Source organism: Actinomadura sp. NPDC000600, assembly GCF_040492135.1.
Lineage (GTDB): Bacteria > Actinomycetota > Actinomycetes > Streptosporangiales > Streptosporangiaceae > Spirillospora.
On sequence record NZ_JBEUPD010000024.1, the window covers coordinates 57,672 to 115,342 of the forward strand.

A 57,671-nucleotide genomic window follows, 5' to 3' on the forward strand; every position below is an offset into this window, starting at 1 on the left:
TCGGCCATCAGGACGCCAGTGCCACTGACAAAGCTGTTCTTTCCAAGACATTTGAACAGCCAGTTGCCGCCCTTGGCGGCGCCTTTCTCGCCGAGCTTTACCCCGCCCGCGCCGCCGGCGATGAGGCTGACCGCGTCCCAGACATAGCCGCCCGCCTTGAAGGAGCCGGAGTTCGCATCGAATCCTCCCGCTCCGGCGATGGCCTCCTTCACGCCTGGAATCATCAGGATGGGGCCGAGGGGGGTAGCCTCCATCACTCCCAGGGTCAGGCCTAGCAGGAAGCTGTCGATCTTCCGGAGCGTCTCGGTCAGGTCGAACTTGCCCATGCCGCCGGTGCCCCATTTCAGGGGACCGTCGCCCTTGCCGTCCGATCCGTCGCCCTTGCCAGGGGTTCCGGCCGGGGCGGTGCCGGGCGGAGCCTGCGCGGCGGGGCCCTGTTCCCCCACCACGTTCCCGGCCTCGCCTACGGCCTTGTTTCTCATGTCTTTCTGAGAGTTAGTGGTGTCGCGGACGACGTTGTGGCTGCCCCTGGTCCTTTTCGGTGCCTGCCTGGGCGACTTTGAGATGCGGTCGCCGGGGTCGGCGTAGCCGGGGTTGCGCAATTTCTGGGAGATCGGGAAGGGGTCGCGCTCGGCCTTGCGGCGTTCGCGGCGCTTGGCCTTGTCCGTCCGTGCCTTCTGAGCTCGACGGCGTGCTCGTTCTCGTTCGGCCCTGGACGGTCCTTGTGACGGTGGGGAGTAGCTGCCGCCACGGCCTCCGCCTCCGCCTCCGCCGCCACCACCGGGACGGCCTCCGCCAGGTCGGGGAAAGTAGTCACGGTCGTTCTGGCTGCAGCCTGACGAGGTGATCCGGAAGGAGGCCAGTTGGTAGCCGCCGCCCCCGCCGCCTCCACCGCCGCAATAGGTGGAGCCACCGCCTCCGCCGCGGCCACCGCCTCCGCCGCCACCGCCCGGGAAGGGGCTGATGCAGTCACCGAAGCCTCCCCAAGGACGCGAGCCCGCGGGGCAGTGGCCGGTGGGGTCGGTGGAGTCGAGCGGGTTGCCGTTTGCGTAGGTGTAGCGGTTGGCGTTCGCCGAGCTCAGGGTCGGGTCGAGGGTCCAGTTGTCGCGGGTGGTGAAGGAGCCGCTGGACGGGTCGTACCAGCGGGCGCCCATGTTGACCTGGCCGGTGTCGGGGTCGGTCCAGTCGCCCTGGTAGCCGATGCCCGGTCTTGTGCCGGTGGTCGCGGTGGTGTTGCCGAAGGGGTCGTAGGCGACCGAGTCGGTGAGGGTGGTGAGCGGCTTGCTCGGGTCGAACGTGCCGAAGACGTCGTCGTGCTTGTCGGACAGGGTGATGCGGGTGCTCAAGCCCTGTGTCGTCGCTATGGGTTCGTCGGACGGGCCGCGAGCGTAGCGTTGGCCGCCGTCGGCGACGGGGTCGGTTCCCAGACCCGCGTAGGTGAAGGGGGTGTCGTTGCGTGTGGCGGGGCGGTCGAGGCCGTCGTAGGTGTAGGTGGTGCCGCCAGAGGTGGTGAGGCGGTCGAAGGCGTCGAAGTCGTACGTGGTCGTCGGCCCGCCTGAGGTGGATTCAGTGGCGAGGGTCCCTCGAGGCGTATAGGTGTAGGTGGTCGAGCCGTTGGTGAGGCGGCGGTTGCGTTGGTCGAAGGTCGCCGCGACGTCGCCGGCCTTGGTGCGGTTGCCGGAGTCGTCCCATTCGTAGTGGGTCGTGTCGCCGCCGTGGCTCCAGGAGGTGAGGCGTCCTGCTTGGTCGTAGCCGTAGGTCTGCTCGGCGGCTCCGGCGGTGCCGGCGGTGGTCTTGCTGGTGGTCTGGTCGTTGTCGTCGTAGGTGTAGGAGACCGAGGCGACGATGGAGCCTTGGTCGTTCTTGAGGGTGTCGCCGGTGATTCTTCCGAGATCGTCGTAGTCGGCGGCTCGGATGCGTCCCGCGCCGTAGTCGATCTGGTCGGGTTGTCCGGCGGCGTTGTAGCCGAGGGTCTGGACGGTGCCGGTGAGGCCGTCTTGGACGGTCTTCAGGCGCCCGTTCAGATAGCCGAAGTTCGCGGTACCGGCGGCGTCGGAACGGACCGTCGGCTGGCCATCGCCGTTGTAGGTCCAGGACGCTGTTCCTGAGGGGCCTTCGGCGGAGGTGAGCAGGCCGCGGTCGTCGTAGCCGTAGGTGTCGGTGCCGGAGGCTGCGTTGACCTTGGTGAGTCTTCCGGCCGGGTCGTAGTCGAGGGTCCGCCCGATGGTCGGCGCGGTGGTTCCGGAGCCGGACTCGGTGCGGAGGCGTCCGGCGGCGTCGAAGGCGCGTTCGCGGACGACCCCGCCGGGGGCGGTGGTCTTGACCGGGTTGCCGGCGGCGTCGTAGGCGCTGGTCCAGGTGCGCTGAGCCGGGTCCGGGTGCGCGCTGGTGGACGGCTCGATGATGGACTCGGGAAGGCCGAGCGAGTTGACGGTGTAGACGGTGGCGTTGCCGCGGCCGTCGGTGAAGCGGGTGCGGTTTCCGGCTGCGTCGTAGCCGAAGGTCGTGGTGATCGACTTGGTGTCGGTGACCGGTTCGGTCTGCTTGACCAGTCGGTTGAGGGCGTCGTAGTCGAGCGTTCTGGTGTGGTTCAGCGGGTCGGTGAGGCCGGTGAGGTTGCCGGCGAGGTCGTACTCGTAGGAGGTGTGGCGGGCCTCTGTGCCGTCGGGCTTGAGGTCGCTGCTCCTGGCGAGGCGCCCGAAAGTGTCGTATCCGAGCCTTTCGGTGCGGCCGAGGCCGTCGCTCGTGCGGATCTGCCGTCCGAGGCCGTCGTAGCCGAACTGGGTGGATGTGCCCGCCGCGTCTGTCGCCTTGGTGAGCTGGTTCGCGCTGTCGTAGGCGGCGGTGCTCTTGGCGCCGGTCGGGGAGGTTGTGGTGAGGAGGTTTCCCGAGTCGTCGTAGGTGTAGTGGGTGGTGTAGGCGGCCGGTGTGGGGTTCCGTTCGAGTTCGGTGGCGGTGGAGGCGCGGCCAAGGTCGTCGTAGGTGGCTTCGGTGCGGGCGCCGCTGGGGTCGGTGGTGGAGAGGATTTCGCCGGTGCGGGTGTAGGTGTATTGCGTTTTCGACCGGTCGTCGTTGGTCTCGCCTGGCTCGTCGAGCGTGTGGACGCGTCCTAGGCGGTCGTAGGTGTAGCGGGTTTCGTTCTGGCGGGGGTCCACGACCTTTTCGACTTGGCCGAGGGGGTCGTAGTACGTCGTGGTGGTGGGTGTCAGCGGGACCGTTGACCCCGGCGGGGTGTAGGGCGGCGCGATCTCCTTGACCGGTTGCCCGAGGCGGTCGTACTCGGTGCGGGTGATGTTGCCGAGCGGGTCCTTGGACTCGGTGGGTTCGTCGAAGGCGTCGAAGCCCGTCGTGGTCTCGGGCCTGGTGGTGGACGGGGCGTTGCCGCCGGACTCGGCTGCGACGGGCGGGGACGTGACGGCGGTCTGCCGTCCGATCTCGTCGTAGCGGTACGTGGTGGTGAAGGCGGGCTTGTCTGCGCCGTCCGCGTTGCCGCGGGGGTCGGTCACCGAAGTGAGCAGGTCCCGCTGGTCGTAGGTGAAGGACGTGATGTGCGCGGTGCTGCCGTCGCTGACGGTCTGGCTCTTGACGCGGCCCGGGGTGTCGTAGGCATAGGTGGTCGTCTCGTTGCTGACCGGGGTCGACCACGGCACGTTGGACGGGGCGCCGCTACTGGTCTCCTGTGTGATGTTGCCGCCGGCGTCGTACTGGTAGGCGATGCGGCGGGCGGTTCCGCCGGGGTCGAGCGTGGAGCTCTCCACACGTCCGACGTTGTCGTAGACGTTCTGGACGGTGTTCTTCCCGTTGCCGGTGACGAGTTTGGTGGCGTTCCCGGCCCCGTCGTACTCGTAGCTCGACAGGACGAAGTCGCGCTTGGTGCCGTCCGGGTCGCGGAAGTTCTTCAGGATGGTCGACTTGGGCAGGTCGTCGCCGTAGTAGGTGTACTCGGTGCGGCGGCCCATGGCGTCGGTGGTGGCGGCCAGGCGTCCGGCGTAGTCGTAGGCGCGGGCCTCGACGACGAGGTGGTCGCCCAGGTCCGGGGCGCCTTCGGGGTCGCCGTCGAAGTCGCGGAGCCGGACTTCGGCGAGCATGTTGCGGGCGGTGTAGGCGTACTCGAAGCGGTTGCCGGCGGCGTCCACGAGGGCGGTGAGGTTGCCGAACCGGTCGTGGTCGTAGCCGGTTTCGTGGTCGTGGGCGTCGGTGACGCGTTCGATGAGGTTGTGGTCGTCGTAGTCGTAGGTGGTGACGCGTGGTTCGTCGCTGCCCGCGGCGTTGGAGACCTGGGTCCTGGTCAGGTTGCCGTCGGCGTCGTAGGTGTAGTCGGTGCGCTGCTGTTGCGCCGCGCCGGTGACGGCGTTGGTGGTGGCGGGTTCGGTGACGCTGGTCAGGTTGGACCAGTCGTCGTAGCCGTAGTAGGTGGCGGCACCGGCCGGGACGCTGTCGGAGATCTCGGTGTCCGACTTCAGGCGTCCGATGGCGTCGTAGGTGTACTTGGTGACGAGTCCCGACGGGTCCGTCACTTGGGCCAGGTCTCCCGCGCTGGTGTAGGCGTAGCGGGTGACGGCTCCGCGCGGGTCGGTCTCGGTCAGGACGAGGGCGCTCGGCATGGTCCCGCCGCCGACCGCGGATTCGATTCCGGTGGTGAAGGTGTATTTGACCTGTCCGCCGCCCTGCGGATTGGTCTGTACCTGGAGATCGCCCGTGGTGGTGTAGGTGTAGCTGGTCTTGTACCGGTTGTCGGTGGCGCTGGTGGAGCGGCCGTCTCGGTACTCGATCGGCAGGTCGTTGCGGGGGTCGGACGGGTTGGTGACCGTGGGGAATGTGTAGCGGGCGGTGTAGCAGACGTCCTTGGTCCGGCAGGTGGTGCGGGTGAGAATGTTGCCGCGGGCGTCGTACGTGAGCTTGACCGAGTCGCCGTTCTCGTTGGTGATGGTCGTCGGGTGGCCCTGGTCGTCGTACTCGAACGTCCGGATGCCCATTCCGGCGAGCGTGGTGCCCATCCAGTCGGGGACGCCGCCGGTGTTGCCGGGCAGGTCGGTGCAGAAGGCGGGGTCGCCGGGGTCGGGCGTGGTGCACACGTAGGTGGGGGTCGGGGACGGGGTCGCCGTGGGCGTGGCGGGTTGCGGCTTGTCCTCGTCCCGGACGTCCAGGCCCATCGGGATGCCGACGCGGATCATCTCTCCGGTCAGCGCGTCGGTCTCGTACAGGTAGGGGCGGTCGGCGGGGTCGCGGACCTCGACCGCGCGGCGCAGGTCGGTGGCGCCGCCGTAGACGGTCGGGGTCTTGATCTTCCAGGTGCCGCCGTTGCCGTCGGTGTACTCCCCGACCCGGTCCTGATCGGTGTCGTAGTCGATCTCGGCCGCGGTCTTGCCGCTGGGCAGCATGACCTTGGAGAGCTGGTCGGCGGCGGTGAGGCCGTTCGCGTAGTGCGCGGCGACCTGCGCCGGGCCCAGGGGGTGGTGGTAGATCGCGGCTTCGTCGATGGTGCCGTTGTAGAAGCGGCGCTGGGTGCTGCCCCATCCGGGCCAGGACGCGGGCGTGGACGCGAACGCGGCGCCGATCTGGTTCTGGGTGAGGGCCAGGTGGTTCGGTGTCTGGCCGGTGAGGGTGGCGACCTGCTGCCCGTCAACGTAGAGCGTCTGGGTGGAGCCCATCGCCGAAAGCACCGCGTGGTGCCACTTGCCGTCGTTGACGATCTTGGTGGAGGACATCGGCGAGATCGTCCCGCCGCTCCAGAACTGGCCGTGCAGCTTCCCGTCGGTGCCGGTGTAGAGGGCCGGGACGCCGACGGTGGAGGTCTCTGCCAGGGGTTTGTCCTGGTAGCCGATCAGCGGGCCGCCTGACCCGGTCGACTTGTTCTTGAACCAGACCTCGACGGCCAGGTCCCTGCTCTTCTTGACCGTCCCCGCCGGCAGGTCCAGTTGGGATGACGACCCGTTGAACGCGGCGGCGGTGTTGTCGGTGCCGGCGAGGGCTCCGGCGTCCTGGAGGGTGACGTTCTTGTAGGTTCCGCCGTCCTTGCCGAGGTTGACCGCCACCTGGCTGGACGCGCCGACCCCCTCCTTCTCGCCGAGCCGCCAGTAGGAGTCGGGGCGATCGTCCAGCACGGTGGTGCGGTAGTGCGAGCCGGGCGTGTAGTCATAGGTCGTGCAGCGCGACGCGGGCCCGCAGACCTTGGTGAGCAGATCCCCGGTGTAGGTGTAGTTCCACGTCAACGCCCTGCCGTCGACGGGGGCGGTGCTGACGGACGCGACATGGGCACCCGACCAGGTGAAGGTGAGCGTCCGGTTGCCGGTGGCGGTGGCACGCGCCAGTTTGCCCGTGTTCGGATCGTAGGTGAGCGTGACGGCGCGCTTGGCCGCGTCGGTGATGGAGGTCAGGCGGCCGTTGACGAATTCGAAGACGGTGCCGGCCTTGTCGGTCAACTTCCACTTGCCCGGCTCGACGGTGAGGGTGGCCTGGCGTCCCAGCGGCGGGGCGTACGTCCCGTCCGGGTTCTTGCCGAAGCGGACCTGCTGGCCGTCCGGGTAGTCGATGACGACGTTGCCCGAGCCGTCCCCGTCCTCGGTCAGCCGCATGTCGAACCGGGTCGTCCAGCCCGCTCCGAACGGCGAGGCGCGGCGCGGGTCGAGGCTGTTGTAGGTGCGTTCGACGCTGAGCTCCGGACCGACCGTGGTGACGCTGGCGTCGGTCACCGAGGTGGAGTAGTTGCCGGAGGATGGTTCGAACTCGTGCTCCTGTCCCTGCGCCATCTGCGCGGTGATCTCAGGCTGCGGAACGACGGTCTGCAGCATCACCCGTGGTGATGGCACCTCGTTGCCGGCGTCCTTGACGAACACCCGCCACAGGTACGTCTTGTTCCAGGAGAGCTTCCCGTCCGGGACCGTCCAGGCGTAGGTGGGGACGTAGCCGGAATCGAAGCAGTTGATCGGGTTGTCGTCGGCCGCCTTTTCGCAGATCTCGTACTTGTAGCTCAGCGACGATCCGGGCGGCGCGTCCAGGTCGACCGCCGTCGCCCACAGTTGCGGGTTCAGGGTCGGGGCCTGGTATCCGTTCGGCGGGTACAGCTCCTGCAGCACGGGCGCGATGTCGATGATCCTGATGCGCAACCGGATCGGCGGGACCTGCTCGTCGGTGAAGACCGGACCGCCCGTGTGGACCATCGTGAAGTCGATGGAGTAGGTGCCGGGTGGCAACGGTTTGATGACGGCGTCCAGGGTCGCCTTGCCGCCCCGCGCGACGTTGGCGGGCAGACTCGCAGAACGCTGCTGCGTGACGAGTTTGCCCTTGTCGTCGTACACCCGGTAGCCGAGGTAATAGGTGCTGGGCGTCCACGTCTCGGATCCTGTGTTGGTGACCGTGACCTTGACCTTGCCGCTCTGCGCCTGGGTGACCGGCGGGTTCGGCACCGGATCCGTGATCGCGTAGGACGCGTTGTAGGGGCTGTGGGTCACGATCAGGCGGGGCGGGTTCACGGTGTCATGGCCTGTGAACCTCTTGGCACCGAGGTCGTCGGACGATTCGTCGCGGACCGACAGTCCGTAGTTCGGCTGCGTGCCGTTCACCCACCGCTGGATCAGGTCGCGGCCGCCCTTGCCCAGATTGAAGGTCACGGGTTTGAACGGGCATTTGGACTTGGTTGCGCCCAACTCGATGTGGCCGTAGGAGAAAGACTCGCGTGCCAGCGCAGCGCCTACCGAGGGGCCCGGATACTTCAGTCCGGACTGGCCCGCCCAGGCCTCGGTGACCGGCCGGACGCTGACGGGACGGGACCGGCAGGTCGCCGAGTCGTAGTTGAGCATCCACAGCGTCGCGCCGAAGATCTTGTGGTATTTCAGCTTGTCGCTCAGTCCGGGAAAGCCGAGATAGGCCGCCGAATGCGCACCGATCGTCAGTACCTGGCCGCCGCCGGTCTGGCCGTCGCTGTCGACGGTCAGGCTCGTGGTTCCGTCGCTGATCTCGACACTGGGGTCGAGGTCGACGGGGAAGACCCGTGCGGGATCGGACAGCCATTGCGGGTCGGCGGTCACTTTCAGAGCGGGAACCCCGCCCGTTGTGACCAGGCTGTAGGACACCTTGCTTGACGTTGCCGGCTTTGCCGCCGAATCGGTCATGGAGCCGGCGGGAACCACGGCTTTCGTCCGTCCGGTCGCATCGGTGAACAGGACCTGGCCGTTTTCGACGCGCGCCGACAGTCCCTTGAGCGACAGAGGGAAGACGAAGGTGCCGGGCGCTTTGCTTGACCGGAGTACCAGTGTCTCCTTCACCGAGCCGGCGCCGATGTCGAGCTTCAGGTCGGTATCCGGTCGGACCCCCGGGTAGGTGACTCCGCGCTCTCCCGCACGGCCCGCCACGGCGGCGGCACCCTGCAGCGAGTAACCGATCTCCTGTCCCCCGCCCAGTCCCAATCGCACCACCGCGGCGGCATCGGCCGCGGGCGCGAGCCTGACATCGATCGAGTCGGCGGCGTTTCGCCAGCCTTGTGCTGGAGGTGCGCCGCCGGACTTGGACGCCGCACCGACCGGGAGGACCCGCGTGTCGATCGGCGCCCACGAGCCGTCCGGACGCCGGTAGTTGATCGGCCGCGGCGAGACCTCGGTGGACTCGGTGCCGTCGGTGTTGACGTAGGTGCGGGCGTGCGCGTCGCGGCGCTCGGGGAGCTCCCGGCTCGTCTTCGCGTCATAGCCCGACACCTTCTCGGGGTCGGGTGCCGGCGGCGCCACCACGCTCGCACTGTTCCGCGGCGGCCTGGTCGGCTTCTTCAAGGTGTTCAGCGGGTAGCGAGACCGCAGAGACCTGGGCTGCGTCCGGTTGCGCCCGGCCACGGAGATGTCTCCGCCGCGCCCCTTCGCCGAGCCCCATGCCTGCTTGGGACCGTGCGGATCCGGAAGGTCGCGCCATGCCGACAGCGCGCTGATCCCACTGCTGTCCAAGGTCGCGACGAGCATCAGGACGAGGACCACCGCGACGGCCCGGAACAGCGCCGAATGCCGCCCGCCCCGCCGCCCGCGTCCACCTCTGATCAGCCGGTTCGGCCGCACCATGTTCCACTCCCGGGCACGGCGCGTCCAGGACGCGCCCGTGGTCGCGATCGAGAATCGTCGGGGTGCGGGGCCGTCCTTGGTGGACGGCCCCGCGGTGAATCAGCGGGCCGCCGGAGGTTTGGGCAGCGCGCGACCTTGGAAGGTCGGAGACGTCTTGGCCAGGGCGGTGGTCTCGCCGTCCGGCTTGTAGAACCGCGATTCCTGGTTGGCGGTGCGGAACACGAACGACCATGTGGGCCCGTTCGTCGCGGAGTAGGCGAATGCCGTCGGATCCGTCGCCGGGACCGAGGTGTCGTAGTCCGGCTGCGCCTCGACCCATGCGCGCCATTGGCCGGAGCCCTGGATCGTCTCACCGGTGCTGTGGATGCGGTCGTCGGTACCGCGCACGACCACTTCGGTCTTGCCGCTTCCCGGGCTCAGCACTGCAGACGGTGAACCCGCCGCGACCAGGTCACCGACCTGCTCCCAGTTCTGCGGGAAGTTTCCAGAGCCGTCTTGCATCTTGGTCAGGATGTGACCGTCGGCGCCCCGGACGAAGATCCGCAGCCGGCTGCCCGGATAGGTGACCACGGACGCGTTCCCCGAGAACCCCGGGTCGCTCAATGACGCACATCCCGAGACGGTGCCGCGGGCGTAAAGGGCAGTCCGCCATGCACCGGACGCGTCGAGGTAGAACAGTCGCAGACCGTCCGCCACCGGGACCGCGATCGGCGCGGTTGCGGTCGAAACACCGGACACCCCCAGGTCGATCCAGTCCTGGTAAGGGTCGTTCGGGCCGTACTGCGGCAGAGCCCACAAGGAACCGGAGCCGTCGACCGCGAAAGCGACAAGCGTGTCATCCTGCCGCGCGACCGTGACAGTGGAACCCATCGGCTTGTGCACATCGATCCAGTCGCCCCAGGCCGCAGGCTCCTTGGTCACCTGCGTCCGCGACCAGACGTCACCGCTGAGGTTGTGCGCCAGGATGTTGAGCCGCCCGTCAGCCTGCTCTCCTAGGGCCGGCTGCCCGTAGTAGCCCTCCTGCCCATGGATCGGCGTCCACTGGATCGAACTCAGCGCACTCGGATCGGCCTGTCCGTGCATCAGCCGACCGATGCCGTCGGAGTAGGCGAGTTCCAGCGGGCCCAGCGACCCCACGGCAGAAGGCGATGCTTGCACCACCGTCGTCGGGTTGTACGGCTCCGGGTCCGCCGCCGCCTTCACCGCCGACGTAGCCGGCGCTGCGGCACCGGTACACCCCGTAGCAGGCAATTTGAAGTATGCGAACTGATCGACCCACAGACGCACCGCTGAGGAGCTCGCATTGAGAACCGTGACCTTGCCATCGGCGCCGACCTTGGCCGGCAGGGCGCCGCTGTACGCCATCGCCTCCTGGAAGGTCACTGTGTGGGTCTCCGACGCAGCAGTGCCGGACGGGTAGACCCGGATTACGCCACTCCCCTGATTGTAAACATTGGTGATGTTCAGGTAGACACCCGAAACTCCGGACGCCGGGACGCCGCCGACTCCGAGGGGTGCCACAGTATGTGTGCCTCCCGCAGGGACCGTCACATCGTTGACGAGCCGATAGGGCGTGATGGGCAATGTCGCCGATCCTGTGACCGCCGCCGAGGGTTTGGCGAGGTAGCCCGCGGCGTCCAGAGAGACCGTGATTGCACTGGTGCCCGTGTTCTGGATCTTGAACTTGCCGTCAGCGCCCAGGTGACCGATCACCTGGTTCTGAACCAGCAGGCTCAGACCGTAGTCCAGATTGGTGTCACCCGGCAGGGTTCCGCCGGATTCGTAGACGGTGAGTTTTCCCGTGGCGCTGCTTTTGCCTGACATCGTGAAGAGCACATCCGAAACTCCTCCCGATGGGACACCGGCCTTTCCGAGCGGAGAAACCAGGGCGTAGCCATTGGCAGGCACGCTTACCTGACCGATACGCGCCGGCTTGAGCGGTACGAGAGTGTACCCAGGCGTAGACCCTGGCAATGCCGTCGTATACCCGTGCGCGTCGGCATAGACCCGTACCACATTGGACGAGTCGTTCTTCAGCTTGATGCTGCCGTCGGCTCCGACTTTCAGGAACAGCAGATTCTGATTATAGATCGACTTTCGGAACCGGATTGCGGTGTTGTCTTGGATCGTTACACCCGACGGGTAGGCGATCAGTTGCCCGGTACCGTCACCGCTCGTACCCTTCGCCGCTATATTGATCGCCACGGCAGCGACTCCGGAAGACGGGAGTCCCGCCACCCCCGCGACCTTCACGGTCAAGGTTGCACCTGCGGCGATGTCACTTCCGTTCACCAGTTGGCCACGCACCTTGTACCACTGACCAGCCCCAACGGGTGCATCGGGAACGGTTTGGCTCTCCAGCGGGAGATTCCTCTTCGCCGCCGAAGCCGGCGTCAGATCGATCGAGGAAATCAGGGTGACCATACTCAGTACGGCAGCAATTAAGACAGCGAAACGGACGCGAACGCCGATGCCCTGCAAGCCCTGGCCTTTCGTCAGGTGACCGCGAAACAGGATCCGCGCCGTCACGTAGATGCTTCGCCAACAAGATCGTCCAGGCAGTGCACTCTGACAAGATCACAGGCCGGAGGTGGCCAGAGCCCGGCCTGCGGGCATGCCCCAGCTCGCTCTAATCGACAGGCGGATCGGCGAGCGCCGGCGTGATCGCGCTGGCAGCAGGACCACTCCCACACCGTCACCGAGCCGCGCAACTCAACGGCCATCACTATCTGCATAAATTTGATCACAAGAAAAGTGTCAACCTGGAGTCGCCGACGAACGTCGGGCATTACGACAGGGGGGTTTCGGCTATCACAAAGTATATTTACGGACCTACAGAATAAAGGGATCGAAGTGTTGGCCAAGTGCAATGACGAATGACCCACCCCTATCACCGTCAAGCGCTTCCTTGGCTCGCATCGGAGCCCCTACTGCCCCTCCGAGCATGGGGCCGCAGGGAGCCGATCGGGAGCCACCGTGGTCGGACTCCTCTGGACCCGCCACGACTCCCCCGACCGTTTTCGCAGGTGAGAGGACCCCCGATCGACTTCCATCGACCTTGATCGACTGGTCTTCTGTGCCTGGGGGTCAAGGGCCGTGGGTTCAAATCCCGCTGTCCCGACAGAGAAGGACCAGGTCAGAAGGGCTTCGGAGATCATTCCGGAACCCTTTTTCGATCTTGAAGGTCGATGGGGAGCCAAAAGGGGAGCCACCACCATCCGGCCTACGCCGACTTGCCCGGACCGAACACCGCATCGGCCCGGATGATCGACGGCTTGAGCTGGTGCCGGTAGACCTTCCCGGTGACCGCTGGAGGGGAATGCCCGCACAGGTCGGCGATCGCCTCGATGGGCACTCCGCCGTCACTCGTGATCGATATGAACGAGTGACGCAGTTCGCGCGGCGACCAGGTCTCCCGATCCCCGCCTTCTTGGTGATTCGCCGGAGGCTCCCGCCGCACGCTCGCGGCGTCCAGCGGCTTTCCGGTCGTCAAGCAGAACACCAGCCCGCTGTCGTGCCACGCCCCCCGCTTTGAGTCGTTCGGAGGCCTGGCGCGTGTGATGTCGACGTAGGCGTGCAGTCGCGGTGGCTGAGGCGCTTCCAGCACCGGCCTGGGCTTGTTCGAGGGTGAGGACCCGGCTCGGCCGGTCGTACCCTTGGGTGTTTTGACCAGATCGGCCACGTTCGGCATGACCATGTCGCGCGTCTGCTCCTGTCGGAGCGCGCACTTGAAGATTGCGTGCACCAGCCTCTGGCTCCGGGGTGAGAGCGTGATGGAGAGCCCGTCGAGCTACTCATCGACGTCGTCGGCCCGCAGATCAGCGAGGGCGGGGCTGCATTGTCCACATCCGAATTGGCCATCAGCACCAATAGACACTGGTGTTTTTTTGGCGTTCGTTGGATAGTGCTCGCATGAAACGTGCCGTTGCGACCGCCATCGCCGTCGCCATCGCGTCTCTTCCCGCACCCGCCCTCGCGGCCGCCCCCGAGTTGCGTACGGTCTCCCTGCCCTTCCTGTGGCCGACGGCGCGGCTCTACGACGTCACCGCCGACGGCGCGGGCGGGGTCTGGGTCGGCGGCGTGCAGGGCAAGTACTGCCTGCGCTGGGGTGATCTGTGCCCCGTGTACAACGACGGGAACCCGGTCGTGCGGCGCTGGGCGGGCTCGTCGTGGCAGGAGTATCCGCTCAACGGCTGGACGGACCAGGGCGAGATCGCGCGAATCGCCTCGGGCGCGGGCGAGACCTGGATCGCCGGCGGACTCGGCGCCGGCGGGGGTTCGAGCACCTACGTGGCACGCTTCGACGGCTCGGCGTTCCAAAAGGTCGCGGCTCCGGCCAAGTACATCACCATGCTCGCCACCGGCCCGGCGGGCACCTTCGCCAGCGCCTGGGAGCTGGGCGGGAACGGGCTGTTCAAGCGCACCGGCGACACCTGGACCGCCGTCGACGTGCCCGGGATCGACTACGTCGCCGACCTCCAGGCGCTCACCGCGTCCGACGCATGGGCGGTCGGCTACAAGGACGGCCTGCAGCAGGTGCCCGCCGCCGCGCACTTCGACGGCGCGGTCTGGAAGAACGTCCCGCTGCCCGAGGTCAACGACTGGTTCCGCAAGGTCGTCCCGGTCACCGCGAACGACGTCTGGGGGATCACGGCCAAGCGTTTGGCGCACTGGAACGGCACCGCATGGAGCTACATCGCGCCCCCGGCGGGGTACCCCGACCTCGGCGACCTGACCGTGGACGCGTCCGGGAACCCCTGGGTCGCGCCGGAGGCGTCCGCGCCGCCGGAGAAGCCCCCGTACCGCTACAGCGGCGGCCAATGGGAGCCCGTGACGATCCCGGCCGGGACCGCGGTGTACGACCTGGCCGCCGTGCCCGGCGGCATCTGGGGAGTCGGAAGGCAAGGAGAGGACGACCCGGCGGCCCTCAACGGCTCCTAGCGCCCCTGAGTGGGGCCATCACCGAGGACACACCGCGCTGGGCGCCCCAACCGCCCGCGTCGCCAACCTCTCAGGGCAGTACAACTAGCCGGTGCGTCGTGCGCACTCGAAGGTCGGGTTGAGGGCAGGCTGCGCGCCGTGAGCGCATGGGGTGGGCGGGTTCATGATTGCGGTGGACGTCCTCGGCAGGCGGCGCCCGGACGTCGGTCGGCCCGGGGAGGCGATATCGCCTGGCCGACGCGGATTCCCGCGCGGAACGGCGAACGCGTCCTTCGCTTAACGCTCCTCATCAGGGCGGGCCTTCCAGGAGGCCGGACTCGCGGGCCTTGGCGGCTGCCTGGGTGCGGGACGCGGCGCCGAGCTTGGTGAGGATCCTGGTCACGTGGGTGGCGACGGTGTTGGCGGAGATGAAGAGCTCCGTGGCGATCTGCTGGTTCGTCCGTCCGCCCGCTACGAGGCGCAGGACGTCGAGCTCGCGAGGGGTCAGGCCGAAGGCGCGGTCGGACGTGCCGCTCTCGGCGGCGGTGAGGCGGCCGCGGGCCGCGAGGTCGTCGATGCGCGACCGCAGCGGCGCGGCGCCCAGGTCGGCGGCGAGGGCGCGTGCCTCGCGCAATCGGGACCGGGCGCCCGGCCGGTTGTTCGACGCGAGGGCGACGGCCGCGGCCTCCGCCAGCACCACGGCGGTCTCGTGGCGGTTGCCGAGGTCGCGCCAGGCCGCGGCCGCCTCGTCCCAGGCGGGCAGTTCGCCGCTCCCCGTCAGCGCGCGGAAGGTGAGGCGGACGGCATCGATCACCGGTGTGGTGGTGCGCACCGAGCCGAGCATGCGGGCGAGGTCCGCGAGCCGGTCCGCGGTCTCGGCCTGGACCCGCCGGTTCCGCGGCGCGGCCGCGCGCCGGGCCCGCTGCGCGCGTGCGCCGAGCACCGCGAGCCGTGCCGTCTCCTGCGGCGGCCAGGCGTCGGGCGCCGTCGCCAGGTGCTCGCCCACGATGTGGTCCGCCGCGTCGGGGTCGTCCTCGTCGAGCGCGCGGGCGATGCGCAGCAGGGTCAGCCAGGACTTCGCCTCCGCCGCGCCGACGGTGTGCACGGCGAACTCGGTGATCTGGCGCAGGAGCGTCCCGGCCGACTCGGTCTGACCGCGCCGCAGCGCGATGTCGGCGGCGATCAGGCGCAGGAACGCCGCGTAGAGCGGGGGCGGCGCCAGGGCGAGGGCCTCGTCGACGACGCGCAGGGCTTCATCCCAGCGCCCCAGGAACAGCAAGGGGACACAGCGGGCGTGGGCGAGCATGCTGCCGCGGGACCGGGCCTGGCCGAGCCGTTCGGCGGCCGACTCTCCGGTGCGGGCGAGTTCGACGGCCTCTTCGTACCGCCCGCTGTCGCTCAGGAAGGTCGACTCCCACTGGAACGTGGTCAGGAATGTGTGCGCGTCACCGGCCGCATCGGCGGCGCGGCGGGCCTCGGCGAAGGCGTCGGCCGCGGAGTCCAGGTCGCCGCGCGTGCCGTGGAGCGCGCCCAGCACCAGCAGGGCGGGCGCGCGCAGGGCGTCGTCGCCGATGCGGTCGGCGATGTCCAGGGCCTGCGCGGCGTGCCCCTGGCAGTCGTCGAGGTCGAGCGCCATGAACTCCACGAACGCCAGGGCCGACAGCAGCCGTGCGCGCAAGTCCTGCGACGCCTCGGGCGGCGCCAGCGCGACCGCCCGGCGAAGGTCGTCGCGTCCCCCGCCGTCGATGCGGCTCTGCAACCGGCCGCGCAGGCCGAGCAGCCGGGCCGCCCGCTCCGGTTCCACCGCCGGGTCCACCTCGTCCAGCGCCGCGGTGCCGTACGCCACGCCGGCGGCCGACCTGCCCGCGTTGAACGCCGCCGTGGCCGCGCTTTCCAGCACGACCGTCCGGTCGACGCCGATGGTCTCGACCGGCTCTGGCACCTTCGGCCAGTGGTCCAGGACGAGTTCCAGCTGGTGGAGCTGCTCGTCGTAGGCGTTCTGGCCGCCGGCGCGGCCGGCCGCGCGCCATGCGGCGGGCAGCGCCCTCTCGAACTCGCCCGCCGCCGTCCAGTGCTGGGCCAGGGCGGTGGCGCTCGCGGCAGGATCGGCGGACGCGGCGCGGTCGGCGAGAGCGGCGGCGTAACGGGCGTGCATGCGCCGCCGCCGGGGCGGCGGTAACGCGTCGTACACCGCCTCGCGGAGGAGGTCGTGGCGGATCGCGTACCCGTTCTCCCGCGCCACCACCAACTCCCGCGCGGTCAGGTCGCCGAGGGCGTCCCCGAGCTCGCGGGCGGGACCGCCGGCGACCGCGCGGACGAGTTCGTCGTCCAGTTCGGCCCCCGCCACCGCCAGGGCCTCCAGCGCCTCGCGGGCCAGGTCCGGCAGGTCGGTGACCCGGGTGAGCAGGAGCGTACGCAGGTCGCCCGGCGGCGTCTCGCCCGCGGCGCTCAGCGCCTCGACGAACAGCGGGTTCCCGCCGCTGCGCCGGTAGACCCGGACGCTGCGCGCCGGGTCGGGCGGCCGCCCGTCCACGGCCGCCAGGAGCGCGGTGACGTGCCGGCGCTCCAGCGGGCCGAGGTCGATGCGCGACACCGCGCCGCCGCGGCCCAGCTCGGCCAGCATCCGCGAGTTCGGGTGCCGGGCGGCCAGTTCGCCGGTTCGGACGGTGCCGAGCAGCAGCACCGCGGCGCCCGTCAGGTTGCGGGCCAGGTAGGCGAAGAGCTCCCGGCTCGACGCGTCCGCCCAGTGGAGGTCCTCGACCAGCACGACGACGGGCCGTGCCTCCGCCGCCCGGGCCAGCAGCGTCAGCATCTCCTCCAGCAGCCTGGCCGGTCCGTACCGCGCGGGCGCCGGGCCCAGGTCGGGCAGCAGGTCGCCGAGCGCGGTCCCGCCCGGCGGAAGCAGCGCCGCCACCCGGTCGCGGCCGAGGCGGCGCACCAGATCGCGCAGTACGGCGACGAACGGTACGTACGGGGCGCCCTCCGAGCCGAGTTCCAGGCATCCGCCGGACAACACCAGCGGATCACCGGGCAACTCCCCCATCGCCGTGGCGACCAGCCGCGACTTGCCGATGCCCGCTTCCCCGCCGACCAGGAACGTCGAGGGGCGGCCCGCCCGGGACCGCTCGTAGGCCGCCCGCAGCACGGCGATCTCGTCGTCCCGTCCGACCAGCACGGGGCTGACGACAGAACCGGTCATCGCCCCCTCCAAGCCCGGACCGGATGTCACCAACTCTGACGACGACAGCCTGCCATCGATGCCGCCACTGTGAAGGGGTATCGCCCACGACCGAAAGGAACCGTTCGATGACCGGACAGAACGCCCGCCGCACCGTCACCGCCAACATCACGCTGTCCCTGGACGGCCGCGTGAACGGCCCCGGCGGCGAGTACGACATGAGCTGGATCGTCCCCCACGCCATGTCGTCCGCGTCCCGCGACCACATGGTGGCGGTCACCGGCACGGCCACCACCGCCCTGCTCGGCCGCAAGAACTTCGAGGGCTTCGCCGGGTTCTGGCCCGCCGTCGCCGACGACGAGAGCGCCGACCCGCGGGACCGGGAGTTCTCCCGCTGGCTCAACCAGGTCGAGAAGGTCGTCTTCTCCACCACGCTCACGGAGGCCGCCTGGGACAACGCGCGGATCGCCGGCACCGACCCCGTCACGGCGGTCAAGCAACTGCGCGAGCAGGAGGGCGGCGACATCATCGTCCTGGCCAGCTCCAGCGTCATCCGCAGCCTCCTTCAGGCAGGGGAGGTGGATCGGCTGAGCATCACGCTGTGCCCCGAACTCGTCGGCGGCGGCGCGCGGCTGTTCCCCGACGGCCTGTCCGCGTCGTGGACGCTGGCCTCCAGCCAGGTCACCGAGAGCGGCGCGATCTGCCTCCGCTACGACCGGGCCGAGCGCTGAACCGCCTCGAACGCAGCGGCGAGTTCGCGGGCGCCCTGGAGGCGTTCCCGCCCGGTCCGCGGCTCGACCTGCGGCCCGGACGGCGGAACGGCCCCCGCGAGGACCCCTACCTCGCCATCGCCCGGCTCACAGGCGACACCGGTTCCACGCCGGGGTTCGACGTCGCCAGGGCGGTCGCCGACTACGTCGCCTGGCGCTCCGCCAACCCCCGCTGACGACGGACCCGGCGGCACCCGGCCCGCACCTCGCGTAGGACGGGTCAGGTGCCGCCGGGTGGGCTCACCGGCGCGTCAGGGCCTCTGCTCCAGAGGGCGGCCCTGCGAGAAGAATCTCGTCGGAACGACCGCGGGCCGCACCTGTGCGCAGATCGGCGCCGTGCCGGAGGCGGTGAGGGCGGATGGCAGCGACGACGAGAAGCCGGCCGACCTCCAGCGGGCCGCCTTCACCGGCGAGATGCTGCGGGCGTCGTTGATGTCGGCCTATCAGGCGTGGCAGGTCACCCTGCTGGCCGGTGGTCTGGGCGTCCTGTTCACCGGACTCGGTGCCGCGCTGCTGTCCGCCAGAGGCTCCGCGGGCCCGCGGCGGTGATGACCTCGGCGTGCGGGCTTTGGTCCCCGCACGGTGGGACCTTCGTCCCTGGGACGCCCTGTCGAATGACCGTAAGTGTGGCGCTGACAGCGGCAGCATGTGGAGGAGGGCCCATGCCTCACCCCTTTGCGACGCACGCGGGGGTCCGGCGCCTGGTGACGGCGGCGATCGCGGCTCCGTCGGTGCACAACACCCAACCGTGGCGCTTCCGGCTCAACGGCGCGGCGGCCATGGAACTGCACGCCGACCTCGACCGCAGGTTGACCGTGATCGACCCGCGCGGCCAGGCCCTGCACATCAGTTGCGGGGCCGCCCTGCTGAATCTGCGGCTGGCGATCCGCATGACCGGCCACCGGCCGCAGATCGAGTTCTTCCCGGAGGCTCTAGGCCGGGCGACGCTGCTGGCGTCCGTCCGGGCCGTGGACGCGCCCATGCCCTCGCTGGAGCAGGCGGAACTGTACGCGGCGATTCCGCATCGGCGCACCAACCGGCACCCGTTCAGCAAGCGCCTGGTGCCGCAGCCGGTCCGCCGGGAACTGATGTCCGCCGTGCGGACCGAGGGAGCGGCGCTGGCCCTGCCGGGCCCGCAGACCACGGCATACCTGCTCAGCCTCGTCGCCGCCGCGGACGAGCGGCTGGCCTCCGCTGACGAGTATGTCGCCGAGCTGGCCCGGTGGACGCCGGACCGCGCCTGCGGGGACGGCGTCCCCCGGTACGCCTTCGGGCCGCGCCCGAGCGGGCGCGGTGTCCCCATGCGGGACTTCGGCCTGGCCGGGCCGGTGCCCGGGCGGAAGGCCGAGCACTTCACCGCCCGGCCGCAGCTCGGCGTCCTGCTCACGAAGGGCGATGGCCCGGCGGACTGGCTGCGGGCCGGGCAGGCGTTGCAGCGGGTTCTGCTGACCGCCGAGCGGCACGGGGTGTCGGCCTCGTTGCTGTCCCAGCCCCTGGACATGCGCGTTGGGGCGTCCACCGCCACGGCCCCGGCATCGCATGGCCACATCCAGGCGATCATCCGGTTCGGATACGGGCCGCCGGTCCCCGGCACGCCGCGCCGGCCGTTCCCCGAAGTCCTGACCCGCATCTGACCGCCACGGCACCCGAAGACCCGCACGACCCGAAACTCACGATCCAGAAAGGCGGACCATGACCGTCGTGGATGAATTCACCGAGGTGTTCCGCACCGAGCACCGGACGGCTCGGGACCGTGATGTCTGAGCGTCCTTCCCCTCTCATCATCCAGGGCGGCATGGGCGCGGGCGTGTCGGGATGGCGGCTGGCACGCGCCGTGGCCCGGACGGGTCAGCTCGGCGTGGTCTCCGGAGTGGCACTGGACGCCCTGCTGGCACGCGGGCTCCAGGCCGGAGACGAGGGCGGCCACCTGCGCCGGGCGCTCGCCTCCTTCCCGCTGCCGGACGTGACCGAGCGGATCCTGCGGCGCTACTACGTTCCGGGTGGGATCGAGCCGGGTCAGCGTTTCCGGCCCGTACCGAAACTCGGCCTGAACCCGAACAGGATCCGCGACGAACTGACCGTCGCCGGGAACTTCGCCGAGGTCTGGCTGGCCAAGCAGGGACATGACGGCCCGATCGGAGTCAACTACCTGGAGAAGATCCAGCTCGCCACCCCCGCCGCCGCTTACGGGGCGATGCTGGCCGGAGTGGACTACGTCCTGATGGGGGCGGGCATCCCCAGCGAGATCCCCGCGCTCCTGGACGCCCTGGCCGCCGGCTCCCCCGGCCACCTGACGATCAGCGTCGCCGGCGCCGACGACGGCCGCACCCTCACCTTCGATCCGGGGTCACTGGCCGGCCCCGCGCGGGCTCGGCCACGCCTGCTCGCCATCGTCTCTTCGTCCGTCCTCGCGATGTACCTGCACCGGACGCCGGCCACCCGGCCGGACGGGTTCGTCCTGGAGACGGCGATCGCGGGCGGACACAGCGCGCCGCCTCGCGGACGGATGCGCCTGGACGACGACGGCGAGCCGATCTACGGACGGCGTGACCGGATCGATCTCGAAAAGGTCGGCGCGCTCGGCCTGCCGTTCTGGGTGGCCGGAGGATACGCACGGCCCGGCACGCTGGCGGAGGCCCGCTCGGCCGGGGCCGCGGGCATCCAGGCCGGCAGCATCTTCGCGCTGAGCCGAGATTCCGGCCTCGACCCCGCACTGCGGCGACGACTGGTCCAGGAGGCTCTGAACGGCACGCTCCGGATCCGCAACGATCCCTACGCCTCCCCGACCGGGTTCCCGTTCAAAGTCGCCACGCTGCCGGGAACCCTTACCGACGACGACGTCTACGAGAAGCGGCCCAGGTTGTGCGACCTGAGCTACCTGCGGACCCCTTATCTGAAACAGAACGGCGCGGTCGGCTACCGATGCCCCGCCGAACCCGTTGACACTCACGTCCGCAAGGGCGGGACACTCGAAGACACCGTCGGCCGTCGCTGCCTGTGCAACGCGCTCGTCGCCGACGTCGGCCTCGCACAGCACCGGCCGGACGGCTACGTCGAACCGCCCCTCCTGACGCTCGGCCAGGATCTCGGATTCCTGCCCGGACTCGTTCACAAGGTCGGCGCCGACTACGCCGCCGCCGACGCCGTCGACTACCTGCTGAGCTCATGAAACAGATCCGCACCCCTCGCCAAGATCCCGCCGACCGGCCGTTCATCGTGATCTGGGAGGCCACCCAGGCGTGCCCGCTGGCCTGCCGGCACTGCCGCGCCGAGGCCCGCCCCGACCGCGATCCGGGCGAACTCACCACCGTCGAGGCCTGCGGCCTGATGGCCCAGGTGGCCGAGTTCGGGTCCCCGCCGCCGCTGTTCGTCATCACCGGCGGCGACCCGTTCCAGCGACCGGACCTGTACGAACTCGTCCGGCACGGCACCCGCCTCGGCCTGCCGGTCGCGGTCTCACCGTCCGGCACACCCACGCTCACCAAGGACGGTCTCACCGGGCTGAGGGAGGCCGGCGCGCGAGCCATCTCTCTCAGCCTGGACGGCTCGGACGCGCGCATCCACGATGCCTTCCGCGCCACACCCGGCGTCTACCGCTGGACACTGGACGCCTGGCAGGCCGCCCTCGACCTCGGCCTCAAAGTGCAGATCAACACCACCGTCACCGGGCACAACCTGACCGACCTGCCGGAGATCGTCCGCATCGTCCAGCAGATGGGAGCGCTTACCTGGAGCGCGTTCCTGCTCGTCCCGACCGGACGGGGAAAGCTGCTGCCCGGGCTCGACCCGCACCAGGTCGAAGACGTCCTCAACTTCGTCTACGACGCCGGCGCCTTCGTCCCCGCCCGCACCACCGAGGCGCACCACTTCCGCCGCGTCGCCGTCCAGCGGGAGGTCCTTGGGCGGCACGGTGCCGACCACGTGGCCGTTCTCGGCCTGGGGACGCTCTACCAGACCCTTCTGGAGCGGCTGACCGAACTCGATCTCCCCCTGCGGCGGGCACGCCGCCCACCCATGGACGTCAACTCCGCGCGCGGGTTCGTCTTCGTCTCCCACCAGGGCACCGTGCACCCCAGCGGCTTCCTGCCCACCCCGGCGGGCAACGTCCGCCACGACCGGCTGACCGAGATCTACCGGACCTCTCCCCTGTTCACCGGCCTGCGCGACCCCGGCAACCTGACCGGACGCTGCGGCGCCTGCGAGTTCAGGACGATCTGCGGCGGCTCGCGCTCACGCGCTCTGGCCACCTCGGGCGACCCGTACGCGGAGGAGCCCTGGTGCGCCTATAGGCCCGGCTCATTCCCCTACCAGGACGACCTCGCCTCCTACGGACTGAAAACGATCGCTTGATAGGAGCGGACAGCGCTGACCACCGGGGACGAGGGTCTGCCGGCCGGCTGTGCGCGGGGGCCGATTTCCCGCATTGGGGCGAGGAGGTCCTCCCGCGGACGGCCGACGCGCACTGCCCATGGGGACGCACCACGCCGTAGCGGGCGATCTCCCCCAGGGCCGAGCGGTGCATGGTGTTGCGCGAAGCACCGCAGCAGGATGCCGTCCATCGGACGCAGCCGGTCGCGCCAGGACGGAATCCGCCGCACCAGCCACATCGCCGGTTGGTCTACTCGCCCGGACGTACACAAAAAGATCGTCACGTCCGACCCTGACCGGCCTGAGCGCGGGACGACAGCAGCCGGGGCTGCGAGCATGCTCCGGGCGTGCCCGCCGCCGGGGACGTGGCGGGGGACGTGGCGGGGATCTGGCGCGACGAGTTCGACGCCGCGCTCGAGGAGGGCGGGCTGTTCCAGCTCACCATGCACCCGCACGTCATCGGCCACCGCTCCCGCATGGCCGTACTACGCGAACTGCTGGAGCACATCGACGCGCAGCAGGGCGTCTGGTACGCCACCCACGCCCAGGTCGCCGAATACGTCCTGGAGCAGGCTTCATGACCTCTGCGAGCCTGCGGTGCGGGTGCCCCGGGATCCGACGATCCCGAAGGAGGCCATCCGCAGCTCGCCGCCCGCGTCCGCCTCGACGAGCGGTTCCCTGCGCTTGCCGAAGACGAGGTCTGCGCAGGTGACCGGCCCATGATGTTGGAGCGCACGTCGCTTTCGGCGGTGTCGGCAAGCATCGCGGCGATCGGTCTGGTGCGTCCGATGCACAACGCGGTGTGGATGCGCGGCTCGCCGACGCGCTGGGCCGAGACGCAGCGTCACCCCCGCCCGCGAGAAGGACGTCTGGCTGAACGAGGGCTACACGCTCTGGACGGAGAAGTACCGGACGGAGAAGCACGGCGGCCAATCCGCGCAGTCCGCGTTCGAGCAGATCTACGCCGACCCGCCGCCCATGCCGCCGGGACGGACCGCGTTCTGATACGTCATGACCGCCGACCCGGGCCGCGATCAGATGTTCCACCGCTCGATCTACCTCCGCGGGAGCGCGGCGCTGCAGATGCTCCAGCACAAGGTCGGTGACTAGCGGGTCATGACGCCTGACCCGCATTTGGCCGACGAACAGGAAGTACGGCAACGGCACCACCGAGGACTACGAAGTGCTCGCCGAAAGATTTCCGGGCAGGACCTCGGCGCTTCTTCAAGGTCTGTCTCCACACACCAGGCAAACACCACCTGGTGACCGTGGTCTTTCAGCTCCGGCCCAGCGCCCTCGCCTGGCGGCCGTGGACAGAAGTCGATCTTGTTCAATAGCATGCGATCCGGTCACGTCGGTCGTGGCCGAAGTGACCGGATCGGAGATTCCGCATGCGCTCTGTATCGCGATTCGCGCGTCCATTGTGCCTGGCGGCGGCCGTGGCGGGACTGGTTTTCGGAGCCGCATCGCCGGCGGCCGCCGCGGACCCGGAGAACGTCGGCTGGCTGTACACGGAAACCCACAGCGGCGCGGTGTTCTTCGATGCGGATCTTTCGGGATACCCCTCGTACGAGAAGATCACCGTGTGCGACAACCTGACCGACGGCCGGGGAATCGAGGCGTACGTCGAGGGCAACGACCCGCTCGATCCCGACGCCGTCGTCTGGTACTACTTCCAGGATCCATCCCACGACGGCCAATGCCGTTCTTGGGCGACCAACTACTTCGCCGACGGGAAATCCGTCTTCGTCAAGGTCTGCGAGTACTGGGGCGACAACCGCGCCAACTGCCGCTGGGGCAGCGGCGTGGCTTAGCGGTCCTGGCCGCCGAATGCGGCGGTCTCGGCCTCGTACTCACCGGGCCACCAACTGTGGATTGCCTCGCTCTCAGCCAGGTCGTCCAGCGCCGTCCCGTGATCAGTCCTTCGGCCTCGGCCTAGTGCAGGAGCGGAGCCAGATGGGTCGGCGCGTTCTGTTCGCTGGAGTCCCAGTCCGGAAAGTGGACGTGGATCTGCCCGCCATTTGACCGCCTCCCGCCCGGTCAGAGTCTGCCGCCTGCCCAGCCGGTATGTCGTGGCAGCGTCGGCCAGGTCGGTAGGCCTGACGCTCCTGAAGGCTGCACAGTTGAGCCATGGGTGTCAGTTCGTCGTCAGTAGGGCGCCATCCAGCACAGCGGCGCAGTCGTGTGCCCCCGTGGGCGCCACGGGGGCAGAGGCCGGCTACCCGGCATGCGGCCGCCGGGAATGATCAAGTGACCGGGGCCCGCCCTCGCAAGGCCCGGTCGCTCATTCGACCCCCTGTCTCCGCGCTGCGGCGAGCAGGGCATCGGCGTCACCGAACAGATCGCTGGCAAAGACCCGTACGCCGTCGCTGCTCGTAGCGACGACCCGCGTGCCGCCGCCGTCGAAATGCACAGACCCGACGCTGTCGCCGGGGCCTCGGAGAACAGCGACAGGCTGCCCGGTCGAGACACGCCAGACCCGCGCGGTGCGATCCCCTCCCGCGGTGACGACGAACTCACCATTCGGGCTGAACTCCGCCGCCCAGACCTCGCCGGTGTGGCCGCGCAGCTCATGCAACTCCCGGCCGGTGCGCGCGTCCCAGATTCGGGCGGTGTCGTCCTGGGCGGCGGTCACGAGGGCCCTGCCGTCCGGGCTGAACGACATGGCGCGGATGGCCTGAGTATGGCCTTTGAACGTCGCCCGGAGCCGCCCGCTGGGGACGTCGTAGAGGCGGCCGTCGGTGTTCCGCGAGTTGTTCTCGAGGTCGGAGCCGCCGCCGACGGCGAGCGCTGCGGAGTCGGGGCTGAACACCATGGTGAAGGCCTTGTCCGCCAGGGTCAGCCGCCGCAGTTCGGCGCCGGTGCCGGTGTCGAAGACCCTCAAGACCCCGTCGGTGGTCGCCAGTGCCAGGTAGCGGTCGTCGGGACTGAAGGCCACGGACGTCACCCACGTGGTGAGTGGCATCCGCAGGGTCACCGCCGTGCGTCGGCCCGTCAGTCCGCGTATCTGCGGTGCCGCAGGCCGGGGACGCAACACCAGAGTTCTGCTGACATCGCGGTTGCACGCATCGAGGCTGTAGAAGTTCTCCTCGGCGGTGATGCTCGGTCCCCAGCGGCCCCTGCCCCGGTCGTAGGACGTGACGAAGCCGTTGGCGTCGATGCCGACGCGTCTCCCGTCAGGAGCGACGCGCAGCAGCGGCCCATGCGTTCCGGGCAGCCTCAATGACGACACCGTGCGCCCATCGCTCAGCCGGACGATGCGCGCCTCTCGGTCCGCGACGACTGCGAGCAGGCCACCGCCGAGCACACCGGCGTCGGAGGCGTTGAGGAGCGGCACCGTCAGTTGCGGCTCGCCCGCCCCGGCGTCCCAGACGCGGACGGTCCCGTCCTGGCCCGCCGTCGCCACGGTGCGGCCCGCCGAATCCGACACAGCGTCCCAGAGGGTCTGGCCGTGGCCGATGAGACTCTCCCTCTGCTCACCGGTGCGCGCCTCCCAGATCCGGGCCGTGCCGTCGTAGGAGGCGGTGAGCACCCGGACGCCGTCAAGGAAGGTCACTCGCCGGATCGCAGCGGTGTGCCCCCGCAGTGTCGCCACCGGACGTCCGTCATCGGCCGCCCACACGCGAGCGGTGAAATCGGAATCCACCCGCGTGGCGTGCGCGGCCGTGGCGACCAGGGAGCCGTCGGGGCTGAAGGCCACGCTCCGCACCGCCTCGCGGTGACCGGCGAGCGAGGCGATCCGCCGTCCGCTCCGCACGTCCCAGAGCTTGGCCGTGTCGTCGAAACCGCCGGTCACCAGGCGTGTTCCGTCAGGGCTGAAGGTGGCCGCCGCCACCGCCGCACCGTGGTCGAGGGCGGCCACCTGCGTTCCAGACCGCACCGTGCGAACGACCGCCTGGTCATCGGTGCGGGTGACGAACAGGCCGCGTCGGCGGCTGAAGTGGGGCGCGTCCAGATAGGCGGCACTGTCCCGGAAGCTCCCGAGAAGACGCCCCGTACGGCCGTCCCAGAGCCGGGCGGTCTCGTCATCGGAGGTCGTCAGGACCCGGGATCCGTCCGGGTTGAACTCCGCGGTCCGCACCGGCCCGGCAGTGTGTCCGCGGAGCTCGATCGCGGCGCCGGTCCGCACGTCGACCAGGACCACTCCGCCGCCGCCGTCGCCGATCACGAGTCGCCGGCCGACCGGTGCGAAGCCCAGTGCCGTGACGGCCGAAGGCCTGGTGAGCAACCGCCTGCCCTGACCGCGCTCTCCCGGCCGCCAGAGGCGCACCTCGCCGCCTTCTGAGCCGGCCGCGACCTCGGATCCGTCCGACGAGATCGCGACGGCCGACATCGCCCCCCTGGCACTGCGCAGGGCGGCGCGCTGATGGTTCAGGCCCAGCCCGGTCCGCAATGCCTCCACGGCCTCGGCGGTCTTGTAGCGCCGCACCGCTCGCACAGCTAGTTCCGATCCCGCATGGGGGTCCGAAGAGTAGGTGTTGGTCGCGCGCATGGCCAGTTCCCGCGATTCGGCGATGGCCGCACGGCGCTCCGCCGTGTTCCGCTGATGCACGGCGACTATGGCGGCCGTGACCGCGAAAGCGGTGATGACGGCGAGGACGGCCACCGTTCCGGTGACGATCTGGCGGACCCGGCGATGCTGCCGCACGTCCTCGCCGAACATCTCGTCCTTGCTACGGCCGTGCAGCGGCGCGGCTACGTCGACGACCGCATCGACGAAACGGGGCGAGGCGCGAAGTTCCTCGATACCGATACCGCGCAGGTCGCCCCACGAGGGCTCCTCACGGAACAGACCGTAGGCGGCGGGAGGAAGGCAATCGGTCCGGCCGGGGGCGAAGTCGCCGCGCACCGGATCCCACCCGATCCGGCCCTCGACGACGAGGAGGAAGACCGTCCCCGACGGCTTCGCCGTCCGCCAGAACCTGACCTCCTCGTCGACCCACTCGGACGCCGCCGCCGCGGGCGACGCGAGCAGGATGAGCGAACGGCTCAGGCGCAGACCATCGTGCAGGGTCTCGCGCAGCCGCGGCCCGGTCGTGAGCACGGCACGATCACGAAAGATCCGCAATGCCCGCAGCCGGTACCAGGATTTCGCGAAACGCGCGAGAGCACGCTGGAACTCGGCGGCGATCGCCTCGTCCCCCCGTGCGTACGAGATAAAGGCGTCGAATCCGACTTTCTCGGAGTGACGTGCCGGTCTCTCATGAAGCGTCATGCACAGGCCTCCATACCGATGCCGCCCGCGCATGACGTTCACCGCAGAAGACAAGCGCATCACCGCAAGCTCTGACTGCGAATAGGCTAGCCAGCCGGACTTGGACATAACGGACCTGGATCTTGGCCACACATGGCCGCATTCGCACCGCGCCCAGCCACGCGGAAGTTTCCGCGACAGAATGCCGAGCCGCCGAACGTCAGGCCACTACCGGTCGCGTGACGCCGAGAGGTCGCACGGACACCTGTCAGTGGGCATACCGTCGGTCGACGATGCTGGCCGGAAGAACGACGACGCCGACTGCAGGACCAGATGACGTTCTATCGCGAGAACATTACCGGGACATCCGGCGCGCCGCGCCGTTACGACTACGACGCCTTCCTCTCCTACAACCAAGAAGCCGATCAATGGCTCGCTCTGCTGCTCAAGCAAGGCCTGCACCGCTTCACCGCACCGTGGTACGGACGGCGCGCCCTGCACGTATTCCTCGACGACACGTCGATGTCGGCGACCGCGAACATGAGGGCCGAGATCCGTCCTGCTCTCGACAGATCCCGCTTCTTCATTCTGCTGGCCGGCCCGGAATCCGCCACATCGCCATGGGTGGACTGGGAGCTGAAGAACTTCCTGGAAACCCATGGAATCGAGCGCGTGCTGGGGGTACTCCTCCGCCGCTGTTTCGCCCAATGGCACGATCGTCGCCACGGGGAGCGCCGACGGCACCGTCCAGTTGTGGGATGCCTCGACCCAGCGCCTGCTGGGGGGTGTGGCCGCTCACAAGAAGGGGGTCACCGGTGTGGTGTTCAGCCCCAACGGCCGAACGATGGCGAGCGCGAGCGCCGACGGCACCGCGCAACTGTGGGACGTGGCGACGCGACGTCCGGTCGAGTCACCGCTTGCCGGACACAGCCGGGACATCCGCGCGGTGGCCGTCTCTCCGGACGGGCGGCTTCTGGCTACCGTCTGCGGCGATGGCACCGTCCGCCTCTGGGACGCTTCGCTCCACCGTCCATTGGCGCAGCCGTACATGGCGCACGGCCACCGCGCGATCTCGTTTGTCGACCATGCGCGGGTGCTGGTCACGAGCGACAGCAGGGGGACCGTGCAAACGCGGGACGTGGCGTCGGGCCGGCTACTGGGCTCGGTGCGCACCGCCACTCGCAAGGCTCCCGGTTTCGCGCTGACCAGTCCGGACGGCGGCGTTCTGGCCATCGCGAGCGGGGGCGCGCTCCAGTTGTGGGACGCCCGGACCTTCGCCCTGCGCGGAACGGTGTTCGACCGGGACGTCCCCGTCATCGTGGACGCCGCGTTCAGCCCCGGTGGGAGGTACCTCGCCGTCGCCGTTCGAGACGGTTCGCTTCTCATCTGGGACGTCGGTGCGCGAAGACCCACCGGCCCAGCGTCGATCAACGGGGACTTCGGTGTCATCACCGGCGTCGCGTACAGCCCGGACGGCCGCGTCCTTGCTCTCAGCAGCGACGATTCCACCGTCCGGCTGTGGGATCCGCGCACGCGAGAAATCGTGGGCAAGCCCTTCGCCGGTCATGTGCAGCGCGCCTACTCCGTTGCCTTCGACGCGACCGGCAGGATGCTTGCCGCCGGCGGGCAGGACGGGAAGGTGCGTCTGTGGAGCACCGATCAGCATCGTTCGGTGAACGCGGAACTGACGGGGCCGGTCGCGCACGTCTATACGGTCAGGTTCAGCCCGGACGGCCGAACCTTGGTGGCCGCCGGCATCGACGGCGCCGCCTGGCTGTGGGACGCCGCCAGCCAGAGCCTCATCGGTGCGCCGCTGCCCACGGCGTCCGCCCCCGCCGGCGACCTGCAGTTCAGTTCCGACGGCCGCCGGCTCACGACGATCGACCGAAAGGGCGTTCCGACGATCTGGGACGTGCGCGACACAGTCGACCAAGAGGCCCAACTGTGCGCCCGCGCCGGTCGTTCCCTCACCAAGAAGGAATGGCGGCAATATGCATCCGGGTTGCCCTTCAGGGAGCTGTGCCCATGAAGCTTCGCAGGGCGGTGTGATCGGCCCTCAGACCGGACGGCGGCTCTCCCGACACGGCCGCCGGCCGCCCAGGCGCGCTCCGAGACTGATCTCGTTTGCTCGTGGATCCGTGCACCACCCGCCTCCCGGAACACGAGAAACCGCCCATACCCGCTCTCGACCGATGGCGGCCACCTGGTGTCGGTTAAGGGAGACCGGTGGTTACATTGTGGAACGAGAAGGGCGACGACGGAACTCGTTATAATGATCATCGCATTCACTGCCCGTCACATCGCTCAAGCCGCGTTTCCCCCCGGGGCCAGGCAGCATGCGCTGGACTCCCTGCAACTCATCTTCCGTGGGCTGCATCCCCGCCTTGCCATCGGCCCGGCCCTCGCGGGTGCCGATCCGCTGCCGGCAGAAGCGGCCGTCCGTGCCGACGTCCCCGTCCAGTTGCTCACGCCGGCCGCCGGGAGCGGACCGGCCGGCCCGAAGGACGTGCCGAAGCCCTTTTACGACCTCGCCACCGCCAGGCGAACCGAGGTCGTCCGGATATCGGCCGCCTTCTCGGACGACGCGGAGCCCACCCTCCTCGCACGTCCGATACTGAAGAAGGCCCACGACTCCCTCGACGAAGAGGAAGAATTAGTGGTCCTCGACGTGGGATCCGCGAATGATGACGAAAATGATCCCGCCGCGCTTCTGGCCAAGCTCGCCGAGCTGAACGGCCATCTCGTGCTGCGCCTGGATCCGACCGTGGCGAAGCACAGGCTCCCGGTCGCCTTCGTTGCCATGCCTTACGGGAGCAGGACAGAGGCCGCGCCGCCCATGAAGGGCTACGAGTCCGATGAGACATGGTTTCGCATTATCGTGCCGGCCCTCGTCGACCGCGGATACCGACCTTTCCGCGCTGGATACGAACTCGGCCGGGAGTCCATCGACCTCACGATGCTGAGAGAGATCGCGACCTCCGACCTGTTCGTGGCGGATCTCGCGACGCTCAATGCCAACGTGCTGTGGGAGCTGGGCGTCCGGCACGCCTGGCGTCCCCATGGCAGCCTGCTCGTCGCCCCGGAGGGCACTCTCCCCCCGTTCGACGTCGATCACATGCCGGTGCACCGGTACCGCCGCAGGCTTCGCGAGGTTCCGGAGCGGGACGCGATCATGGGCATCCGCACCGTGCGCGAAGCTCTGGCCAGGTCATGCCCGGGCGACCTGACCAGCCCGGTCTTCGTGGCCTTACCAGGACTGCGCGAGGTCGTCCTGCCCAAGAGGGCAGAGGAGCGCGAAGTGGCGTCCGCGGAGGCCATGGCGGATCTCGTCGAGGAGATCTCGATCGCGTCCGACCTACGTGCCGAGGACCGGCTGGCCGCGGTGTCCGACCGCATCGAGGAGACAGACCTTCCGGACGCGAGTCGACGCACCTTGCACCGGCAGGTAGGCCTCGCCTACCTCACTCTCGGCAACTACGAGAAGGCAGCCGCTTCGCTCGAGCCGCTGGCGAGCGCGGACACGGATCTCACGGACATCATCCTGCAGCAGCGATTCGCGCTCACGCTGATCCATCGCGTTGCCGCCGACGAGGCCGAACGTCTGCAGAACCTGCTGCGGGCCGTGAAGCTGCTCACCACGCTCGACGAGCGGTACCCGCAGTCCGCGGAAACGCTCAGCCTCCTGGGCAGCGCCGCCAAGCAGACCCTGCAGGCGGGCGGGTCCATGGAATCCCACATGGAGAAGGCGATCAGCGCCTACCGGAAAGGCCTGATGGCCGATCCGGCGAACTACTACCCCGGCATCAACCTGATCGCCCTGTTACGCCTGCGCGGGCAGCACTTCGGCAGCGCGGAGGATCTCGAGGAGGTCAAGGAGATCGTTCCCGTCGTCCGGTTCGCCGTGAAGAACAGCTCGGAGGCGCCGGACAGCGGCTGGCTCCGGGCGACGCTCGGCGAACTCGCGCTGCACCGCCACCTCCTCGCAGAGGAACCAGAACAGGACCTCCTCACCGAAGCGATCGGGTACTACGCGGCGGCCGCCCGCGGCGCCAACGGCGAGCAGCGCAAGTCCATGCGCCGCCAACTCGAGTTCTTCCGCAGGGCGGGCGACCCGCCCGAGGTGATCGACCGACTGCTCGCACTCGTCCCGGAGGCCGACGCTTGACCGCTCACCCGCCCGCGCTGCCCGACAGCGCGTTCCCCGCCCTCTACCGGTCCGCCGACCGCCTGTCGCTCCAGGGCCAGAGGGCCTTCCTCCGCGCCACCAAGACCCGCCTCGTCCTCGCGGTCGTCGCCGCGGTCTCCGCTGCGTTCAGCCTCCGGATCGGGGGCGGCCCCGTGGACGTGATGGCGATCGCCGGAGCGGTGGCCTTCGCCGCGGTCGCCTGCTTGGAGCTCTACCTGGCGTTCCGGCGGCCTGAAGCGCAGTGGTACGACGGCCGGGCGGTCGCCGAGTCGGCGAAGACCCTGGCATGGCGCTACGCGGTCGGGGCCTCCCCCTTCAGAATCGGCGCCGCGAGCGCCGAGGAGGACGTCCGCGCCTACTACCGCGACCAGCTCGCCGAACTCCTCCACGACGCGCCGAGCACGAGCATCGCCGCCACCACCGAAGCCGCCGTGAGCGAGCAGCTCCAGGCCATGCGCTCCCGGCCCTTCCACGAGCGCAGGGAGGCCTACCTGGCCGGGCGCATCGAAGATCAGCGCAATTGGTACGCGAGCAAGTCCGAGTACAACAGGCGGCGAGCCGGCCTCTGGCGCATCGTTCTGGTCACCGCCGAGGGTTCGGGGATCCTCACCGCCGTCCTGCGTGCGTTCGACGTGTTCTCCGTAGACCTCGCCGGCATCTGCGCCGCTCTCGTCGGCTCCGCCGCCGCGTGGCTGGCGGTCAAGCAGCACGCCTCCCTCGAACGCGCCTACGCCTTCGCGGCGAACGAGCTGGCCATCACACACTCCCGGCTGAGCGACGTCCAGGAGGAAGCGGTGTGGGCCGCCGAGGTGGCCGACGCCGAGGAGGCCATCAGCCGCGAGCACACGATGTGGCGCGCCAGCCGCTCCACCGACCCCGGCTGATCCGAGGCCGATGAATCGGACGCAGGCCCTGATGCGGGGACGCGATCTGGGGTGGCTCTAGCCCCGAGGGTCGACGCGGACGACGCGGTGGCCGCGGCGGGCGGCGATGTCCGCCATGTCCTCGCTGTGGTCACGCCCCGGCCGGCGGCCCGCACTGACGATCACGACGGTGAGCTCCTCTCCATCGCGCCGAGCCTCCTCGGCATGGGCGAGGATGCGGCGCACCATTTCTCCGAACCCGTCGTCGTCGGTGCCGAGGCCGGGTTGCTCGATCACTTCGCTTCGCGGCGCGGCGGTGAGGACGTGGTAACGATCCGTCCATTCGGCTCCCTTGTCCGCCACGGACGCGGCGACGAATTCGTCGGTGTCGGAGGTGACGAGAAGTTCGACAGCGGCCCCGGCCCTCAGGGCGGACGCGGCGGCGAGGAGGTCGGTGCCGGCGGCGGCCGAGCCGACGGCGAGCCGAGGCTGCAGGTCGGCGAGTAGGCCGTCGAGGCGTTCCTCGACAGCGGGCAGGCAGTCGGCCGGCAGTTGCCCCTGGGACTCCGACGGACGGCGCCCTCCGTACACGACGATCACGGCGTACCCACTTCCGGTGCCGCCGGGCTTTTTGCCCGGCTTCAAACTGTACGGCCAACGGCACGACCACAGGCTTGCCCGGTGGGGATACGGTTTGGGCGCCGTGAGGCGTAGTCCATCACCTGGTGTCGCGTATATGAAGTCTGCTGACGGTGGGTTGCGGCGTGTAGGACTTCGCCGGCGGCTTGGTCCCGATACGAGCGGACGCGCTGGTCGGCGACATCGATGTAACTGCCGATGGCGGCAATCAGGTCGGGGACGAGGGTGAGGGCGCCGCGGCGGACGGCCTGGCGGATATTGACCCCGAGTGCTTGTGGTGAGACCTCTTCTATCGGGGCTGCCAGCCGTTTTCCAGGCGCTGCCTGCTTGTCCGCCCGCGCAGTCCTGCCTGAGGCGGACCGTATTCGTTGGGAAATACGGCCAGGTTCTGGAACCCGCTCCCCTTCCCGCCACGCGTCGCGTTCGAATAATGATCAATATGCTCGCCCGACAGTACGGATACGCCGTCACCCCCCGGCCTGCCGCCGAGGTAGCCCCACGCCTGGTTCTTCTCCCAGTGATGCGATCTCCGGCCTGAAGGCCGCCCACGGCGCGGCAGGTGACCCAGAGCTCGGATGATCCATCGGACAGGCTCATATCAAGAGCATGGTTGGCCTTCGCGCCTCTGTGTGCGGCGTCGGTCAGAGCGCTGGTTCTGCGGTCGGCGTGCGGTCGGGCGATGGCCGACCGCGTCGATGCGTTTGGTCGGCCTGCCTCAGCTCGCTCCGCAGCGCGGCGAGTGACACGGCTCCGACGAGGACGGTCCCGTCCGGAAACCGGAAGACCGGCACTCGCGGGCCAGTCGCGCGAGCGGACCGCACAGGTTCCGCGCGGGGCCGCTCGCCCTCGCTCTCACCGTTCCATCTGACGCCGATCGCGGACGCCAAGCCTCGCAGCACGTTCGCGTCACCGATGTCCATACCGTCACTGAAGTAGGCGCGGTAAAGGCGCGCGGCCATGTCCTCGGCGACGCCCTGCGCGGCCGCCAGCGCGATGAGCCGGTGCGCGTGGGCGGTGTGGGCGGGCACGATCCGGTCGAGGTCCACCACCAGGCCGTCGACCGCCGCTGCCCGTGCGATCTGCTCGACCCGTACGGCGGGGACGAGTTGGATAGGGCCGGAGCCCGGCAACGTTCCCGCTGACGAGCCCGACGTCTGGTACGGCCTGAAGACGACTTCCAGTTCGCCGCCACCCGCCCGGTGCTCCTCGGCGGCCCGCTGGAAGCGGGCGTAGCCGAGCGCCGACCACACGCAGGCGATGTCGTGGGTGAACTCAACTTTCATGGGTCGTCCTTCTGAGACGGCACGGATCGTTCCGTGTCGCCTCAGCATGCCCGGCGGCGGGACTCTCGTCAATACGGAACGTTCCGTGCCGCCTGAGGGCTATGCTGTCCGCATGTCACCCAGACGTCCCGAGCGCCGAAGTGAAGAGGCCGCCAACGCCGTCATCAAGGCCGCGATGGACCTGTGCCAGGAGGTCGGGTACCGGAAACTCAGCATCGAGGGCATCGCCGCCCGCGCCGGCGTCGGCAAGAACACCATCTACCGCTGGTGGCCGTCCAAGGCCGCCGTGCTGCTGGACGGCCTGCTGTCCACATGGAAGATGGACGCGACCTTCCCCGATACCGGTGACTTCATCGCCGACATCAAGGCACAGATGGCGGCGGCCTCTCGCATCCTCGGCGACCCGGACGTCTTTCCGCATTACCGCGCACTGATCGGCGAAGCCCAACACGACCCCGACCTCCATCGGGCCCTTTGGGACAACTTCATCGGTCACCTGGCGGGCGCCGCCGCCGAACGCATAAGGACGGCGCAGCGCGAAGGCCAGATCCGCTCCGACGCCGACCCGGTCCTCGTCACCGAGCTGCTCTACGGCGCCGCCTACTACCGCCGGCTGCTCACCCCGCGCATAGCCGACACCGACCACATCAACGCCATAGTCGACCTCGCGTTCACCGGGCTCGCCCCATCGGCCGACAAAGCCACCCGGTAGCAGGCCCACCGGCTCCCGCCGCCCCTGCGCTGCCGAAACCACCTCCATCTGAGGACGGCGGTGCACAGCGCGGTCTCCATGGCGAGTCGCTGATGCGGCAGGAACGGTCGGTCGGCGCGCCGGACTCGTTCCTCATCGCGCACAGCGCGAACCACCGGTGACCATCAGCTCAGCTCACGGATCCACGGGTCCAGGAGCGCGACCGCGCCGTCCCGCGCACCGCCGCCGACGGGGTTGCCGTAGTGGTCCGCGGCGATGCCGGCGACATGCTTGTCCGAGCTGCCGATGGCCGCGACGATGCCTTCGAAGTCGCTCGGGAAGACGCAGTTGTCGGCGGTGTAGGTGACGAGCAGGGTCGGCAGGACCATCTCCGGACCTGCCTTCTCGATCGCCGCGTTGGACGACAGCGCGGACCAGGTCGACAGCCATGCGTCAGGGGTGGCGAGCCGGCCAAACCCGGTGATGCCGTAGTTCGTCTTTTCCGGGTCGGCGCCGTAGACCGAACCGTAGGCGCGGTCGGACTTGTCCAGGCTCTGATCCATCGCGCGCAGGTCGGCGTCCGTGCGCCACACCGTGATCAGCCGTGCGGTGCCCGCGCGTCTGCGGTCCTCGGCGGTTCCGTCCCCGCGCTTGACCGCCGCGCGGGCGGCCGCGGCGTCCGCGACGCATGCCCGTGCCTTCTCGTCGATCCGGGCGATCCGCGCCAACTGGGCCGCGCGGTAGCGGGCCACGAACTCCGGGGTGTAGGCCGAGCTCTCCGGGGCCGGCCGGTAGCCGTTCTCCTCGGCGAAGGGATCGAGCGCGGGGTCGACGGAGAACGCGTCCTCCTCGTCGGTGACCGACGGGTCGATGCACCGCGCGAGGAGAGGGCCCTGTCCTGGATGCGGGGCGAGGTAGGCCAACGCGTCTAGTTCGGGCAGGACCGCCTTGTCGAGCGCGCTGGGCCGCCCGGCCGGGGTCCTGGCGACCCGGTTCTCCGGCGCACGCAGCGACTGCTGAACGTAGTAGGTCAGGAGTCCGCCGCCCCCGGAGTTGCCGAGCCCGACCGTTCGCCGGAAGCCCACGCCGTGGAGCCATTCCAGGCCGGCGGCCAGATCCAGCAACGTCTGCTCATGGATCAGGCGCAGGTCGTTGCCCGCGTCCCGGGCCTGCTGTGCGAACACCGCGTGACCGGCCTCGATCAGCGCCGGGATCAGGTAATGGCGGGAGAAGTCCACCCGCGGGTGCATCAGTACGACGACGGTCGTTTCACGCGGCTCGCGGCCCGTCGGCGTGTACAGCGTGCCCTTCGCCGCGTTGCCGTCGGCCGTCACGGCGGTCCGTTGGAGGATGCCGGTGCCCGTGGGCAGGGAGGCCGGATGCCAGTCGACGTTGAGACCCGGATTCTTCCTGGTCGCGGCGGCCATCAGACGGCACCCAGCGTCGCGTCGCGATTGAGCAGCCGCCCCGCGCCCGGCAGGTCGACCGGGAGACCCAGTTCCTCGAGCAGGGTGAACGCGCCCGCGGTCGCGGCGGAGAGCACGGGAAGCCCGAACTCGTCCTCGGCGGCCTGGACGAGCGGCAGCGATGGCATCTGCACGCACGCAGAGATGATCAGTGCGTCCGCTCGGCTCAGATCCAGCGAGCGCGCCGCGCCGAGCACCCTGTCGCCCGGGATGCAGCCGACCTCGGTGTTGTCTCCGACCTCCAGTGCCCGCCAGTCGGCGACCGTGACGCCTTCCGCCTCAAGGTAGGCGACGACCTGTTCCGCGACCGGCCGGAGGTACGGCATCACCACGGCGACCCGGGTCGCGCCGGTGGCCCGCAGCGCGTGGACGAGGGCACCGGCACTGGACGTGACCCGCGGGGCGAGGCCGCGTTCGGCGAGCTGATCCCGCACCGCTCGTTCGGCCGTGATGTGCTCGGCGATGCCGTCCGTGTGTCCCTGCGCCATCAGTGCGACGAGGCAGGCGTACAGAATCGCGTCGACACCAGCGTCGCCGATCTCATCGACGCAGCGGCCGCGCTGGGCGTTCATCGCGCGGAGCTCCTCCGGCGACACCGTGTGCATCCGCATCCGGGTCGAGTGGAAGGAGAACGTCGCGTCGCGGTGCCGCTGGAGCAGCGCCGGCATCTCGGTCTCCACGGTGATGTTCGAACTGGGCACCACCAGCCCGATCCGGTAGTGGGCCCTCTGGCCCGCGGCCGTCGGTCTGCTCATCGTTGCTCCTCACCCCTCAGACGTTCGAACTGATTCGGCCGCGGCTTCAGCCAGGGACGACGCGCAGGGCGTTCTTGTCGTGCTGGACGATCCGGGCGCCCTGCAGGCCGGCGATGGCCGAGTACCACACCGCGTGCCGGCAGCCGGTCGCGCGCCGGTCGATGACGATCTCGCCGGTCGTGCTGCTGTGTCCGGCCCCGAGAGGCTCGTCGCCCGAATCGCCGGGGAGCTCCCCCGTGGCGGAGATGCGGAAGTAGGGGCCGACCTCGTCCACGGCCAGCAGCGGGTCCTGCCCGGCCACCTCGATCACGCCGCGGTTCTCCGGGACGTCGAGGACGAACATGGCGGTCACGGCGATACCGTCTCGGTTTCGGGCGCAGGCGTCCGGGCGCGCTCCCATGCCTCGGCACGCTCCACGATCAGCTCCGCCTTGCGGGTGAGCAGCTTCTCCAGCGTGGGCTCGGGACCTGACGCCACCTCGCAGAGCGCGTCGACCGTGAGCGCGGCGTCCAGGTCCTCCTGCGGCGTGACCGGACGCAGCGCCCGGGTCAGCTCGATCATGTAGCCGTTCGGGTCGTGGGTGTAGATCGATTCGATCGTCTCGTGCATGACCTGCATCTCGCAGGGCCACTCGCTCTCGTCCAGGCGGCGCCGGTATTCGAGCAGGTCCTCTTCGGAGTCGACGTGGATCGCGAGGTGCCGGGAGTTGGCGAAGAACTCCGGCGTTCCCTCGGGGAGCCGGGCCCAGGCGTCGCCGCGGGCATCCGGGTCGCCGGCCGGTTCGTGACCGAAGTAGTAGAAGAAGGCGATCCGGTCGTCGTTGCCGATGTCGAAGAAGAAGTGGATGAAGTCGGGGTGCCGGTCGGGTCCCCAGCCCGCCGCGCAGATCGAGTGCACTACCGGGAACTTCAGCACATCCCGGTAGAACCGCACGGTCGCGGCCGGGTCGAAGGTCGGGAACGCGGCGTGGTCGACGCCCCGCGCCCGGTGCTCATCCTTGATCATCTCAACTCCGCATCTGTTCGGGTTCGCGGCGCGGGTCCCAGGTCGCGCCGTCCTTGTCGTCGCCGGGTCTCACGTTCGTGCCGTGGTGACGCACGCGAGGTCCGTGCGGCCGGAGGCGATGCCTGCGGCCAGGTCGTCCGTGCAGGACGGCGGGCCGTCGACCACCACGAGCGCACCGGTCTCGTTGCGCAGTCGTTCGCCGATCTCGAGCCTGGTCAGAAGGTGGCCGCGGTCCTGCGGTCCGGTCAGCCAGCAGCCCTGCCAGCCCTTCTGCACGAGATCGTGCGCCCGTTTGACGAGCGCGTCGCCGTGCTCGTCCCACGGATCGGTGAGGGCGATCTCCATACGGGCGAGGTCGGCGCCGCTGGTCGGCCCGCCGTCACCCGGCACGGCGGAGAGGGTCTCGCGGGAGCCGGCGTCGAGCAGCCGGGAGTCCCAGCGGCGAGCGCCGTGCGCGAACGGTCGCGCGAGCACCCAGTCGACGACTCCGTCGAGGGGGACACCGCTCGGGTCGACGCCCGCGAACTGGGCGAGCCCGCGGCGGACGACCTCGGGGTTCGTCCCGGCGAAGCGCTGGAGCGCGACGTTGCCGGTGCGGGTCATGTAGGCGACCATCAACTGGTCGACCGGAAGATGCATGCGGTGAGGGAACGAGTCCCACCACAGCCTGCTGCGCCGGGCGAGTTCCTGCAGCCGCTCCACCTGCGGGCGGCGGGCCCGCTCGTAGGCGGCCAGCGCGGTCGGCAGATCCGGTGCCCCGGTGACGGCGTCCCGCAGGGCGATGGCGTCCTCCATCGCGAGCTTGGTGCCGGAGCCGACGGAGTAGTGCGCGGTGTGCGCGGCGTCGCCGAGGAGCACGGCGTTGCCGTGCGTCCACCGCTCGCAGTGGACCGTGCGGAAGCGCAGCCAGCGGGTCCGGTTGCCGATCAGCCGATGCCCGCCGAGGTGCTCGGCGAACGTGTCGGCGAGGTAGTCCAGGGCCGCGGTGTCCGACTCCTCGGGAGGGGTCGCCTCGGACGTGGCGTCGAAGCCGGCCGCGCGCCAGGTCTCCTCGTCGGTCTCGATGAGGAAGGTGCTGCGGTCGGGCGAGTACGGGTAGGCGTGGGTGACGAAGGTCCCGTGGGCCGTCGTCGCCGGAGCGAAGATCGCCGTGTCGAGCGCGAAGTCCGCGCCGGCCCACAGGTACAGCCCGCCGGCGACGTCGACGTGCGCGCCGAACTCGGCGGCGAGTCCGGTGCGGGTCTGGCTGCTCACCCCGTCCGCCACGATCACCAGTTCCGCGTCGAGATCCGCGAGGGACGCCCGGGACCCGTACCGGATGTCGACACCCGCGGCTTCGGCGTGCCGGCTGAGGATCGCCAGCAGTTCCGGCCGGGCGATGCCGATGAGCGCCCCGTTGTGCACCCGCGCGGCCCTGCCGCCGACCAGCATGCGCATGTCGTGCGGCCGCCCCGCGGCGATGATGTCGGCCTGCGTCACCGGATCGGCGGCCTCCAGGTTGCGCTGCGTCCGCGCGGCGACGGCGACGCCGAACCCGAAGGTCCGCTCCGGCCTGCTCTGCTCGTGGACGGTGACGGTCGCCCCGGGATTCGCGAGCTTGAACAACCGGGCCGCGTAGAGGCCGCCGGGGCCGCCGCCGAGGACCGCGATGCTGTCGAGCCTCATGTGGGAGCGTTCTCCTTCTCGATCTTGCGTTCTATGTCGGCCCGGAGGTCCTTCTTGGACACCTTGCCGACGTGGGTCAGCGGGAACGCGTCGACGATCTCGAGGCGCTCCGGCAGCTTGAACCTCGCGAGGCCCTGGTCGAGCAGGAAGGAGTTGACGGTGCGGAGGGTGGGCGCCTCGGTACCGGCCTTCGGGACCACGTACGCGCAGATCCGCTCGCCCAGGACCCGGTCCGGCATCGCCACCAGGGCCGCGCCGTCCACCGCCGGATGGCGGCCGAGCAGTTCCTCGACCTCCTCGGCGTGGATCTTCTCCGCGCCGCGGTTGATGACGTCCTTGATGCGGCCGTCGATCGAGTAGAAGTCCCTGCCGCCGACCACGTGCCGGGTGACCAGGTCGCCGGTCCGGTAGAAGCCGTCCGAGGTGAAGGCGGAGGAGTTGTGCGCGGCCGCGCGGTGGTAGCCGGGGATCGTGTACGGCCCGCGGCAGGCGAGTTCGCCGAGCTCCCCGTCCGGCACCTCCTCCTCGGAGGCGATGTCGAGCACGCGCACCTCGTCGGCGGAGCAGATGCGCGTTCCCACCGTGCCGCGCCGCACCCACTCCGGCGAGTCCGGCGGCGTGTACAGGAACATCCCCTCGGCCATGCCGAACATCTGCTGCGTCGGAACGCCGAGTTCGGTCTCCAGGCGCTCGACCAGGTCCGCGGAGGGACGCTGCCCGCCGAGGACGAACCGGGTGAGGCTGCTCAGGTCCAGCTCGCGGGCGGCGGGATGCTCCAGCACCCGGATCGCCACCGCCGGCGGGACGACCGGCATCGTGGTGACCCGCTCGCGCGCGATCAGCTCCAGCACCGGACCGGCGTCAGCGGCCGGCGCGAGCACGAAGACGCCGCCCACGAGGTGGGCCGGTTGCAGGGCGGCGGCGGTGCCGGCGTTGTGCATGATCGGTAGCGGATGCAGGACCACGGCGTTCTCGTCGAGCCCCAGCGCCTCGGCCCACAACCTGGAGTTGCAGGCGTATTCGGCGTGCCGCCGGGGAGCCACCTTCGGCAGGCCCGTCGTCCCGCCGGAGAGCTGGAAGGCGACGATCCCGTCCGGGTCGATCTCCAGCGAGTGCAGCCGCGCACCGGCGTCCGCCGCCGACCCGGCGTCGAGGACGTCGTCGAACGAGAGCGCGCCGGGAGGCGCCTCACCGCGGGCGACGATCAGTGTGTCGAGGACGGGGACGGCCTTTCCGAGGCGGCCGCCCAGCCCCACCAGGTCCCGGTTGCGGAAGTCCGCCTGGACGATGTGCCCACGGGCCCCGGTGTGCTCCGCGAGCTGACCGATCTCACGCTCGCCGTGCTGGGGAAGGGTGCAGACGGGGATGATCCCGGCCTTGATGGCGCCGTAGTACGCGACGACGGTCTCGGCGACGTTGCCGAGCTGGAACATCATCCGGTCACCGGGACGCAGTGTGGTCGCGGCGAGGAGCCCCGCCGCGAAAGCGTCGCTGCGCTCGTCGAGCTCGCGGTGGGTCCACCTGATCTCGGTGGTGACCAGGGCGAGGTGCTCGGGACGGCGGGCCATGGCGCGCCGCAGCACGTCCCCGAGCGGCTCGCGCCGCCACAGGCCCTCGCGGACGTAGGCATCGGTCCGGTCGGGCGGGAAGTGCGGCGATGGAAGGGCGGCCTCATCGGCCACGGCTGCCTCCTCTGAACATAAACGTAGGATAATCGACAGTTCTGTCAGCGCCAAGCGTGCGCGACCGGCGTCGGAAACCACGTCGGTGGGATTCGTCGAACGGCGGTGGCGTGGCCGGAGGTCAGTCGGATTCGGCCGGCAGGGCCCGCCGCATCGCGCTCTCCAGGTGGGCGATGTCTTCCTTGAGAAGATCGAGCGCCGCCCACGGGCCCGGGGCGAGGGTGCGGTCGTCCGCCCGGCGGACGCCGGTCATCGCGACGTCGACGAGGACGTCCGCCACGGCCTCGGCATCGCCGCCCGTCTCGGGCCGGTACCACCAGGCGATCCAGTTGACCATGCCGAGCATCCCGAGCGCGACCGTCCGGGCCGGAAGCGGGCGGAAGGCTCCGGCCGACTCGGCGTCCTCGATCAGGCCGGTCAGCAGCTCCAGCACCCGGTGCCGGGCCCGGCGGTGCATCTCCGCGATCTCCGCCGGAAGATCCGGTTCGCTGCGGTCGAGCAGCCGGAAGCGCGTGGTGTTCCGGGCGTTGTTGACCGCGATCTCGCGCAGCGCGGCCTCGACCCGCGCGTCCGGAGCGAGGTCCTCGCGACCGCCGATCCGCTCCAGGATCTCCACGACGCGTTCCAGGACATCGCGCACCAGCGCGGCGAGGAGCTCTTCCTTGTTGCTGACGTAGTGGTAGAGCGCCGGGCGGCTGATCCCCATCGCGTCGGCGATGTCCTGCAGGCTGGTGTTGGCGAAGCCCTGCTCCGCGAACAGCCGAGCGGAGTGCTCGAGCAATTCGTTGGACACCAGGCGCCGGCGGGTCGGCTGCCGGGCCATCGCCACCTCGCCTCGGTCTAGGGTCCGCGGACGCGACTCATTCTGCCGCATGGCCGCCGTCACGCGGGCACCCCGTCCCCGGCCGCCGGCGAGGCGAGCACCTTCGCGGGAACCGTCACGCCGACGGGGCGTGGGACGAGAGCGCACGCGACGGCACCGACGACCGCGACCGCGGCGAACACCGCGACGTTTCCGCCGAGGCCCACGCCGGCCGAGAGCAGGGCGCCGCCGAGCGTGGGGCCCGTGACGGAGCCGAGCCGGCCGACGCCGCTGCTCACGCCGAGGGCGGTCGCCCGGTTCCCGGCGGGGTAGTGCGCGGCCACGTAGCCGTAGATGACGATCTGGTTCCCGGTCGTCGCCGCACCGGCGACGAAGGCCAGGGCGTACAGCACCGCGGTCGGCAGCGGCACGGCGATCAGGCCGAGCGAGACGACGGCGACGACGAACAGCGTGGCCGCGACCCAGCGGCTGCCGTAGCGGTCGGCGAGAGAAGAGCCGACGAGGCCGCCGACGACCGCCCCCACGTTGAGCAGAAGCAGGAACAGGAGCGCGGACGACAACTCGTAGCCGGCCTTGCGCATCAGTTGCGGCAGCCAGGTGTTGAGCCCGAAGACCAGCAGCATCCCGCAGAAGTTCGCCACGACGAACAGGACGGTCGCCACCGCGGCGCGGCCGGTCAGCAGCCCGCGCAGCTCCCGGCGGACGGCGGCTCGGGTCGAGCGCGCGAAGTCCGGCGACTCCGGAAGCAGCCAGATCGCCAGCGGGACGAGCGTGACAAGGGGCAGCGCACCGAAGGCGAACAGCACGCGGAACCCGGCGGGCTCCAGGAGCACGAGCGCGAGGACCGAGGCGAGGATGCCTCCAGCGGGGAAGCCGCACAACATCAGGCCGTTGACCACGTGCCGGCGGCGCTCCGGCGCCACTTCCATGACCAGGGCGATGGCCGTCGGCGGGATTCCGCCGAACCCGAGGCCCGCCAGGAACCGGAACAGCCCCAGCGACCACGGGTTGGGGGCGAGGGCGACGAACAGCATCATCAGGGAGAACCAGGCGAGCGAGACGATGAAGAGCCGTCGCCGGCCGAGAAGGTCGGTCAGGGACCCGGACGCTATGGCGCCCAGGAATGCCCCGACGAGGGCGTAGCTCCCGATCGCCCCGACCTCCGCCGGGGACAGCGCCCACTCCTTGTGGGCCAGCAGCGCGGGCACGGCGGAGCCGTAGACGATCAGGTCGTAGCCGTCGAACACGATCGCCCCGAAGCCGATCGCCACGGCCGCGACGGCGGCCAGTGGGCTCACGGGACGGGGGTGGGCGGGCGTCGTCATCCGAGCCTCCTCACTCTTTCGGTCACCCGCTCCAGCGGGTGTGGCGAAGAACATACGAAGGCGCTGACATGACTGTCAAGCTTTCGACATTGATGAAAAATCAGCCCTGGCGTGCGGCGATGCACCGGGCACTCGACTTCGCCGGGCCGATCAGGAGCCCGTCACGGCAAGTCGGCGAGGGCGGGCGTCACATCCGGCCGGGCGGGTCCTGGGCGCCCCTCGGCGGCCACCGGTGCGGCGCTGCGCAGCGGCAGTCCGTGATCGCGTCAATGGTCAACGGGGCCAATGTGGCAGACGACACAGACTCAGAAGCAGAGTTCCTGAAATGCTGCCATGCGACCTGTTGACGCGGTTCATTCTCGGCAATGGATGCACCCCAAATGATCACTCGGAGCCCTTCAACGAGCACCTGAGCAGCGAGGAGTCATTGTCGTGGCGGAACGCAAGTCGGCGGTTCCGTGGCAGCGCGGGCGACTCGTCTTCGGCGGGCTGCTTTCGGTCGGGCTCGGAACAATGACCGTAGTGGCCGGATTGGGAGGCGTCCCCGGACGGCTCGCCCTGCTCGTCACTCTCGTCGGAGTCATTCTCACCCTGGTCATCGACGCTTTCTTCCGCCGCGAGGAGAGCATCCACCACGACCAGAGCAGGCTCGCCGAGATCTCCGCAGCGCTGGCCATCACCAAATCGCTGACCGACGCACCCGCCGAGTGCCAGGCATTCGTCCGGGAGATCGCGGAGCAGTGGATCCGGATCGACGACCGCAACAGCGCGATCCTGCTGAAACTGCGCGAGGCACGGCAGCGAGCGTTCGCCGAGGACATGCGCGACCTGGCCAACGGCCAGTCCTCGCTCGGGCGCCGCCAGGAGTTCCGTCCCGGACTCCTGCCCGAACTGACGAAGATGACCGCTCTCAGCGCGACCGGCAACGATTACTGGTGGACCGGACGCGATACCACCTATCTCGCGGCGGAACGGTCCGCGGTCACCGATGGCGGCCTGATGCTGCACCGGATCCTGGTCCTGTCGAATTCCGAGATCGACGACGCCATGCTCGAGGTCCTACGGGAGCAACTGGACGCCGGAATCGTACTGGACGTGGTAATCCGGGAGGAGGTGTCGCCGCTGGACCAGAGATGCCTGACCGGCGACCGTGCCCTGGTCACCGACAAGGGCGGCATCGTCGGTGTGGTCATCCCCGGAAACGACGGGGACGACGCCATGGTCGACGCGGGCCATTTCACCATCAACGAGGACAGGATCGAGAACACCCGGGACATCCTGCAAACCCTCGCCCCCTATAGGACTCCAGCCGCCGACCTCCTGAAAAGGACACTCGGATCCCGCCCACCGCTGCCGCCGCCCCCGGCGGAGGCCGGCAGGCCGGAGGAACTCACGGCGGAAGGCGCCGATCACACGCCCACAGATGGCGTTCATCCGCCGCGTCTGCGGCAAACGCCCTGACGATCCGTAGCCCTTGTCAGCTGCACTCCCCAGGTTCCCGCCCCCCTGACTCCTCAAGGCGGTCGGCGGAAGCAGTCCAGCCCCCGCGCGTCTCCGAAACCGAACACATATGTACAGTTTCTGTCGGCGGCGGGCCTCCCTCTCTTCGCCACGACGGAGTGCCCGGTGCCCTAGCCCTCCCCTGCACTGCACACCGGACACGACGTCGGCTCTGACCTTCACCGCAATGCCGCCGATGATGGAGAAACAACGATGGAACTGGGCACAGACACCAAAGTCGTCATGCTGGCGGCTGGGCTGATGTTCCTGTGGGCGCTGGTGCTGGGCGTATGGAAGTACACGCAGATGGCCCGGTCCGAGGAGCACGTGGCCCATCCATACGTGGACACGGCGCATCGTGCCGCTCTGCTCTACTCGTTCGCCACGCTGCTGGTCGCCGCGTTCGTCCAGTTCAGCGGCTGGTCCTCGACTGTGAACCTGCTGGCCGCCGGAGTGATCGTGCTGTTCTTCACGGCCGCCATCGGCACGTACGTCTATCACGGCTGGCGCCGTGACACCGACAACCAGTTTCGTGACCGGGTCCGCGGCACCACCGCTTTCATGATCGCCCTGATCGTGGCCGAGATCGGCGGTTTCGCCGTCCTGCTCCTCGGTTTCGTGCGGGCGCAACTGCTCTGAGGGAGCGGCCGACCGGATCCCCCTGCCCACGGCAACGGGGATCGGCGAGGCCGATCCCCGTTTCGTCGTGCGTCCCCATGGGCGTGTCGAAGCTCGGAGCACTCGGGCGAGCTTCCGGGGTCAATTCCTAGTGGGCGTGCGGGGTGCCTGTCATCTGGGGCTTGCCTGGGGGGACCAGCCAGAGGGACATCATGGCGGCGGCCGCCGCGGTGATGGCGAACACGGTGAACGCGGTGGTGAAGCCGTCGATGGACGGGACGTTCGCGAGGCCCGTCGCGGCGATGGTGGAGGCCACCGCCACGCCGATCGCCGCGCCCAACTCGTGGAAGGTGTTGATCAGGCCGGAGGCGAGGCCCGCCTCCGCGTGTTCGACGTGAGCCAGGGCGGAGGTGCTCGCCGCGACGAAGACGGGACCGACGCCCGCGGCTGCGATCACGATCCCCGGGAGCAGTTCCAGCCCGACCCCGCCGTCCGCCGACAGGCCGGTCAGGAGGCCGGAGCCGACGGCGACCAGGGCCAGGCCCGCCGCGGCAACGGGGCGAGTGCCGATGGAACCCACGAGCCGTCCGGCGATGTGCGCCCCGACGCCGGTCCCGAGTGCGGCGGGCAGGAAGAGCAGGCCCGTCTCCAGAGCGCTGATGTCGCGCGCGTGCTGGAGGTACTGCGATCCGAGGAAGAACAGGGAGATGAGCAGTCCGGAGGCGACGAGCATGAGGAAGGCTCCGGCGGCCACGGGACGGCGAGCCAGCATGGTCACGTGCATCAGCGGGGTCTTCACCGTGCGCTCGATCCAGCCGAAGGCGCCGTACAGCAGGACGGCGGCGGCCAGCGGGACGAGGGTGCCGGCGGCGGACCAGCCGTCGTCACCAGCGTTGATCATTCCGTAGATGAACGCGGCCGTGGCGGCGGTGACCGTGCCGGCGCCGAGCAGGTCGAGCCGCTGCCCGACGGGACGGGCGGCGTGGCCGCGCACCACCATCGGCAGTGTTCCCAGCAGGACGAGCCCGACGGGGACGTTGACGAAGAACACCCATCGCCAGCCCGGTCCGGCGGTGAGGGCGCCGCCCAGCAGCACGCCTGCGGCGAAGCCCACTCCCCCGAGCGCGCCCCAGATGCCGAGGGCCTTGTTGCGTTCAGCGCCGTGGAAGGTGGTGGCAACGGTGGACAGCGCCGCCGGTGACAGCAGCGCCGCGCCGACACCCTGCGCGATCCGGCCACCGAGCAGCAGCGCCTCGTTCTGGGCGAGGCCGGTGGCGAGGGAGGCGGCGGTGAAGACGGACAGGCCGATCAGCATCATGCGCCGGGCGCCGAAGGTGTCGGCGAGCCGTCCGCCGAGCAGCATCAGGCCTCCGAAGAACAGCGTGTAGGCCGTGACCGCCCACGTCAGGCCGGACCGGCCGAGCGCCAGGTCGACGCCGATGTCGGGGAGCGCCACGTTCACCACCGTGACGTCCAGGACCAGCATGAACTGGGCCACGCTGATCAGCGCGAGCGCCGTCCAGCGTCGTGGATCCGGTGGTGCAGCGGAAGCCGCGACGTGGTGGTGGGTGGACGAACCGTGGGCCATGAAGGGCCTCCTAGCCCGGCGGCGCCAGAGCGCCGCCGTTAATCCGAACAGCAGTGTTCGGGTTAACGTATACCCGCCGGGGGCATAAAGCGAACAGCGGTGTTCGACTTGTTGTTAGAGTGGTGGCCATGGGAGCCAGGACGGGCGGTCGCGCGGGGGCGAAGCCGGAGGCCGGCGGCCGTCGCCGGGCGGACGCCGAACGCAACAGCGCCGCCATCATCACGGCGGCGACGGACCTGTTCGTCCGCGACCCGGACGCGAGCATGACCGACATCGCTCGCGCTGCGGGCGTCGGCAGGGTCACCCTTTACGCGCACTTCCCGTCCAGGGAGGACGTCCTCCGGGCCGTCCTTCGGCAGGCGATCGACCAGAGCACGGAGGTCATCGAAGGCGCGCGAAGCGCCGAGTCGCCGCCGGCGGACGCCTTCGCCCACCTCATCCGCTTGGCATGGCCGCTCATCGGCCGGTTCGGCAGCTTGTACAACGCCGCACGGCGGACGCTTCCGGCCGAGGAGGTCCGGCAACTGCACGACCCGCCGATGGCGCACGTCCGGGAGCTGATCGTCCAGGGGCGGGAGGCCGGAGGTTTCCGCACCGACCTGCCCGTGGAATGGCTCGTCAGCACCGTCTACGCACTGCTGCACGCCGCGATGGAAGAGGTCTCCGCGCGACGCTTCGACCAGGTCGAGGCCGGCGAGGCCCTCGTGCGAACCCTGCTTGGCGCCCTGCGCGCCGAGTAGGCGTCGCCGGCCGCCGCGGCGCCCTCGCGGGCGAGGAACTGCCCGTCGCCGGGCCGGCGGATCGGGAGGAACGCGCTGGTGGAGGTGCGGGGCTGGCGCAGCGGCGGGGCCGCTGCGGATCCGATGGGCCTGCACGACCTCGACGGTGTCCCGATGGGGTTCACCGGCCGGCGGTGGTTTCTACTGAGGGTTGGCCCGCAGCCAGGTCAGGACCTGACCGGCGTGTTCGCCCGGCGGGAAGATCGGATAGAAGACGTGCTCGATCACACCATCGCGGATGATCAGAGTCAGCCGCTTGTACAGCGTCAGCCCGCTGGTCTCGAAGGTGGGCAGGTCCAGCGCCCGGGCAAGGCTGCGGGTGGGGTCGGAAAGCATGGGGAACGGCAGGTGGAGCCGTTCGACGACCTCGCGCTGATAGTCGGTGTCCTGGCTCGACAGGCCGAACACATCGGCCGCGCCGGCGGCGAGGAGGTCCTGGTAGTGGTCGCGGAAGGAGCACGCCTCGGGTGTGCAGCCGCGCGCCCCGGGGATCGAGTCCCAGCCGTCGGGCAGGTCGGTGCCGGGACGGCCGGTGAGCGGGTAGACGTAGACCACCGTCCGGCCCGCTCCGAGCGCGTCAAGGCTGATCGCCGCGCCGCCGGTCTCCTGGAGTTCCAGGTGCGGCACCTTGAGGCCGGGCAGATGGGCGGCCGCGCCATCGTCCTCGGGGACGGGCAGGTCGGCGGGCAGGCTCGTGTAGTCGGCCATCAGGTCCTCTCCTTCGTCGGAAGGTGAGACGCGGCTGTTGCGGTGGGCGGCCTCTTGCAGGTGCGCGACCAGCGCCGCCCGGCGGGCGGTGAGCCCCTCGATCCGCCGCGTGAGCTCGTTGATCGCGTCCCGGTACCCGGCCAGTGATGCCGGGCAGTCGTCGGCGTGCCGATGGCCGGTCGCGAGGCAGTCGAGGAACGGCCTGGTCCGCTCGACGGGGATGCCGAGGCTGCCGAGCGCCCGGATCTCCTGGGTGAGCCGGACGTCGTGCTCGTCGTAGTCCCGGTAGCCGTTGGCCAGACGCTCGGGCGTGAGCAGTCCCAGCGATTCGTAATAGCGCACCGCCTTGGTCGTCACGCCCGCCCGACGGGCCAGCTCACTGATCCGCATGCATCTCACCTCGGAGAACGCTAAACCTTGCCCTTGAGGGTAAGGTCAAGCCGAATCTGGGACGGCGGCTACGCCCCGCCTTCCGGCGGCCCTTACCCGCCGGGCGGAGAACTGTGCCGCCCGGGCGCGGGGCCAGAGACCGCCGAAGCCCTTCCCGCGGCCGAGTACGGCGCGGAGGGTGGTGCCCGTCCACCACCACTCCCCGGAGGCCGGTTCCGTGACCAGTGTGGCCCGCCCTGACGATCGCGAGACATCATCGATCCGCGGCTCGGCGGGGGTGAGTCGATGAAGCGACCGAGCCGGGCGCCGCGCCGCGGACGCGCCGCCCCTGCGCCGATGGGGCCCGCGCTCACGGAGCACAAGTGGTACCGCAAGGCCGCCGAGCTGTCCGATACCGGGATGCTCACCATGGCCAGGCGGTTGCCGGCGCTGATCGGCCAGGTGCTGCGGCTCGGGTGGCGGGCGAGCCGGCGGGACCTCGCCGCGACGATCGCGTTCAACGTGGTCGCCGGGGTGTTCACCGCGTTCGGGCTGCTGGCCACCACCGGTGTGCTGACCGCGCTGCTGGCGGCCGGCCCCACCCCCGACCGGGTGCGGGCCGCGGCGCCGCAGCTCCTGCTGGTGGGGGCGGCGATCACGGTCCGCGCCGGGTTCGCGGCGGCGGCGCAGTGGGCGCAGGCCCGGCTGCGGCCGCAGGTCGAGCAGATCGTCGAGGAGCGCCTGTACGAGCTCACCACCGCGATCGAGCTGGCGGCGTTCGACGACGCCGAGTTCCAGGACGACCTGCACCGGGCGCGGATGCGGGGCGTGGACTCGGCTCCCTCCATGGTGGACAACGCCGTGAACCTGTTCACCGCCGCCGTCGGCGTCGCGGCCGCGGCCGGCGCCCTGGGGCTGCTGCATCCGGTGCTGCTGCCGCTGCTGCTGCTGACCGCGCTGCCCGAGGGCTGGGCGGCGGTCCGCGCGGCCAGGCTGGGCTACCTGACCCAGCTCGACCTGGTCGAGACCCGGCGGCGGGGCTGGATCATGTCCGAGCTCATGACCGAGCGGCGCCACGCCGCCGAGGTCCGCTCGTTCACCGTCCGGGCCTTCCTGCTGCGCCACTACGCCGGCCTGGCCGCCCACATCCGCCGGGTGATGCTGGATCTTGCGCGCCGGCAGACGATGTCGCAGGTGTGGGGCGACGTCCTGAAGGGCGTCGCCACGGCGCTGATGTACACGGCGCTGGGACTGCTGCTGTGGCGCGGCATGATGCCGCTGGCGGTCGCCGGGACGGCGGTGCTGGCGATCCGCGCCGGCCAGACATCCCTGATCAACCTGGTGTACGCGCTCAACCGCTGCTACGAGGACGGGTTGTACTTCGGCGACTACACGGCCTTCTGCCAGACCGCGGAGGAGCATGTCCGGCGCCCCCGCCGCGCCTCCCGCGCGGACGCCGCAGGACATGCGGAGGCACTGCCGGGCTTCAGGGAGATCGCCGCCGATGAGGTCACCTTCACCTACCCCGACAGCGATGTCCCGTCCCTGCACGAGGTCTCGGTGCGGCTGGGGCGGGGGGAGATCGTCGCGCTCGTCGGCGAGAACGGGTCGGGCAAGACGACCTTGGCCAAGATCCTCGCCGGGCTCTACAGCCCGCAGCACGGGCACGTCCGCTGGGACGACGTCCGCGCCGACGATCTCGATCCCGACGTCCTGCGCGGCGCCATCGCCGTCGTCGCCCAGGACCACACGCACTGGCCGATGACCGCCGCCGACAACATCACCATGGGCGACGACCTCACCGCCCCGGGCGTCCTGCCGAGGGTCCAGGAGGCCGCGACCGCATCCGGCGCCGACCAGGTGATCAGCACTCTGCCGCTCGGTCTGGACACCCTGCTGGACAAGCGCTTCGCCAACGGGTGCGAACTGTCGGGCGGGCAGTGGCAGCGGCTGGCGTCCGCGCGCGGCTTCTACCGCGACGCGCCCCTGCTGATCTGCGACGAGCCCACCGCCGCACTCGACGCCCGCGCCGAGCACCACCTCTTCGAGCAGATCCGCGAGCACGCCGGCCGGCACGGCCGGACCGTCCTGCTGATCACCCACCGGCTCTCCAGCGTCCGGCACGCCGACCGGATCTACGTCCTCGAAGGCGGCCGCGTCCGCGAACAGGGCACCCACCACGAGCTGATGGCCCTCGGCGGCTTGTACAACGAGCTGTACGAGCTGCAAGCCTCGGCCTACCGGCAGGACGCGGACGACATCCACGCCACAAGCACCGGAAACCGGCACCTTCAGCCGGAAGCCCAACCGTGAGGGCCCGGTCCTGTACCGGGTGCTCGGGGAGCACCCGGTACCGGGTGGGGCGTGCCGGGTCGGCGGTCAGGCGGACTCGCGGACGATCAGTTCGGTGGGGAGGATCTTGTAGCGTTCCCGGTCCGGTGGCCGGCGGCCGTCGGCCAGGGCCAGCAGGAGGTGGACCATCGCCGCGGTCTGCTCGCTCACCGGCTGGCGGACGGTGGTGAGCGGCGGTTCGCAGTAGCGCGCCGCCTCGATGTCGTCGAACCCGACGACGGCGACGTCGTCCGGAACCCGCCGGCCGGCGGAGCGCAGCGTGCGGAGCGCCCCGATCGCCATCATGTCGTTGGCGGCGAACACCGCGTCGAGCTCCGGGTCGTCGTCCAGCAGCTGCCGCATCGCCTCCGCCCCGGACTCGCGCGTGAAGTCGCCCAGCGCGATGATCGGCCGGAGCCCGGCGCCGCGCAGGGCCTCGCGGTACCCGGCGAGCCGGTCCTGCCCGGCGATCATGTCGAGCGGGCCGGTGATGGCGGCGATCCGCCGGCGGCCGGTGTCGAGGAGATGGCGCACGGCGGCGGCCGCGCCGCCGCCGTTGTCGTTGTCGACGTACGGCAGGTCGACCGGGACCGTGGGCCGGCCGTAGGACACGACCGGGACGCGCAGCCGCGAGAGGGCGGCGGGCAGCGGGTCGGCGCCGTGCATCGACATCAGCATGACGCCGTCCACGTGCCCGCCCGCCACGTACCGCTCGACCCGCGCGTGCCCGCCCGGCGACCCGGCCAGCATGAGCACCACCTGCTTGTCGGCGGCCTCCAGCTCGACGCTGGCCGAGCGGATCACGGTGGAGAACATCGGGTCGTCGGAGAACACCCGGGTGGGCGGCTCGGACACCACCAGGGCGTAGGAGTTGGTCTGCCGGGTGACCAGGCTGCGCGCCGCCGGGTTGGGCACGTAGCCCAGCTCGCTGATCGCCTGCTCGACGACCTCCCGGATGCGCGGGTTGACGGTCGCCGACCCGTTCACCACCCGGGAGACGGTGGCCCGGGACACGCCGGCGCGCGCGGCCACCGCCTCCAGTGTGGGCCGGCTCAATCTCGCACCCCGTTCCTGCGGATCACGTCGCGGAACCACAACGCGCTGTCCTTCACGATGCGGCGCTGAGAAGCGTAGTCGACGTAGACGATTCCGAATCGGCGCCGGTATCCCTCGGCCCACTCGAAGTTGTCCAGCAGCGACCAGACGAAGTACCCGCGCAGGTCCGCCCCGGCCTCGATGGCCGCGTGGGCGGCGGCCAGGTGGCCGCTGAGGTAGGCCTGCCGGTCGGCGTCGGCGACGCGGTCGCCGTCCGGCTCGTCGGGGAACGCCGCCCCGTTCTCGGTGACGACCAGCGGGACGTGCGGGTGGTCGCGGGACAGCCGGGTGAGCAGCGCGGTCAGCCCGGTCGGCTCGATCGGCCAGCCCATCTCGGTGGTCACTCCCCGGGCCGGCAGGAACGCGACGCCCTCGCTGCCGGGGTAGGCCGGGTCGGCCGGAGCGCCCGGCGCGGCCGCCACGTACGTGGGGTTGTAGTAGTTGACGCCGAGCAGGTCGATCGGCTGGGCGATGGCCTCGTCGTCTCCGTCCAGGACGTGGCCGAGTCCGGCGTGCCTCGCCACGATCTCCCGCACGTCGGACGGCACGGCACCCGTCAGCACCGGGTCGAGGAACTGCCGGTTGACCAGGCCGTCCACGAGCCGCACCGCGTCCTCGTCCGTCCCCATGACCGGCGAGAGGTTGAGGGTGAGGCAGATCTGCGGCGCGCCGCCGGCCCGCAGCGCGGCCGTGCCGAGCCCGTGGGCGAGCAGCAGGTGGTGGGCGGCGCGGAACGCGGCGGCGGGGTCCCGGCGCCCGGGCGCGTGCAGGCCGGAGGCGTAGCCGAGGAACGCCGCGACCCATGGCTCGTTGAGCGTGGTCCAGACCGTGACCCGGTCGCCGAGCCGCTCGTGGACGGCCGCCGCGTAGTCGGCGAACCTGAGGGCGGTGCTCCGGTCGGCCCATCCGCCGCGCTCCTCGAGCGCCTGGGGAAGGTCCCAGTGGTAGAGGGTGGCGTACGGGTCGATGCCGTGCGCGAGCAGTTCGTCGACCAGGCGGTCGTAGAAGTCCAGGCCGCGCGGGTTGATCCGGCCGGACCCGTCGGGCTGCACCCGCGGCCAGGCGATCGAGAAGCGGTAGGCGGGCAGCCCCAGCTCGGCCATCAGCGCGACGTCGGCGGCGTACCGGCGGTAGTGGTCGCAGGCGACCTCACCGGTGTGGCCGTCGGCGACGGCGCCGGGCCGGGCGGAGAAGACGTCCCAGATCGACGGGCCGCGCCCGTCGTCGCCGGTCGCGCCCTCGATCTGGTACGCCGCGGTGGCGGCGCCCCATACGAACCCGGGTGGGAAGGCGAGCGTCCGGCCGGACGCGCCGGTGTCGGTGTCGGTGCGCGTGCTCATCCCTTGACCGCCCCCTGCATGATGCCTCCGATGATGCGTTTGCCGAGCAGGGCGAAGACCAGCACCAGCGGCAGCGTGGCCACCGCGGTGCCGGCCAGGCCGAGCGTGAAGTCCTGGACGTAGCCGCTGGCGAGGGCGGACAGCGCGACCTGGACGGTCGGGTCGTCCGGGGTGAGGACGACCAGCGGCCAGAAGTAGTCGTTCCAGGCCGTCATGAACGTCAGCATGCCGAGGACGGCGGCGGCGGGGCGCGCCACCGGCGCCACGACGTGCCAGAAGAGCCGCCAGTTGCCGCAGCCGTCCACGCGCGCGGCCTCCAGCAGCTCGGTCGGCAGCGCCCGGGAGAGGTACTGGGTCATGAAGAAGACCCCGAACGCGTTGACCAGGGCTGGGGCGATGACCGCGTACAGGGTGCCGGTCCAGTGCAGCTTGATCATCAGCATGTACAGCGGGATGATCCCGAGCTGGGTCGGGATCATCATGGTCCCGATGGTCAGCCCGAGCAGCAGGTTCCGGCCGCGGAAGCGCAGCTTGGCGAACGCGAAGCCGGCCAGCGTCGAGAAGAACACCACCGACGCGGTGATGGAGCCCGCCACGATCAGGGAGTTCAGCAGCGCGAGCGCGAACGGTGCGGTGTCGAAGACCTTGGCGATGTTGGCGAACAGGTTGCCGCCCGGGATCAGCGGCGGCGGCACCTCGGCCATGGCGCTGTTGTCCTGCGAGGCGACGATGACGCTCCAGTAGATGGGGAAGGCGGAGAAGAACGCCACCCCGATCAGCGTGAGGTGGGTCAGCCTGTGGGTCAGCAGGCCGCTGGTGCGGGATCCGGTCATGACAGGCCTCCCTTCATGCGGCGGGCGAGCAGGAAGTTGACGCCCACCGCGACCATGACGAGCAGCAGCATCAGCCAGGCGGCGGCCGACGCGTAGCCGAAGTCGAAGTTGCGGAAGCCCAGCTCGTAGAGGTAGAGCGACAGCGTCTGGAACTTGCGGCCCGCGCCGCCGGTGGCGATCGCGCCGGGTCCGACCTGGGCGCCGAACAGCATCGGCTCGGCCATGATCTGCATCGAGCCGATGGTGGACACGATCATCGTGAACAGGATGGTCGGCTTGATCATCGGCACGGTGATCGAGCGCAGCTGCTTGAGCCGCGACGCCCCGTCGATGGTCGCCGCCTCGTAGAGCTCCCGCGGGACGGCCTGCATCGCGGCCAGGTAGATGAGGGCGTTGTAGCCGGTCCAGCGCCAGATGATCATCAGGGCGATGGCCACGTGGCTGGAGGCGGTGCCGGCCTGCCAGTCGACGCGGCCGGCGCCGAGGTGGGTCAGCACCATGTTGATCAGGCCGTAGTCGCGGCCGAACAGCTGGCTGAAGATGACGACGACCGCGACGACGCTGGTGACGTTGGGCAGCAGCAGGGTGATGCGGTAGAAGGTCTGCGCCTTCAGCGGCCGGTTGAGCAGGTGGGCCAGCCACAGCGCGAGCAGCAGCTGCGGCACCGCCGACAGCACGCCGATCGACGCGGTGTTGAACGCCGCGTTCCAGAAGTTGCCGTCGGACAGCAGGGCGCGGAAGTTGTCGAGGCCGACGAAGCCCTGGTCGCCCTTGAGCAGGCTCCACTCGTGCAGCGCGACCCAGGCCGTGTACAGCAGCGGGAACAGCCCGAACACGGCGAAGATCACAAGGAAGGGCGAGACGTAGGCGTACGGGCTGACGGTGCGGTCGAACCGGTTCCATCGTGAGCCGCTCGGCCGGTGCCGGGCGTGGGTGGGGCCGGTTCGCCGCCGGCCCCTGGTCGTGGGGAGCGAATCGGTCTGGCGCAGGGCCATGGAAGATCCTTTCGTGAGCCCGCCCGGACGCGGCGCGGGCTCCGGGATCGGCGCGTGCGGCCGGCGGATCCCCGGGGAACCGGGGACCCGCCGGTGCGCCGTCACGCCGGCGGGCTACTTGACCTTCGACACGTCGTCGAGGGCCTGCTTCCAGGCCTGGTCAGGGGACTGCTTGCCCTGGTCCACGCGGGTCAGGCCGTTGCCGATGGCGGCTCTGACCTGGCCTTCGGCCGGACCGAGGTGCTGCGGGTCGAGGCTCTTGGCCGAGTCGGCGTAGATCTTCCCGACCGGCGCCCCGTTGAAGAACGGGTTGGTGTAGTCGCGGACCTCGGGCTTGTCGTACAGCGCCGGGAGCGAGGGGAAGTTGCCGATGGCCTTGAACACCGCCTCCTGCTGCGGCGCGGCGGAGAGGAACTGCACCAGTTCGGCGGCCTCCTTCTGATGCTTGCTCTGGGTCGGCACCGTGAGGTGGGTGCCGCCCGCGCTGCCGCCGCCGCCCGGGATCGCGGCGATGTCCCACCGGCCGGAGGAGCCCGGTGAGTGCTCCTGGATGTAGGCCATCATCCAGGCCGGGCAGGCGACGGTCGCGAAGGAGCTCTTGGCGAAGCCGGTGTCCCACGCGGGGGTGAAGGAGGTCAGCTTGGCCGACAGGCCGTCCGAGACCATCTGCGTCGACAGGTCCCACGCCTGCTTGACGGCGGGGTTGGTGGCCGCGACGACCTTGTCCTGCCGGTCGTAAACGCCCTCCGGGGCCTGTGCCACCATCGCGCGGAAGAACTCGCCTGGCCCGTCCACGAACTTCACGCCGGACGGGGCCTTCGCGGCGAAGCGCCGGCCCGTGGCCAGGAACGCCTGCCAGTTCGGCCACAGCGCGGACACCTTCTCGCGGTCGGCCGGCAGCCCGGCCTTCGCGAACAGGTCGCGCCGGTAGCACAGCGCCAGGCCGCCCACGTCGGTGCCCAGCCCGATCACGGCGCCGTTCGCGGCGACGCCCTGCTGCCACTTCCAGGACAGGTACTCGCTCTGCCGGCTGGACGCGCCGTACTTGCGCAGGTCCACGAACCGCTGCGGCTGCGCGGTGTAGGTGCCGATGTAGCCGACCTCGATCGCCTCGACGTCGGCCGCGCCGCTGCCGGTCGCGATGTGCGCGGCCAGGTTGGTGTGGTGGTCGTCGTAGGTGGCCTGGCGTTCCTTGATCCGGACGTTCGGGTGGGCCTGCTCGAACTGCCGGTAGAGCGGCTCGAACCCGAAGTCGCCGAACAGGCCGACCGAGAGCGTGATGTCCTCGTCGCCGGAGGCGGACGATCCGCCGCAGGCTCCGGTGAGGAGCAGCGCGCCGGCGGTGATGGTCGCGGCGAGGGCCCGTGCGGGCGCCCCTCCTCGCGTGCGGGGACGGGCGCGGTGGCCGCCCAGTGCCGATCTCATGAACCCTCCCGGGCCGAGTGTGCGTCTGTTGGTGAGAGAGCGCTCTCCGAAGAGAGTGGGGCGTCGCCGCGTCGGCTGTCAACGGGTTCGCCTACAAGAAACCTGGATTGCCCTCCCATCGCGCGTGTCCGGGATTCGGTATTGACGGCGCCGCAAGATTGCGCTCTCCTGTGTGAGAGCGCTCTCTCAGTGGCGCCGTTCGCGAACCCCGCCCGCCCTCCAACCCACCCCCCTCC

The 57,671-nt window shown here is 70.2% G+C and carries 39 protein-coding genes and 1 pseudogene (1 of these 40 only partly in view); 18 read left to right on the top strand and 22 right to left on the bottom strand.

Annotated elements, in window-relative coordinates:
* The 3 genes from ABWI07_RS29545 to ABWI07_RS29555 form a co-directional block, all read right to left on the bottom strand.
* A protein-coding gene (locus tag ABWI07_RS29545; protein ID WP_353820503.1) for a polymorphic toxin-type HINT domain-containing protein crosses the window boundary here: on the bottom strand, positions 1-9,041 show its 5' portion. The gene continues 811 nt to the left of window position 1, outside the view; 9,041 of the gene's 9,852 nt are visible here — the first part of the coding sequence; its start codon is at positions 9,039-9,041; its stop codon lies off the left edge, out of view.
* Positions 9,042-9,140: 99 nt separating this feature from the next.
* Positions 9,141-11,570 carry a DUF8189 domain-containing protein gene (locus tag ABWI07_RS29550; RefSeq protein WP_353820504.1) on the bottom strand — a complete coding sequence of 810 codons (2,430 nt, stop codon included), beginning with the start codon at positions 11,568-11,570 and terminating at the stop codon, positions 9,141-9,143.
* A gap of 694 nt (positions 11,571-12,264) precedes the next feature.
* On the bottom strand, positions 12,265-12,786 hold the full coding sequence (locus ABWI07_RS29555; protein WP_353820505.1) for a tyrosine-type recombinase/integrase: 522 nt from the start codon (positions 12,784-12,786) through the stop codon (positions 12,265-12,267).
* 167 nt (positions 12,787-12,953) lie between these two features.
* Here ABWI07_RS29555 and ABWI07_RS29560 point away from each other — a divergent pair, with 167 nt between their 5' ends.
* Entirely contained in the window at positions 12,954-13,982 is a 1,029-nt protein-coding gene (locus ABWI07_RS29560; protein WP_353820506.1) for a hypothetical protein, read from the top strand.
* A gap of 289 nt (positions 13,983-14,271) precedes the next feature.
* Here the strand turns inward: ABWI07_RS29560 and ABWI07_RS29565 are convergent, their stop codons facing one another.
* Positions 14,272-17,160, bottom strand: coding sequence for an ATP-binding protein (locus ABWI07_RS29565; protein ID WP_353820507.1), 2,889 nt, complete (start codon positions 17,158-17,160; stop codon positions 14,272-14,274).
* A gap of 107 nt (positions 17,161-17,267) precedes the next feature.
* Here ABWI07_RS29565 and ABWI07_RS29570 point away from each other — a divergent pair, with 107 nt between their 5' ends.
* The 8 genes from ABWI07_RS29570 (at position 17,268) to ABWI07_RS29605 (ending at position 24,091) form a co-directional block, all read left to right on the top strand.
* On the top strand, positions 17,268-17,870 hold the full coding sequence (locus ABWI07_RS29570) for a dihydrofolate reductase family protein (RefSeq protein ID WP_353820508.1): 603 nt from the start codon (positions 17,268-17,270) through the stop codon (positions 17,868-17,870).
* Complete coding sequence (locus tag ABWI07_RS29575; RefSeq protein WP_200841619.1) at positions 17,798-18,085, top strand: hypothetical protein; 288 nt, start codon at positions 17,798-17,800, stop codon at positions 18,083-18,085. Before ABWI07_RS29570 ends, ABWI07_RS29575 begins: the two co-directional genes overlap by 73 nt.
* A 160-nt stretch (positions 18,086-18,245) precedes the next feature.
* Positions 18,246-18,458 carry a hypothetical protein gene (locus tag ABWI07_RS29580; protein WP_353820509.1) on the top strand — a complete coding sequence of 71 codons (213 nt, stop codon included), beginning with the start codon at positions 18,246-18,248 and terminating at the stop codon, positions 18,456-18,458.
* A 113-nt stretch (positions 18,459-18,571) separates the two neighbouring features.
* A complete protein-coding gene (locus ABWI07_RS29585; protein WP_149256892.1) occupies positions 18,572-19,543 on the top strand; it encodes an Acg family FMN-binding oxidoreductase in 972 nt (323 codons plus the stop codon).
* A gap of 122 nt (positions 19,544-19,665) precedes the next feature.
* Entirely contained in the window at positions 19,666-21,078 is a 1,413-nt protein-coding gene (locus ABWI07_RS29590; RefSeq protein ID WP_353820510.1) for a nitronate monooxygenase, read from the top strand.
* Positions 21,075-22,259 (top strand): TIGR04053 family radical SAM/SPASM domain-containing protein, encoded by a 1,185-nt coding sequence (locus ABWI07_RS29595; protein ID WP_353820511.1) that lies wholly within the window; start codon positions 21,075-21,077, stop codon positions 22,257-22,259. The genes ABWI07_RS29590 and ABWI07_RS29595 overlap by 4 nt, the downstream gene beginning before the upstream one ends.
* A gap of 365 nt (positions 22,260-22,624) precedes the next feature.
* Positions 22,625-22,858, top strand: a complete 234-nt coding sequence (locus tag ABWI07_RS29600) for a polysaccharide deacetylase family protein (RefSeq protein WP_353820512.1) — start codon at positions 22,625-22,627, stop codon at positions 22,856-22,858.
* A gap of 810 nt (positions 22,859-23,668) precedes the next feature.
* A complete protein-coding gene (locus tag ABWI07_RS29605; RefSeq protein WP_149256894.1) occupies positions 23,669-24,091 on the top strand; it encodes a hypothetical protein in 423 nt (140 codons plus the stop codon).
* A gap of 470 nt (positions 24,092-24,561) precedes the next feature.
* Here ABWI07_RS29605 and ABWI07_RS29610 read toward each other — a convergent pair whose 3' ends face one another.
* Positions 24,562-27,492: a WD40 repeat domain-containing protein gene (locus ABWI07_RS29610; RefSeq protein ID WP_353820513.1), complete on the bottom strand. Its 2,931-nt coding sequence runs from the start codon at positions 27,490-27,492 to the stop codon at positions 24,562-24,564.
* A gap of 312 nt (positions 27,493-27,804) precedes the next feature.
* Here ABWI07_RS29610 and ABWI07_RS29615 point away from each other — a divergent pair.
* From ABWI07_RS29615 to ABWI07_RS29630, 4 genes and pseudogenes are all read left to right on the top strand, one after another.
* A pseudogene (locus ABWI07_RS29615) lies at positions 27,805-28,110 on the top strand (TIR domain-containing protein); the annotation flags it as partial.
* Positions 28,111-28,129: 19 nt separating this feature from the next.
* The gene (locus ABWI07_RS29620; protein ID WP_353820516.1) at positions 28,130-29,500 is read left to right on the top strand and encodes a WD40 repeat domain-containing protein; all 1,371 of its coding nucleotides are present in this window, start codon (positions 28,130-28,132) and stop codon (positions 29,498-29,500) included.
* A 243-nt stretch (positions 29,501-29,743) separates the two neighbouring features.
* The gene (locus tag ABWI07_RS29625; RefSeq protein ID WP_353820518.1) at positions 29,744-31,636 is read left to right on the top strand and encodes a TRAFs-binding domain-containing protein; all 1,893 of its coding nucleotides are present in this window, start codon (positions 29,744-29,746) and stop codon (positions 31,634-31,636) included.
* The gene (locus tag ABWI07_RS29630; protein ID WP_353820519.1) at positions 31,633-32,541 is read left to right on the top strand and encodes a DUF4231 domain-containing protein; all 909 of its coding nucleotides are present in this window, start codon (positions 31,633-31,635) and stop codon (positions 32,539-32,541) included. Before ABWI07_RS29625 ends, ABWI07_RS29630 begins: the two co-directional genes overlap by 4 nt.
* A gap of 57 nt (positions 32,542-32,598) precedes the next feature.
* Here the strand turns inward: ABWI07_RS29630 and ABWI07_RS29635 are convergent, their stop codons facing one another.
* Together ABWI07_RS29635 and ABWI07_RS29640 are read right to left on the bottom strand one after the other, a co-directional pair.
* Positions 32,599-33,120, bottom strand: a complete 522-nt coding sequence (locus tag ABWI07_RS29635) for a hypothetical protein (protein WP_353820520.1) — start codon at positions 33,118-33,120, stop codon at positions 32,599-32,601.
* Positions 33,121-33,800: 680 nt separating this feature from the next.
* A complete protein-coding gene (locus tag ABWI07_RS29640) occupies positions 33,801-34,442 on the bottom strand; it encodes a DsbA family oxidoreductase (protein ID WP_353820521.1) in 642 nt (213 codons plus the stop codon).
* Between the two features lie 112 nt (positions 34,443-34,554).
* Here ABWI07_RS29640 and ABWI07_RS29645 point away from each other — a divergent pair, with 112 nt between their 5' ends.
* Positions 34,555-35,154, top strand: a complete 600-nt coding sequence (locus tag ABWI07_RS29645; RefSeq protein WP_149256900.1) for a TetR/AcrR family transcriptional regulator — start codon at positions 34,555-34,557, stop codon at positions 35,152-35,154.
* A 164-nt stretch (positions 35,155-35,318) separates the two neighbouring features.
* Here ABWI07_RS29645 and ABWI07_RS29650 read toward each other — a convergent pair whose 3' ends face one another.
* From ABWI07_RS29650 to ABWI07_RS29685, 8 genes are all read right to left on the bottom strand, one after another.
* Positions 35,319-36,560, bottom strand: coding sequence for a hypothetical protein (locus tag ABWI07_RS29650; protein WP_353820523.1), 1,242 nt, complete (start codon positions 36,558-36,560; stop codon positions 35,319-35,321).
* Positions 36,560-37,354: a maleate cis-trans isomerase family protein gene (locus ABWI07_RS29655; protein ID WP_353820524.1), complete on the bottom strand. Its 795-nt coding sequence runs from the start codon at positions 37,352-37,354 to the stop codon at positions 36,560-36,562. The genes ABWI07_RS29650 and ABWI07_RS29655 overlap by 1 nt, the downstream gene beginning before the upstream one ends.
* Positions 37,355-37,400: 46 nt before the next feature.
* Positions 37,401-37,706 carry a hypothetical protein gene (locus ABWI07_RS29660; protein ID WP_353820525.1) on the bottom strand — a complete coding sequence of 102 codons (306 nt, stop codon included), beginning with the start codon at positions 37,704-37,706 and terminating at the stop codon, positions 37,401-37,403.
* Positions 37,703-38,359 carry a VOC family protein gene (locus ABWI07_RS29665; RefSeq protein WP_149256904.1) on the bottom strand — a complete coding sequence of 219 codons (657 nt, stop codon included), beginning with the start codon at positions 38,357-38,359 and terminating at the stop codon, positions 37,703-37,705. The genes ABWI07_RS29660 and ABWI07_RS29665 overlap by 4 nt, the downstream gene beginning before the upstream one ends.
* Positions 38,360-38,428: 69 nt before the next feature.
* Positions 38,429-40,024 (bottom strand): FAD-dependent monooxygenase, encoded by a 1,596-nt coding sequence (locus ABWI07_RS29670; protein ID WP_353820526.1) that lies wholly within the window; start codon positions 40,022-40,024, stop codon positions 38,429-38,431.
* Complete coding sequence (locus tag ABWI07_RS29675; protein WP_353820527.1) at positions 40,021-41,706, bottom strand: (2,3-dihydroxybenzoyl)adenylate synthase; 1,686 nt, start codon at positions 41,704-41,706, stop codon at positions 40,021-40,023. Before ABWI07_RS29675 ends, ABWI07_RS29670 begins: the two co-directional genes overlap by 4 nt.
* 121 nt (positions 41,707-41,827) lie before the next feature.
* On the bottom strand, positions 41,828-42,529 hold the full coding sequence (locus ABWI07_RS29680) for a TetR/AcrR family transcriptional regulator (RefSeq protein WP_353820528.1): 702 nt from the start codon (positions 42,527-42,529) through the stop codon (positions 41,828-41,830).
* A gap of 59 nt (positions 42,530-42,588) precedes the next feature.
* A complete protein-coding gene (locus tag ABWI07_RS29685) occupies positions 42,589-43,854 on the bottom strand; it encodes an MFS transporter (protein WP_353820529.1) in 1,266 nt (421 codons plus the stop codon).
* 432 nt (positions 43,855-44,286) lie between these two features.
* Here ABWI07_RS29685 and ABWI07_RS29690 point away from each other — a divergent pair, with 432 nt between their 5' ends.
* Together ABWI07_RS29690 and ABWI07_RS29695 are read left to right on the top strand one after the other, a co-directional pair.
* Positions 44,287-45,315, top strand: a complete 1,029-nt coding sequence (locus tag ABWI07_RS29690) for a hypothetical protein (protein WP_353820530.1) — start codon at positions 44,287-44,289, stop codon at positions 45,313-45,315.
* A gap of 252 nt (positions 45,316-45,567) precedes the next feature.
* The gene (locus tag ABWI07_RS29695) at positions 45,568-45,993 is read left to right on the top strand and encodes a hypothetical protein (protein WP_353820531.1); all 426 of its coding nucleotides are present in this window, start codon (positions 45,568-45,570) and stop codon (positions 45,991-45,993) included.
* Positions 45,994-46,120: 127 nt separating this feature from the next.
* On the opposite strand, the gene ABWI07_RS29700 is transcribed toward ABWI07_RS29695, so the two are convergent.
* Positions 46,121-47,560: an MFS transporter gene (locus ABWI07_RS29700; protein ID WP_149256911.1), complete on the bottom strand. Its 1,440-nt coding sequence runs from the start codon at positions 47,558-47,560 to the stop codon at positions 46,121-46,123.
* Positions 47,561-47,688: 128 nt separating this feature from the next.
* Here ABWI07_RS29700 and ABWI07_RS29705 point away from each other — a divergent pair, with 128 nt between their 5' ends.
* The gene (locus ABWI07_RS29705; RefSeq protein ID WP_149256912.1) at positions 47,689-48,300 is read left to right on the top strand and encodes a TetR/AcrR family transcriptional regulator; all 612 of its coding nucleotides are present in this window, start codon (positions 47,689-47,691) and stop codon (positions 48,298-48,300) included.
* A 180-nt stretch (positions 48,301-48,480) separates the two neighbouring features.
* Here ABWI07_RS29705 and ABWI07_RS29710 read toward each other — a convergent pair whose 3' ends face one another.
* Entirely contained in the window at positions 48,481-49,437 is a 957-nt protein-coding gene (locus ABWI07_RS29710; RefSeq protein ID WP_353820532.1) for a redoxin family protein, read from the bottom strand.
* A 285-nt stretch (positions 49,438-49,722) separates the two neighbouring features.
* On the opposite strand from ABWI07_RS29710, the gene ABWI07_RS29715 reads away from it, so the two are divergent.
* Positions 49,723-51,729, top strand: coding sequence for an ABC transporter ATP-binding protein (locus ABWI07_RS29715; RefSeq protein WP_200841624.1), 2,007 nt, complete (start codon positions 49,723-49,725; stop codon positions 51,727-51,729).
* A 66-nt stretch (positions 51,730-51,795) separates the two neighbouring features.
* Here the strand turns inward: ABWI07_RS29715 and ABWI07_RS29720 are convergent, their stop codons facing one another.
* The 5 genes from ABWI07_RS29720 to ABWI07_RS29740 form a co-directional block, all read right to left on the bottom strand.
* Positions 51,796-52,803, bottom strand: coding sequence for a LacI family DNA-binding transcriptional regulator (locus tag ABWI07_RS29720; protein WP_149256913.1), 1,008 nt, complete (start codon positions 52,801-52,803; stop codon positions 51,796-51,798).
* Complete coding sequence (locus tag ABWI07_RS29725; protein WP_353820533.1) at positions 52,800-54,182, bottom strand: GH1 family beta-glucosidase; 1,383 nt, start codon at positions 54,180-54,182, stop codon at positions 52,800-52,802. Before ABWI07_RS29725 ends, ABWI07_RS29720 begins: the two co-directional genes overlap by 4 nt.
* Positions 54,179-55,015: a carbohydrate ABC transporter permease gene (locus tag ABWI07_RS29730; RefSeq protein ID WP_149256915.1), complete on the bottom strand. Its 837-nt coding sequence runs from the start codon at positions 55,013-55,015 to the stop codon at positions 54,179-54,181. Before ABWI07_RS29730 ends, ABWI07_RS29725 begins: the two co-directional genes overlap by 4 nt.
* Entirely contained in the window at positions 55,012-56,010 is a 999-nt protein-coding gene (locus ABWI07_RS29735) for a carbohydrate ABC transporter permease (protein WP_353820535.1), read from the bottom strand. The genes ABWI07_RS29730 and ABWI07_RS29735 overlap by 4 nt, the downstream gene beginning before the upstream one ends.
* Positions 56,011-56,124: 114 nt before the next feature.
* On the bottom strand, positions 56,125-57,435 hold the full coding sequence (locus ABWI07_RS29740) for an ABC transporter substrate-binding protein (protein WP_149256917.1): 1,311 nt from the start codon (positions 57,433-57,435) through the stop codon (positions 56,125-56,127).
* Positions 57,436-57,671: the final 236 nt, after the last annotated feature.

Excerpts from the sequence above, each read along its gene's own strand:
- ABWI07_RS29560 (WP_353820506.1), top strand. The coding sequence starts at position 12,954 with ATGAAACGTGCCGTTGCGACCGCCATCGCCGTCGCCATCGCGTCTCTT.
- ABWI07_RS29565 (WP_353820507.1), bottom strand. The coding sequence starts at position 17,160 with ATGACCGGTTCTGTCGTCAGCCCCGTGCTGGTCGGACGGGACGACGAG.
- ABWI07_RS29570 (WP_353820508.1), top strand. The coding sequence starts at position 17,268 with ATGACCGGACAGAACGCCCGCCGCACCGTCACCGCCAACATCACGCTG.
- ABWI07_RS29585 (WP_149256892.1), top strand. The coding sequence starts at position 18,572 with ATGCCTCACCCCTTTGCGACGCACGCGGGGGTCCGGCGCCTGGTGACG.
- ABWI07_RS29590 (WP_353820510.1), top strand. The coding sequence starts at position 19,666 with ATGTCTGAGCGTCCTTCCCCTCTCATCATCCAGGGCGGCATGGGCGCG.
- ABWI07_RS29595 (WP_353820511.1), top strand. The coding sequence starts at position 21,075 with ATGAAACAGATCCGCACCCCTCGCCAAGATCCCGCCGACCGGCCGTTC.
- ABWI07_RS29605 (WP_149256894.1), top strand. The coding sequence starts at position 23,669 with ATGCGCTCTGTATCGCGATTCGCGCGTCCATTGTGCCTGGCGGCGGCC.
- ABWI07_RS29610 (WP_353820513.1), bottom strand. The coding sequence starts at position 27,492 with ATGACGCTTCATGAGAGACCGGCACGTCACTCCGAGAAAGTCGGATTC.
- ABWI07_RS29620 (WP_353820516.1), top strand. The coding sequence starts at position 28,130 with ATGGAATCGAGCGCGTGCTGGGGGTACTCCTCCGCCGCTGTTTCGCCC.
- ABWI07_RS29625 (WP_353820518.1), top strand. The coding sequence starts at position 29,744 with ATGATCATCGCATTCACTGCCCGTCACATCGCTCAAGCCGCGTTTCCC.
- ABWI07_RS29640 (WP_353820521.1), bottom strand. The coding sequence starts at position 34,442 with ATGAAAGTTGAGTTCACCCACGACATCGCCTGCGTGTGGTCGGCGCTC.
- ABWI07_RS29645 (WP_149256900.1), top strand. The coding sequence starts at position 34,555 with ATGTCACCCAGACGTCCCGAGCGCCGAAGTGAAGAGGCCGCCAACGCC.
- ABWI07_RS29650 (WP_353820523.1), bottom strand. The coding sequence starts at position 36,560 with ATGGCCGCCGCGACCAGGAAGAATCCGGGTCTCAACGTCGACTGGCAT.
- ABWI07_RS29655 (WP_353820524.1), bottom strand. The coding sequence starts at position 37,354 with ATGAGCAGACCGACGGCCGCGGGCCAGAGGGCCCACTACCGGATCGGG.
- ABWI07_RS29665 (WP_149256904.1), bottom strand. The coding sequence starts at position 38,359 with ATGATCAAGGATGAGCACCGGGCGCGGGGCGTCGACCACGCCGCGTTC.
- ABWI07_RS29670 (WP_353820526.1), bottom strand. The coding sequence starts at position 40,024 with ATGAGGCTCGACAGCATCGCGGTCCTCGGCGGCGGCCCCGGCGGCCTC.
- ABWI07_RS29680 (WP_353820528.1), bottom strand. The coding sequence starts at position 42,529 with ATGGCCCGGCAGCCGACCCGCCGGCGCCTGGTGTCCAACGAATTGCTC.
- ABWI07_RS29685 (WP_353820529.1), bottom strand. The coding sequence starts at position 43,854 with ATGACGACGCCCGCCCACCCCCGTCCCGTGAGCCCACTGGCCGCCGTC.
- ABWI07_RS29695 (WP_353820531.1), top strand. The coding sequence starts at position 45,568 with ATGGAACTGGGCACAGACACCAAAGTCGTCATGCTGGCGGCTGGGCTG.
- ABWI07_RS29700 (WP_149256911.1), bottom strand. The coding sequence starts at position 47,560 with ATGGCCCACGGTTCGTCCACCCACCACCACGTCGCGGCTTCCGCTGCA.
- ABWI07_RS29705 (WP_149256912.1), top strand. The coding sequence starts at position 47,689 with ATGGGAGCCAGGACGGGCGGTCGCGCGGGGGCGAAGCCGGAGGCCGGC.
- ABWI07_RS29710 (WP_353820532.1), bottom strand. The coding sequence starts at position 49,437 with ATGCGGATCAGTGAGCTGGCCCGTCGGGCGGGCGTGACGACCAAGGCG.
- ABWI07_RS29715 (WP_200841624.1), top strand. The coding sequence starts at position 49,723 with ATGAAGCGACCGAGCCGGGCGCCGCGCCGCGGACGCGCCGCCCCTGCG.
- ABWI07_RS29725 (WP_353820533.1), bottom strand. The coding sequence starts at position 54,182 with ATGAGCACGCGCACCGACACCGACACCGGCGCGTCCGGCCGGACGCTC.
- ABWI07_RS29730 (WP_149256915.1), bottom strand. The coding sequence starts at position 55,015 with ATGACCGGATCCCGCACCAGCGGCCTGCTGACCCACAGGCTGACCCAC.
- ABWI07_RS29735 (WP_353820535.1), bottom strand. The coding sequence starts at position 56,010 with ATGGCCCTGCGCCAGACCGATTCGCTCCCCACGACCAGGGGCCGGCGG.
- ABWI07_RS29740 (WP_149256917.1), bottom strand. The coding sequence starts at position 57,435 with ATGAGATCGGCACTGGGCGGCCACCGCGCCCGTCCCCGCACGCGAGGA.